General features: G+C 68.8%; 49 protein-coding genes, 4 tRNA genes and 1 pseudogene (2 of these 54 running past the window's edge). 30 read left to right on the top strand and 24 right to left on the bottom strand.

Features of this window, described 5'->3' with window-relative positions:
* From selD to LPH33_RS09025, 5 genes are all read left to right on the top strand, one after another.
* On the top strand, positions 1–34 hold the final stretch of the coding sequence (gene selD / locus LPH33_RS09045) for a selenide, water dikinase SelD (RefSeq protein ID WP_088897395.1). It extends 989 nt beyond the left edge of the window; only the last 34 of its 1023 coding nucleotides appear in the window; its start codon lies beyond the left edge, outside the window; the stop codon is at positions 32–34.
* A 121-nt stretch (positions 35–155) separates the two neighbouring features.
* Positions 156–3500 (top strand): formate dehydrogenase, encoded by a 3345-nt coding sequence (fdh, locus tag LPH33_RS09040; RefSeq protein WP_229567867.1) that lies wholly within the window; start codon positions 156–158, stop codon positions 3498–3500.
* On the top strand, positions 3497–4411 hold the full coding sequence (locus LPH33_RS09035; protein WP_229567866.1) for a 4Fe-4S dicluster domain-containing protein: 915 nt from the start codon (positions 3497–3499) through the stop codon (positions 4409–4411). Before fdh ends, LPH33_RS09035 begins: the two co-directional genes overlap by 4 nt.
* The gene (gene nrfD / locus LPH33_RS09030; protein WP_229567865.1) at positions 4408–5427 is read left to right on the top strand and encodes an NrfD/PsrC family molybdoenzyme membrane anchor subunit; all 1020 of its coding nucleotides are present in this window, start codon (positions 4408–4410) and stop codon (positions 5425–5427) included. The genes LPH33_RS09035 and nrfD overlap by 4 nt, the downstream gene beginning before the upstream one ends.
* Positions 5428–5460: 33 nt before the next feature.
* Positions 5461–6765 (top strand): OFA family MFS transporter, encoded by a 1305-nt coding sequence (locus tag LPH33_RS09025; RefSeq protein ID WP_229567864.1) that lies wholly within the window; start codon positions 5461–5463, stop codon positions 6763–6765.
* 27 nt (positions 6766–6792) lie between these two features.
* Here the strand turns inward: LPH33_RS09025 and LPH33_RS09020 are convergent, their stop codons facing one another.
* Complete coding sequence (locus LPH33_RS09020; protein ID WP_229567863.1) at positions 6793–9171, bottom strand: ATP-binding protein; 2379 nt, start codon at positions 9169–9171, stop codon at positions 6793–6795.
* A gap of 177 nt (positions 9172–9348) precedes the next feature.
* Here LPH33_RS09020 and LPH33_RS09015 point away from each other — a divergent pair, with 177 nt between their 5' ends.
* Positions 9349–10992 carry a flavin-containing monooxygenase gene (locus LPH33_RS09015; protein ID WP_106201548.1) on the top strand — a complete coding sequence of 548 codons (1644 nt, stop codon included), beginning with the start codon at positions 9349–9351 and terminating at the stop codon, positions 10990–10992.
* 38 nt (positions 10993–11030) lie between these two features.
* Positions 11031–11978, top strand: coding sequence for an alpha/beta hydrolase (locus LPH33_RS09010; RefSeq protein WP_088897401.1), 948 nt, complete (start codon positions 11031–11033; stop codon positions 11976–11978).
* 12 nt (positions 11979–11990) lie between these two features.
* Here LPH33_RS09010 and LPH33_RS09005 read toward each other — a convergent pair whose 3' ends face one another.
* Genes LPH33_RS09005 through LPH33_RS08995 form a run of 3 tightly spaced genes read right to left on the bottom strand, consistent with a single transcriptional unit; the run spans position 11991 to position 14676 of the window.
* Positions 11991–12281 (bottom strand): hypothetical protein, encoded by a 291-nt coding sequence (locus tag LPH33_RS09005; protein WP_145691859.1) that lies wholly within the window; start codon positions 12279–12281, stop codon positions 11991–11993.
* On the bottom strand, positions 12259–13515 hold the full coding sequence (locus LPH33_RS09000; RefSeq protein WP_229567862.1) for a fatty acid desaturase family protein: 1257 nt from the start codon (positions 13513–13515) through the stop codon (positions 12259–12261). The genes LPH33_RS09005 and LPH33_RS09000 overlap by 23 nt, the downstream gene beginning before the upstream one ends.
* Positions 13516–13557: 42 nt before the next feature.
* Complete coding sequence (locus LPH33_RS08995) at positions 13558–14676, bottom strand: ferredoxin reductase (protein WP_229567860.1); 1119 nt, start codon at positions 14674–14676, stop codon at positions 13558–13560.
* A gap of 154 nt (positions 14677–14830) precedes the next feature.
* Here LPH33_RS08995 and LPH33_RS08990 point away from each other — a divergent pair, with 154 nt between their 5' ends.
* The gene (locus tag LPH33_RS08990; RefSeq protein WP_106200131.1) at positions 14831–15484 is read left to right on the top strand and encodes a TetR family transcriptional regulator; all 654 of its coding nucleotides are present in this window, start codon (positions 14831–14833) and stop codon (positions 15482–15484) included.
* A gap of 78 nt (positions 15485–15562) precedes the next feature.
* A complete protein-coding gene (locus tag LPH33_RS08985; RefSeq protein ID WP_229567858.1) occupies positions 15563–16396 on the top strand; it encodes an alpha/beta fold hydrolase in 834 nt (277 codons plus the stop codon).
* A gap of 22 nt (positions 16397–16418) precedes the next feature.
* On the opposite strand, the gene LPH33_RS08980 is transcribed toward LPH33_RS08985, so the two are convergent.
* The gene (locus LPH33_RS08980) at positions 16419–16955 is read right to left on the bottom strand and encodes a TetR/AcrR family transcriptional regulator (protein ID WP_016694420.1); all 537 of its coding nucleotides are present in this window, start codon (positions 16953–16955) and stop codon (positions 16419–16421) included.
* 135 nt (positions 16956–17090) lie between these two features.
* Between LPH33_RS08980 and LPH33_RS08975 the strand changes: the two genes are divergently transcribed.
* Both LPH33_RS08975 and LPH33_RS08970 read left to right on the top strand, forming a co-directional pair.
* Positions 17091–17912 carry an acyl-CoA thioesterase gene (locus LPH33_RS08975; protein ID WP_088897406.1) on the top strand — a complete coding sequence of 274 codons (822 nt, stop codon included), beginning with the start codon at positions 17091–17093 and terminating at the stop codon, positions 17910–17912.
* 112 nt (positions 17913–18024) lie between these two features.
* Positions 18025–18915 carry an SGNH/GDSL hydrolase family protein gene (locus tag LPH33_RS08970; protein ID WP_016694418.1) on the top strand — a complete coding sequence of 297 codons (891 nt, stop codon included), beginning with the start codon at positions 18025–18027 and terminating at the stop codon, positions 18913–18915.
* Positions 18916–18921: 6 nt separating this feature from the next.
* Here the strand turns inward: LPH33_RS08970 and LPH33_RS08965 are convergent, their stop codons facing one another.
* Positions 18922–20253, bottom strand: a complete 1332-nt coding sequence (locus LPH33_RS08965; protein WP_160876382.1) for an MFS transporter — start codon at positions 20251–20253, stop codon at positions 18922–18924.
* Between the two features lie 107 nt (positions 20254–20360).
* On the opposite strand from LPH33_RS08965, the gene cmrA reads away from it, so the two are divergent.
* A complete protein-coding gene (gene cmrA, locus LPH33_RS08960; protein WP_016694416.1) occupies positions 20361–21167 on the top strand; it encodes a mycolate reductase in 807 nt (268 codons plus the stop codon).
* A 40-nt stretch (positions 21168–21207) separates the two neighbouring features.
* Here the strand turns inward: cmrA and LPH33_RS08955 are convergent, their stop codons facing one another.
* Complete coding sequence (locus LPH33_RS08955) at positions 21208–22749, bottom strand: helicase HerA-like domain-containing protein (RefSeq protein WP_160876380.1); 1542 nt, start codon at positions 22747–22749, stop codon at positions 21208–21210.
* Positions 22750–23022: 273 nt separating this feature from the next.
* Between LPH33_RS08955 and LPH33_RS08950 the strand changes: the two genes are divergently transcribed.
* The 3 genes from LPH33_RS08950 to LPH33_RS08940 all read left to right on the top strand — a co-directional run bounded on the left by LPH33_RS08950 (position 23023) and on the right by LPH33_RS08940 (position 25344).
* A complete protein-coding gene (locus tag LPH33_RS08950) occupies positions 23023–24513 on the top strand; it encodes a flavin-containing monooxygenase (protein ID WP_160876378.1) in 1491 nt (496 codons plus the stop codon).
* Between the two features lie 72 nt (positions 24514–24585).
* Positions 24586–25185 (top strand): oligoribonuclease, encoded by a 600-nt coding sequence (gene orn / locus LPH33_RS08945; RefSeq protein ID WP_016694413.1) that lies wholly within the window; start codon positions 24586–24588, stop codon positions 25183–25185.
* An 86-nt stretch (positions 25186–25271) separates the two neighbouring features.
* Positions 25272–25344: transfer RNA gene (locus tag LPH33_RS08940), tRNA-His, on the top strand.
* 194 nt (positions 25345–25538) lie between these two features.
* Here the strand turns inward: LPH33_RS08940 and LPH33_RS08935 are convergent.
* Positions 25539–26681 carry a lipase family protein gene (locus tag LPH33_RS08935; RefSeq protein ID WP_229567854.1) on the bottom strand — a complete coding sequence of 381 codons (1143 nt, stop codon included), beginning with the start codon at positions 26679–26681 and terminating at the stop codon, positions 25539–25541.
* Positions 26682–26698: 17 nt separating this feature from the next.
* Positions 26699–27919: a L,D-transpeptidase gene (locus LPH33_RS08930; protein WP_186455151.1), complete on the bottom strand. Its 1221-nt coding sequence runs from the start codon at positions 27917–27919 to the stop codon at positions 26699–26701.
* A gap of 258 nt (positions 27920–28177) precedes the next feature.
* Between LPH33_RS08930 and LPH33_RS08925 the strand changes: the two genes are divergently transcribed.
* Positions 28178–28250, top strand: a tRNA-Lys gene (locus tag LPH33_RS08925).
* A 96-nt stretch (positions 28251–28346) separates the two neighbouring features.
* A tRNA-Lys gene (locus LPH33_RS08920) sits at positions 28347–28419 on the top strand.
* 120 nt (positions 28420–28539) lie between these two features.
* Here the strand turns inward: LPH33_RS08920 and LPH33_RS08915 are convergent.
* Entirely contained in the window at positions 28540–28764 is a 225-nt protein-coding gene (locus tag LPH33_RS08915) for a DUF3618 domain-containing protein (protein WP_016694410.1), read from the bottom strand.
* An 89-nt stretch (positions 28765–28853) separates the two neighbouring features.
* On the opposite strand from LPH33_RS08915, the gene bcp reads away from it, so the two are divergent.
* Positions 28854–29327, top strand: a complete 474-nt coding sequence (gene bcp, locus LPH33_RS08910) for a thioredoxin-dependent thiol peroxidase (protein ID WP_016694409.1) — start codon at positions 28854–28856, stop codon at positions 29325–29327.
* Positions 29328–29351: 24 nt separating this feature from the next.
* On the opposite strand, the gene LPH33_RS08905 is transcribed toward bcp, so the two are convergent.
* Entirely contained in the window at positions 29352–30722 is a 1371-nt protein-coding gene (locus tag LPH33_RS08905; RefSeq protein WP_088897412.1) for a dipeptidase, read from the bottom strand.
* Positions 30723–30950: 228 nt separating this feature from the next.
* Here LPH33_RS08905 and LPH33_RS08900 point away from each other — a divergent pair, with 228 nt between their 5' ends.
* Positions 30951–31751: a TetR family transcriptional regulator gene (locus tag LPH33_RS08900; protein ID WP_016694406.1), complete on the top strand. Its 801-nt coding sequence runs from the start codon at positions 30951–30953 to the stop codon at positions 31749–31751.
* A 10-nt stretch (positions 31752–31761) separates the two neighbouring features.
* On the opposite strand, the gene LPH33_RS08895 is transcribed toward LPH33_RS08900, so the two are convergent.
* Both LPH33_RS08895 and LPH33_RS08890 read right to left on the bottom strand, forming a co-directional pair.
* Positions 31762–32166 (bottom strand): holo-ACP synthase, encoded by a 405-nt coding sequence (locus tag LPH33_RS08895; RefSeq protein ID WP_016694405.1) that lies wholly within the window; start codon positions 32164–32166, stop codon positions 31762–31764.
* 14 nt (positions 32167–32180) lie between these two features.
* Positions 32181–41462 carry a type I polyketide synthase gene (locus tag LPH33_RS08890; protein ID WP_229567852.1) on the bottom strand — a complete coding sequence of 3094 codons (9282 nt, stop codon included), beginning with the start codon at positions 41460–41462 and terminating at the stop codon, positions 32181–32183.
* A gap of 400 nt (positions 41463–41862) precedes the next feature.
* Between LPH33_RS08890 and LPH33_RS08885 the strand changes: the two genes are divergently transcribed.
* From LPH33_RS08885 to LPH33_RS08865, 5 genes are all read left to right on the top strand, one after another.
* A complete protein-coding gene (locus tag LPH33_RS08885; RefSeq protein WP_037190667.1) occupies positions 41863–42402 on the top strand; it encodes an HNH endonuclease signature motif containing protein in 540 nt (179 codons plus the stop codon).
* Positions 42402–42893, top strand: coding sequence for an HNH endonuclease (locus LPH33_RS08880; RefSeq protein WP_016693401.1), 492 nt, complete (start codon positions 42402–42404; stop codon positions 42891–42893). The genes LPH33_RS08885 and LPH33_RS08880 overlap by 1 nt, the downstream gene beginning before the upstream one ends.
* Positions 42894–42921: 28 nt before the next feature.
* Positions 42922–43006, top strand: a tRNA-Leu gene (locus LPH33_RS08875).
* Between the two features lie 69 nt (positions 43007–43075).
* Positions 43076–43492, top strand: a complete 417-nt coding sequence (locus LPH33_RS08870) for a transcriptional regulator (protein WP_229567850.1) — start codon at positions 43076–43078, stop codon at positions 43490–43492.
* Positions 43489–43866: a DUF3817 domain-containing protein gene (locus LPH33_RS08865; protein ID WP_016934294.1), complete on the top strand. Its 378-nt coding sequence runs from the start codon at positions 43489–43491 to the stop codon at positions 43864–43866. The genes LPH33_RS08870 and LPH33_RS08865 overlap by 4 nt, the downstream gene beginning before the upstream one ends.
* A gap of 78 nt (positions 43867–43944) precedes the next feature.
* Here LPH33_RS08865 and LPH33_RS08860 read toward each other — a convergent pair whose 3' ends face one another.
* The 3 genes from LPH33_RS08860 to LPH33_RS08850 all read right to left on the bottom strand — a co-directional run bounded on the left by LPH33_RS08860 (position 43945) and on the right by LPH33_RS08850 (position 47202).
* Entirely contained in the window at positions 43945–44385 is a 441-nt protein-coding gene (locus LPH33_RS08860) for a response regulator (RefSeq protein WP_016693400.1), read from the bottom strand.
* The gene (locus LPH33_RS08855) at positions 44382–45947 is read right to left on the bottom strand and encodes a sensor histidine kinase (RefSeq protein ID WP_229568302.1); all 1566 of its coding nucleotides are present in this window, start codon (positions 45945–45947) and stop codon (positions 44382–44384) included. Before LPH33_RS08855 ends, LPH33_RS08860 begins: the two co-directional genes overlap by 4 nt.
* A 70-nt stretch (positions 45948–46017) precedes the next feature.
* Entirely contained in the window at positions 46018–47202 is a 1185-nt protein-coding gene (locus tag LPH33_RS08850; RefSeq protein ID WP_229568301.1) for a PP2C family protein-serine/threonine phosphatase, read from the bottom strand.
* Positions 47203–47360: 158 nt separating this feature from the next.
* On the opposite strand from LPH33_RS08850, the gene LPH33_RS08845 reads away from it, so the two are divergent.
* Positions 47361–47735 (top strand): STAS domain-containing protein, encoded by a 375-nt coding sequence (locus tag LPH33_RS08845; RefSeq protein WP_172414886.1) that lies wholly within the window; start codon positions 47361–47363, stop codon positions 47733–47735.
* A 55-nt stretch (positions 47736–47790) separates the two neighbouring features.
* Complete coding sequence (locus tag LPH33_RS08840) at positions 47791–48258, top strand: ATP-binding protein (protein ID WP_088897419.1); 468 nt, start codon at positions 47791–47793, stop codon at positions 48256–48258.
* Between the two features lie 82 nt (positions 48259–48340).
* Here the strand turns inward: LPH33_RS08840 and LPH33_RS08835 are convergent, their stop codons facing one another.
* Positions 48341–49582, bottom strand: coding sequence for an oxygenase MpaB family protein (locus LPH33_RS08835; protein WP_229567848.1), 1242 nt, complete (start codon positions 49580–49582; stop codon positions 48341–48343).
* Between the two features lie 56 nt (positions 49583–49638).
* On the opposite strand from LPH33_RS08835, the gene LPH33_RS08830 reads away from it, so the two are divergent.
* Together LPH33_RS08830 and LPH33_RS26890 are read left to right on the top strand one after the other, a co-directional pair.
* Positions 49639–50262 carry a TetR/AcrR family transcriptional regulator gene (locus LPH33_RS08830; RefSeq protein ID WP_229567846.1) on the top strand — a complete coding sequence of 208 codons (624 nt, stop codon included), beginning with the start codon at positions 49639–49641 and terminating at the stop codon, positions 50260–50262.
* 142 nt (positions 50263–50404) lie between these two features.
* A pseudogene (locus tag LPH33_RS26890) lies at positions 50405–50698 on the top strand (DUF3349 domain-containing protein); the annotation flags it as partial.
* 239 nt (positions 50699–50937) lie between these two features.
* On the opposite strand, the gene rdgB reads toward LPH33_RS26890, so the two are convergent.
* The 7 genes from rdgB to clpS all read right to left on the bottom strand — a co-directional run bounded on the left by rdgB (position 50938) and on the right by clpS (position 55988).
* A complete protein-coding gene (gene rdgB / locus LPH33_RS08820; RefSeq protein WP_059383999.1) occupies positions 50938–51549 on the bottom strand; it encodes an RdgB/HAM1 family non-canonical purine NTP pyrophosphatase in 612 nt (203 codons plus the stop codon).
* 7 nt (positions 51550–51556) lie between these two features.
* Entirely contained in the window at positions 51557–52345 is a 789-nt protein-coding gene (gene rph, locus LPH33_RS08815; protein WP_088897423.1) for a ribonuclease PH, read from the bottom strand.
* 34 nt (positions 52346–52379) lie between these two features.
* The gene (locus LPH33_RS08810) at positions 52380–53141 is read right to left on the bottom strand and encodes a cyclic nucleotide-degrading phosphodiesterase (protein ID WP_088897424.1); all 762 of its coding nucleotides are present in this window, start codon (positions 53139–53141) and stop codon (positions 52380–52382) included.
* A gap of 143 nt (positions 53142–53284) precedes the next feature.
* On the bottom strand, positions 53285–53911 hold the full coding sequence (locus tag LPH33_RS08805) for a rhomboid family intramembrane serine protease (RefSeq protein ID WP_145692450.1): 627 nt from the start codon (positions 53909–53911) through the stop codon (positions 53285–53287).
* 26 nt (positions 53912–53937) lie between these two features.
* Complete coding sequence (locus LPH33_RS08800; protein ID WP_229567842.1) at positions 53938–55032, bottom strand: P1 family peptidase; 1095 nt, start codon at positions 55030–55032, stop codon at positions 53938–53940.
* The gene (locus tag LPH33_RS08795) at positions 55029–55607 is read right to left on the bottom strand and encodes a DUF2017 domain-containing protein (RefSeq protein ID WP_088897427.1); all 579 of its coding nucleotides are present in this window, start codon (positions 55605–55607) and stop codon (positions 55029–55031) included. The genes LPH33_RS08800 and LPH33_RS08795 overlap by 4 nt, the downstream gene beginning before the upstream one ends.
* A gap of 24 nt (positions 55608–55631) precedes the next feature.
* Complete coding sequence (clpS, locus tag LPH33_RS08790; protein ID WP_088897428.1) at positions 55632–55988, bottom strand: ATP-dependent Clp protease adapter ClpS; 357 nt, start codon at positions 55986–55988, stop codon at positions 55632–55634.
* A gap of 69 nt (positions 55989–56057) precedes the next feature.
* On the opposite strand from clpS, the gene LPH33_RS08785 reads away from it, so the two are divergent.
* Entirely contained in the window at positions 56058–57389 is a 1332-nt protein-coding gene (locus LPH33_RS08785; RefSeq protein WP_160876354.1) for a nicotinate phosphoribosyltransferase, read from the top strand.
* Between the two features lie 5 nt (positions 57390–57394).
* Positions 57395–57671, top strand: the beginning of a protein-coding gene (locus LPH33_RS08780; protein ID WP_229567840.1) for a nicotinamidase. Its footprint extends 317 nt past the window's final position; only the first 277 of its 594 coding nucleotides appear in the window; its start codon is at positions 57395–57397; its stop codon lies beyond the right edge, outside the window.

Raw genomic sequence — 57671 nt, 5'->3', positions numbered from 1 at the left:
CCCCGCGGGTGAGCACGCGATCCGGGTGCGCTGAGGCCCCGGACCGCCGGATCTCCGGGACTGTGTGACACGACGACACACCTGCACCGGGATTAACCGGCACGAAGCATGGGTAGACGGTAGCTTCGGAACGAGAGCGCAGGAAAGGAGTACCGATGGCGGAGAAGGACACGTCCCTCCCCTGGCCCGTCCTGCGCCAGTTCCTCGGCAAGGATCTGCTCGGACGCGGCAAGGCCGCACGGTCCCGTCGTACCGAGGAGATCGAACCGCGCACCTCCACCGCCGATCGTGTCGCCCGCAGCGTGTGCCCCTACTGCGCTGTCGGATGCGGACAGAAGATCTTCGTCAAGGACGAAAAGGTCGTCCAGGTCGAAGGCGATCCCGACAGCCCGGTGAACCGTGGGCGCCTGTGCCCGAAGGGTTCGGCGAGCAAGAACCTCGTCACCAGCGAGCTGCGCGAGACCCGGGTCCGCTACCGCCGGCCCTACGGCACCGAATGGGAAGACCTCGATCTCGACACGGCCATGGAGATGGTCGTCGATCGCGTGCTGAAGACCCGCCGCGAGACCTGGCAGGAGTTCGACGACAAAGGCCACCGGGTCCGGCGCACGATGGGTATCGCCAGTCTCGGCGGTGCCACGCTGGACAACGAGGAGAACTACCTCATCAAGAAGCTGTTCACAGCGATGGGGGCGGTCCAGATCGAGAATCAGGCCCGTATATGACACTCCGCCACCGTCCCCGGTCTGGGGACCAGCTTCGGACGCGGCGGCGCCACCGGCTACACGGCCGACCTTGCAAACGCTGACTGCATCATCATCCAGGGTTCCAACATGGCCGAGGCCCACCCGGTGGGCTTCCAGTGGGTCGTGGAGGCCCAGAAGCGTGGTGCCCGCGTCATCCACATCGATCCGCGCTTCACCCGTACCAGCGCGGTGGCGGACAAGCACGTCCCGATCCGGGTCGGCAGCGACATCGCCTTCCTCGGCGGTATCGTCAATTACGTCCTGAGCAACGAGCTGGACTTCCGCGAGTACGTCGTCAACTACACGAACGCCGCGGTGCTCGTCAGCGACAAGTTCGAGGACACCGACGATCTCGACGGGCTCTTCTCGGGCTTCGACCCCGAGAAGCGGACCTACGATCCGACGAGCTGGCAGTACGACGTGGAGGACGAATCCGGCGACCTGCACAAGTCGCAGGCCAACGGTTCCGAGGAGCACGCCGAGCACCGGGAGACGGCCGCGGGCCTGCAGAACGAGGCGCACGGCATGCAGACGGCGAGCCACCCGAGGCGCGACGAGACGCTGCAGCACCCGCGATGCGTCTACCAGGTGCTCAAGCGGCACTTCGCCCGCTACACCCCCGAGGTGGTCGAGCAGGTGTGCGGCGTCTCGCAGGAGGACTTCCTCGACGTCTGCCGCGCGTGGACGGAGAACTCCGGCCGGGAGCGGACGACGGCGCTCGTCTACAGCGTCGGCTGGACCCAGCACAGTGTCGGTGTGCAGTACATCCGCACCGGCGCGATCCTGCAGTTGCTGCTCGGCAACATGGGCCGCCCCGGCGGAGGCATCATGGCGTTGCGCGGTCACGCCAGCATCCAGGGCTCGACCGACATCCCGACGCTGTTCAACCTCCTGCCCGGCTACCTGCCGATGCCCGACGCGAACAAGCACCACTCGTTCACGGACTGGGTCGACAGCGTCCGCAACCCGGGCAGCAAGGGTTTCTGGTCGAAGGCCGACGCCTACGCCGTGAACCTGCTCAAGGCCTACTGGGGCGACGCGGCGACCGCGGAGAACGACTACTGCTTCGACTACATGCCGAGGATCACCGGCGACCACGGCACCTACCGTTCGGTGCTCGACATGATCGACGGAAAGGTCAAGGGCTACTTCCTCCTCGGGCAGAACCCGGCCGTGGGCTCTGCTCACGGACGTGCGCAGCGGCTCGGGATGGCGAACCTCGACTGGCTCGTGGTGCGCGACCTGTTCGAGATCGAGAGCGCCAACTTCTGGAAGGACTCCCCGGAGATCGAGACCGGCGAGATCGTGACCGAGGAGTGCGCCACCGAGGTGTTCCTCTTCCCGGCGGCCTCCTACGCCGAGAAGGAAGGCACCTTCACGCAGACCCAGCGGATGCTGCAGTGGCGGGAGAAGGCCGTCGAGCCGCCGGAGGACTGCCGCTCGGAACTGTGGTTCTTCTACCACCTCGGCCGCATGATGCGGGAGCGTCTGGCCGAGTCCACCGACGAGCGCGACCGGCCGCTGCTCGACCTGGCATGGGACTATCCCGTGCACGGCGAGCACGACGAGCCCAGCGCCGACGCGGTGCTCATGGAGATCAACGGCTACGACGTCGCGACCCGCCGGCCGTTGTCGTCGTTCACCGAGATGAAGAACGACGGCTCCACCCTGGGTGGCTGCTGGATCTACACCGGGGTCTATGCCGACGGCGTCAACCAGGCCAACCGGCGCAAGTCCCGGCACGAGCAGTCGTTCGTGGCTCCCGAATGGGGCTGGGCGTGGCCGATGAACCGCCGCATCCTCTACAACCGGGCCTCCGCCGACCCCGAGGGCCGGCCGTGGAGCGAACGCAAGGCCTACGTGTGGTGGGACGACGACGCGCAGCAGTGGACGGGTGCGGATGTTCCGGACTTCGAGAAGACGAAGCCGCCGAGCTACCGCTCCCCCGAAGGCGCCGACGGTATCGAGGCGCTCGAAGGGATCGACCCGTTCATCATGCAGGGCGACGGCAAGGGCGCCCTCTACGTGCCGCAGGGGCTCGTCGACGGTCCGATGCCGACGCACTACGAACCGGTGGAGTCACCCTTCCGCAACCCGCTCTACGCGCAGCAGGCCAACCCGACGCGCAAGGAGTACCGCCGCGACGACAACCCGATGAACCCGGCGCCGCCGGAGGACCACATCGACGTGTTCCCCTTCGTGTTCACGACGAGCCGTCTCACCGAGCACCACACCGCCGGCGGCATGAGCCGCTATCTCGAACATCTCGCCGAACTGCAACCGGAGATGTTCGTGGAGGTCTCTCCCGCCCTGGCGGCCGAACGCGGACTCGAGCACATGGGCTGGTGCCACGTGATCACCGCCCGCTCCGCGGTCGAGGGCCGGGTGCTGGTGACCGAGCGGTTGCGGCCTCTGAAGGTGGAGGGACGGACCGTCCACCAGGTGTGGATGCCCTATCACTGGGGCAGCGGCGGCATGGTGACCGGCGACTCGACCAACGATCTGTTCGGAATCACGTTGGACCCCAACGTGCTCATCCAGGAGACCAAGGTCGGTACGTGCGACGTCCGCGCCGGACGTCGACCGACCGGAGCGGGACTTCGGGAGTACGTCGAGGGATATGCGCGGCGGGCCGGGGTAACCGATCACGTGTACCCACCCATCGTGACCGTCCCGGACGGTGATACGGCCTCGGACGACCGACATGCCCCGGAGGCCTCGGACGACCGACATGCCCCGGAGGAGGACGAGTGAGCGGCCCCAACAGCTTCTTCGGACCGATCGACCCGGCACCCGATGCCGGGTACGAGGATCCGCCGGCTCGCAAGGGCTTCTTCACCGACACCAGTGTGTGCATCGGGTGCAAGGCCTGCGAGGTGGCCTGCAAGGAGTGGAACGACGTCCCCGAGAACCTTTTCGCGATGCTCGGCACCTCGTACGACAACAGTCATTCGCTCAACGCCAACCAGTGGCGGCACGTCGCCTTCATCGAGCGTCCTGCCGAGTCGAAACCGCCGGTGTCGCTGGGGATGCCGACGGTCGGGGCGACCCCGACGGAGCTCCCGGAGGAGGAGAAGCCGGACTTCCGCTGGTTGATGTCCTCGGACGTGTGCAAGCACTGCACCCACGCGGCGTGCCTCGACGTGTGCCCGACCGGGTCGCTGTTCCGCAGCGAGTTCGGCACGGTGGTCGTGCAGGACGACATCTGCAACGGCTGCGGATACTGCGTGGCCGCCTGCCCGTACGGCGTCATCGACCGTCGCAAGGGTCCGGAGGGCGACCCGAAGGTCGGTATCGCCCAGAAGTGCACGCTCTGCTACGACCGGCTCACCGACGGCCAGACACCGTCGTGCGCGCAGGCATGCCCCACGGAGTCGATCCAGTTCGGCGACGTCGAGGAGTTGCGCGCCCGCGCCGAGGAACGACTGGCCACCCTGCACGAGCGCGGTGTGGGCGAGGCACGGCTCTACGGCAACGATCCCGAGGACGGGGTCGGCGGAACCGGCGCCTTCTTCCTGCTCCTCGACGAACCGGAGGTCTACGGCCTGCCGCCGGATCCGGTGGTGACGACCAAGGATCTTCCGGAGATGTGGACGCGCGCCGCCGTCGCGGCCGTCGCGATGCTGGCGGGCGCCGCCGTGTCGTTCCTGAGGAGGCGCGGATGACCCAGGTGCAGCACGGCGGCAGCCCGGGCAACCCCCGCCGGTCCGGTGGCGGTCGCGGCGGCGACCGGGTGATGGTGCCGGAGGCCGACTTCGAGTCCTATTACGGACGTCAGATCGTGAAACCGGCTCCGTGGGAACACGACATCGCCATCTACCTGTTCACCGGCGGCGTGGCCGCGGGCAGTTCGCTGCTCGCCGCGGGTGCCGATCTCACGGGGCGGCCCGCCCTGCGCCGGGTGGCCCGATTCGGTTCGCTCACATCGTTGCTCGTCAGTGTCGGTGCACTGGTCCACGATCTCGGCAAACCGAGTCGCTTCCTCAACATGCTGCGGGTCGCCAAACCGACCTCACCGATGTCGGTCGGGACGTGGATCCTGTCGCTGCACGGTCCGTTCGCGGGCGTCGCGGCGGTCGCGGAGATCGCCGAGATGCTCCCCGCCCGGTGGAAGCGTGGGCCGGTGCGCCTGCTGCTCGCCCTCGGCCGGCCCGCCGGGATCGTGGGCGCACTGACCGCACCGCCGGTCGCCGCGTATACCGGAGTCCTGTTGTCCGATACCGCAACTCCGGCCTGGCATTCCGCCTTCAAGGAGATCCCCTTCGTGTTCTGCGGGTCGGCGGCCGCCGCATCGGGTGGTCTCGGACTGCTGGGCGCGCCGGTTGCCGAGGCCGGACCGGCGCGCGCCTTCGCTGTCGGCGGTGCGCTCGTCGAACTCGCGACCGAGCAGCAGATGGAGAAGTCGATGGGCCTGTCGGCCGATACGCTCCACCAGGGTCGCCCCGGACGACTGATGAAGGCCAGCAAGGCATTGACGGTGGCCGGTGCGCTCGGCGCGCTCGTCGGTCGCCGCAATCGGGTGGTGTCGGCCGTGTCCGGTGCCGCCCTCATGGTCGGTTCGCTGTGCACGCGACTCGGCGTCTACGAAGCCGGCATCGCGTCGGCGAAGGATCCCAAGTACACCGTCGTTCCCCAGCGTGAACGAGTCGATCGCGGGGAACCCGTTCGCTACCGCGGCTGAGATCCGGCTCGCGGGCAGAACGAAGGAGAACGCATGGACTCCGGCAAGCCCACGCGCGAACCACACGGCGACACCGCGACGACACAGCCTCCGGGCAGCTTCCGCTGGTTGCTCGTCGCCGGAGGTCTGCTGTTGCAGTTCTCGATCGGCGCGGTCTACGCGTGGTCGGTCTTCGGCGGAGCCCTCGAGAGCGCCGACTCCTGGGAACTGAGCACGGTCCGGGCCTCACTGCCGTTCACCGTCACCATCGGCATGATCTTCATCGGCACCTATCTCGGTGGCCGACTGCAGGATCTGAAAGGCCCCCGCGTCGTCGCGCTGATCGGCGGCATCATCTACGCGCTCGGTATCCTGCTCGCCTCGTTCACCGACGGAGCCGACGACTACTGGCTGCTCATCCTCGGATACGGCATCATCAGCGGCTTCGGGTTGGGCTTCGCATACATCGTCCCGATCGCCATGCTGCAGAAGTGGTTCCCCGACAAGACCGGTCTCATCACCGGACTCGCGGTGGGCGGCTTCGGATTCGGCGCGGTGCTCACCTCGCCGGTCGCGCAGTGGCTCATCGACCGGAACCCGGACGACCCGACGAGCGCCTTCCTGCCCTTGGGTATCGCCTACCTCGTGATGTCGCTGGCCGGTGCCGCACTCTTCCGCAACCCGCCCGAGGGATACACCGTGCCGGGCTTCGAACCCACCGGCAGCGACGGCAGCGGAACCGACCGCGGCAAGGAGTACACCCAGGGCGAGGCCCTGCGCACGCCCCAGTGGTACCTCCTGACCGCCATCCTCACCCTGTGCGTGACCGCCGGCATCTCCTTGATCTCGCAGGCGAAGCCGAGCACGTCCGACATCGCCGGTTTCAGTGCTTCCGGCGCGGCGGCACTCGTGGGCGCGCTCGCGATCTTCAACGGTGCCGGCCGGATCGTGTGGGCGGCGATCTCCGACCGCATCGGCCGGATGAAGACCTTCACCGCACTGCTCGTGCTGCAGGGCGTGTGCCTGATCGTGCTGCCGCACGCCAGTGGAGTGGTGCTGTTCTCGATCCTGGCCGCGATCGTCTACCTCTGCTACGGCGGTGCTTTCGGCACCATGCCGGCCACTGCAGGCGACTTCTTCGGGGTCCGCAACGCCGGCGCCATCTACGGCCTGATGCTCATCGGCTGGAGCATCGGCGGCATCATCGGTCCGATCATCGCGTCCACGCTCCTCGGTGACGACAAGGCGTACACCCTCGCCTACACCACCATCGGCATCATCGCGCTCGTATCGGTCGTGCTCACACTTATCACGAAGGTGCCGGAGGCGCGCCGGGAATCGGTCCCGTCCCGGTCCTGAGCCGGATCGCCGTCCTGCTCGTCACGCTCAGGGCGCTTCGTGGGTGTGCAACCACGAGACGACCTGCGTGCGGGAGTGCACGCCGAGTTTGTCGAGGATCCGTTCGACGTGACCGTCGACGGTCCGGCGTGAGATCACGAGCCGGTCGGCGATCGCGCGATTGCTCAGGCCTCCGGCGACGAGTCCCGCGATCTCCTGCTCCCTCTTCGTCAGCGGGGATGTCCGGGAGGCGGACTCGCCTCCCCCGCGCTGCCGTCGGGCGGAGCCCGGAGCACGCGAGGTCCGCCTCCCCGAGGACTCTCTCGGCTCCAGAGCGCTGTCCACGAGATCGACGATGCGCATGCCGGACTGCGGGTGGGGCGATTCGGCGGTGTCCGTCTCGCCCATCCGTTCCCGGAGGCGACGCTCCGCTGCCATCGAGTCCTGCTCGATGTGCGGCCCGAATGCTGCGATCGTCGTACCGAGGCGCTGCCACACCGTCCGTGCGGCCCCGAACAGCCGTGCGGCCTTCTCCGTGTCGCCTTCGGCGCCTGCCGACCAAGCCAGCAGTTCGAGCGACAGTGCCGTGCAGATCTTGTCCTCGAAGTCGCGCTGGACGGCCAGCGCGCCGTTCGCCGCTTCGACCGCAGGGCCGAGGCGCCCGAGATGGTAATGCGCAAGCCCCGAGACCCACAGCGCATAGGCCTTGTTCCACCGCTCGCCGTGCTGATCCGCCATCTCGACGACGCGAGCGCACGTCTCCAGGGCGTCGTCGAGTCGTCCATCGTAGGTCTGCGCCATCGCCAGCTGGAACAGGCGGGTCAGGTGGGCGGCGTGGTCGCCGTGCGCACGATGTACCCGGGCCGCACGGAGGTAGAGGTCGATCGCCTCGGCCGTCGCCCCGCAGAACAGTGCGTGCAGAGCACTCCAGTGATCGCAGTGGGCTCGCAACCGTACATCACCGGATCCGTCTGCGATCGAACGGCACTCGTCGAGGTGGACCGCCGCTCCGTCGCGGTCTCCCTGGATGAGGGCCGTCCACGCGGTCACCCACAGCACGTTGCCGCGCTCGCTGCTCGAGCGCGGAAGTCGTTGCAGGAGTCGTTCGAGCCGGGCCCGCCCGGTGGACAGGTAGCCACCCGCGATCCAGTGATAGCGCAGCGCGACGGCGAGCGCCGCCCCCGTGGCGAGTTCGTCGTCGTCCCGGATCGATCGGTCGAGCGCTGCCATGAAATCCGCGTGGTCGGCGCGCATCGACGACAGCAGGGCGGATTGCCTCGGCCCGTACCAACTCTCGGCGCAGCGACGGGCACGGTCGAGATAGTGCTCGCAATGCCGCCGGTACAGCTGTTCCCGTTCCCCGCGGGCGTCGAGCAGTTCGTGTCCGTACTCGCGCACGGTCACCAGTTGCGAGTACCTCAACACCGACGACGAACGATCGACACCCACAAGCGATTTCGCGATCAACCTGTCGAGCAGGTCGATGACCTGTTCGCTCGGCAGATCGTCGTCGGCGCAGACGGTCTCCGCGGCTTCGAGGTCGAAACTGCCGGTGAACACCGACAACCGTGCCCACAGCGTCCGCTCGGCATCGGAGCACAGTTCGTAGCTCCAGTCGATCAGGGCGCGCAAGGTCTGCTGCCGCGGCACCGCCACGCGACTGCCCCCGGTGAGCAGTGCGAAACGACGATCGAGCCGGTCGACGAGTTGTGCCGGAGACAACGAACGCAGCCGGGTGGCCGCGAGTTCGAGAGCGAGCGGCACACCGTCGAGCGCGATGCACAGGTGCGCAACGGCATCGGCATTGTCGTCGGTCACCTCGAAGCCCGGGACCACCTGCCGGGCCCGTTCGACGAGCAGACCCACCGCTTCGAACCGCTCGAGATCGGCCGCCCGGTTCCCCGTCGATCCGTCCGGTGTCGTCAGAGGTGGAAGCACGTACTCCGCCTCCCCCGCCACCGCGAGCGGCTCACGACTGGTCGCGAGGATCCGCACCTCCGGTGCATCACCGAGAACGGCAGCGACGAAGTCGGCCACGGTCGCGATCAGGTGTTCGCAGTTGTCGACCACGATCAGCATGTGCTCGTCGCGGAGACGGTCGATGATCTTGTCCATCACGGGTCTGGTGGACTGGTCGGTCACGCCCAGAGCGGCCGCTGCAGCCGAGGGAACGGACTCCGGATCCCGCACCACCGCCAGATCGATCCAGCGGAACGAATCGCGGAACGCGCGCGAGGTTCGCACCGCCAGCTCCTCCGCCACCCGGGTCTTCCCCACTCCACCCGGACCGAGGATCGTCAGCAGCCGGGTCCGCTGGAGGCACGACCGGGCCTCGTCGATCTCGCGACGGCGACCGATGAAGGTCGTCACCGAACGGGTGGGCCCCGGGGTGCGGGGTGGTGCAGCTTCCGGCAGGGCAGATTCCATCGTCACGCTTCTCAGAGATAGTGGGCCCAACATACCCGGGTGGTCGTGTGACGGCCAACACAGGTACTCGATGGGGTAATTCGCCCCGCGTTCTCGTGTGTGATCCACGTCATCGTCGATGCAGACCTTCGGTTCATCCGCCGGAGCGACATCACCGATACCGAGGAGCCAGGACAGATGACCACTTCCTCCACCACCCCCGACACCGACGTCGTCGTCGTAGGAGCCGGATTCGCCGGCCTGTACGCGCTGCACAAACTGCGCGACCGGATGAACATGTCCGTGCGGGTCTTCGAGGCCGGCGACGATGTGGGTGGCACCTGGTACTGGAACCGCTATCCCGGCGCCCGCTGCGACATCGAGTCGATCCACTACTCGTACTCGTTCGACGAGGACCTGCAGCAGGAGTGGCAGTGGAGCGAGAAGTTCGCCGGGCAACCGGAGATCCTCCGCTACCTGAACCACGTGGCCGACCGCTTCGACCTGCGGAAGACGATCACATTCGGCACGCGGGTGATCGGCGTGCACTGGGACGACGAGAACTCGTGGTGGACCGTCCGCACCGACACCGGTGAGACCGTGACGGCCCGGTGGTTCATCTCCGGCGCCGGCAACCTCTCGGTCCCCAAGAAGCCCGAGTTCGGAGGCATCGACAACTTCCGTGGGCAGGTGCTGCTGACCGGCAACTGGCCGCACGAGCCCGTCGACTTCACCGGCAGGCGGGTCGCGGTCATCGGCACCGGCGCCAGTGGGATCCAGGCGATCCCGCTGATCGCGCAACAGGCCGCGGAACTGGTGGTCTTCCAGCGCACGCCCCAGTTCGCCACCCCGCTCGGGAACGGTCCGCTCGACCCGCAGGTGCTGGACGAGGCCAAGAAGATCTACCCCGAACTGAGAGAGGCCGCACGCAACCACTTCCTGGGTGTTCCGTTCGACCAGGTGCAGCCGTCGGCGCTCGCCGTCGATGCCGAGGAGCGTCGGCGGGTGTTCGACGAACGCTGGAACGCGGGCGGGTTCCGCCTGTTCATCGACAGCTTCCAGGACATCCTCTTCGACAGGCAGGCCAACGACACCGCCGCCGAGTACATCCGCGAGCGGATCCGCGAGCGGGTCCAGGACCCCGCCAAGGCCGACACGCTCGCACCCCGGGGATACGCCTACGCCACGAAACGTCCCCCGCTCGAGACGAACTACTACGAGGCATACAACCGCGACAACGTGCACCTCGTCGACGTGAAGAGCACTCCGATCAGCGAGATCACCGAAACCGGTGTGCGCGTCGGCGACCGCACCTACGAGGTCGACACCATCGTGCTCGCGACCGGCTTCGACGCGATGACCGGACCGCTCATGGCCATGGACATCCGCGGCCGCAACGGTGTGCGCCTGGCCGACAGGTGGGCACACGGGCCGCGCACCTATCTCGGCATCATGATCGACGAGTTCCCCAACCTCTTCACGATCACCGGACCGCAGTCGCCCTCGGTGCTCTACAACATGCCGCTGGCGATCGAGGACCACGTCGACTTCGCGACCGACGCGATCGCGTATCTGCGCGCACACGATCTCCACGTCATCGAACCCACCCCGGAAGCCGAAGCCGACTGGGTGCGCACCACCACCGAGATCGCCGAGCAGACGCTGCTGCCGCAGACCGACTCGTGGTACATGGGCGCGAACATCCCCGGCAAACCGCGTGCCTGCATGGTCTACCTCGGGGGTGCCCCCACCTACCGGCAGGTCTGCGCCGAGGTCGTCGACGGCGGTTACGTCGGCTTCGACCTCGCCCCGGCACGAGCCACCGTCCCGGCCGCCTCGTAGCGCACCGATCTCCCCCACCTTTCGGAAGGAAACCACCCATGGCACTCGACGACCACGCCGCCGGCCTCATCGCAGGACTTCGGCAGCAGGGATTCACGTCGTTCTCGCAGATGACGGTCGATCAGGTCCGCGCGACGATCGCGACCTTCACCGATCTCCAACTTCCACCGCAGGACGTCGAGCGTGTGGACGAGACCCACTACGAGAGCGACGGCACCCGTCTCCCCCTACGGATCTACACCCCCGGGACGGACACCGGGCCGCGTCCGGTGGTGCTCTACTTCCACGGCGGCGGGTTCGTCGCGGGCGACCTCACCGTCGTGGACGAACCGGCGCGGGCGATCGCCCGCGCGACCGGGGCCACCGTCGTGACCGCGGGATACCGTCTGGCGCCGGAACATCCGTTCCCCGCAGCGGCCGACGACGCGTGGGCTGCGTTGCAGTGGGTCACCGCGCACATCGCCGAGTGCGGCGGCGACCCGCACAACCTCGTGGTGATGGGCGACAGTGCCGGTGGCAACCTCGCAGCCGGAGTCGCGCTGCGGGCCCGCGACGAAGGCGCACCGGTGCTGCGCGGACAGGTGCTGATCTACCCGGCGCTGGACCGCGCTGCCGACCTGCCCTCGCGCCGCGAGTTCGCCGAGGGGTACATCGTCACCGCCGCCGACATGGACTGGTTCCTCGACCGGTACTTCGCCTCACCCGAGGACGCAGAGACACCGTATGCGCTTCCCGCACGCGCGCCCCGTGTGGACGGTCTGCCACCGACCCTGGTGCTCACCACCGAGAACGAGGTGCTCCGCGACGAAGGTGAGCTCTACGGACGACGGCTACGAGAGGCCGGAGTGGACGTGACGATCCGCAGGTTCGACGGGCTCGTGCACGGCGCGTTCTGGATGTCGGGCGCGGTGCCGCGCAGCGGCGAGATGCGCGACGAGGTGGCCGGGTTCGTCACCCGCACCACCTCGGGCGTCCCCGCGCGGTAGGAACTCGATCCGCTACTCCGCGGGAGGGGCCGAGCGACGATCCGACGTCGCCGGCCCTTCTCCGCGTTCCTCGTCGTCGCGCGCCGCACGCTCGTCGTCGTCCCGCGCCGCGCGCTCGTCGTCTTCGCGCGCCGCGCGAGCGGCCTCGCGCATCTCGATCGCGTCGGTGATCAGTTCACCGATCTCGCGGGTGACGTCCCGGACCGCCCCGGTGATGATCCCCGCGATCGCGCCGACGTGGGTGGCCGCCGACTCGGTGACCTCCTGGATCGTGTCCTTGTTACGCTCGAATCTTCCCACCATGTTCGACCCCCTCGATCGTGTCGTCCGCGAGGGTACCCGCATCGCCGACGAGGTGGTCCGCGCCGCGACGACGGTCGATGATCACCTGCGACTCGGGTTCGGAACGCACCCATCCCGGCGGGAGGGCGAACTTGAAGATCTTCTTCCAGACCGACGTCACCTGAGCTGTGAGGCCACCGGTGTTGTACGGAAGTCCGTGCTTCTCGCACAGTTCCCTGACCTTCGGAGCGAGCTCCGGATAGCGGTGTGCCGGCAGGTCGGGGAACAGGTGGTGCTCGATCTGGTGCGACAGGTTGCCGGACATGATGTGGAACAACGGTGAGCCGGTGATATTCGCGCTGCCCAGCATCTGCCGGACGTACCACTCACCACGGGTCTCCTCGGCGGTCTCCTCCTCGGTGAAGGACTGCACGCCGGACGGGAAGTGACCACAGAAGATGATCGAATACGCCCACACGTTGCGCACCAGGTTGGCGGTGACGTTGCCGAGCAGGGTCGGAACGAACATCGGACCGCTCAACAGCGGGAACGCGATGTAGTCCTTGACCACCTGACGGCCGGCCTTGTGCCACCAGCCCTTCGAGATCGGGATCACGTCGCGCCACGACCGCTTGCCTGCGACGATCCGGTCGACCTCGGCGTCGTGCATCATCACGCCCCACTCGAACAGGAACATGAGTGCGGTCGCGTAGACCGGGTTGCCGAGATAGTAGGGATGCCACTTCTGGGCAGGGTCCATGCGCAGGATCCCGTATCCGATGTCACGATCCTGACCGAGGATGTTGGTATAGGTGTGGTGCACGTAGTTGTGCGAGTGCCGCCACTGGTCCGACGGGCACACCGTGTCCCATTCGAAGACACGGGAATTCAGCGACGGTTCGCGCATCCAGTCGTACTGACCGTGCATCACGTTGTGCCCGATCTCCATGTTGTCGAGGATCTTCGACACACTCAGCGCCGCCACACCGGCGACCCATGCGGGCGGGAGGAATCCGACGAAGAGCAGACCGCGGCCGGCGATCTCGAATCCGCGCTGTGCCTTGATGATCCGGTAGAGATACTCGCGGTCCTCGTCACCGAGGGATGCGAGTGTCTGCTCCCGCAGTGCGTCGAGTTCACGGCCGATCTCCTCGACACTGTCGCAGTCGAGGACGAGCGGTTCGTTCTCGGCCGAAGAACTGCGGCCGGACAGGAAGGGCAGAAAGGGAACGGTGGGTAGGGACAATCCGAACATGATGTCCTCCAATGGTTTCGGTGGTGTCGCCGGACGGCCGGTTCAGAGTTCGACGGCGACGTCGCCGACCGGGGCGTTGACACAGATCTGGATGCGGCGGCCCGGCTCCGAATCGACGTCGCCGGTACGCACGTCGCGCGTGCACCCCGACAGCCGGACGGCGGTGCAGCTGTGGCAGATGCCCATGCGGCATCCGTGTTCGGGCGTGAGACCGGCCGCTTCGGCCTGTTCGAGCAGCGTCGACCCGGTGTTCTCGGCAACGACGCCGGATTCGGCGAAGGAGATCTCGCCGCCGGCATCGTCCGTCGACACGACCGGTGGTGCGAGGACGAATTCCTCGGTGTTCACCATCGTCTCGGCGCCCCGTTCGGCGTAGACCTCGCGGATGCTCGCGACCATCTCGGCCGGACCGCACACGAAGGTGGGCGTGTCGGCGTACCAGGGCGCGACGGCCGCGAGGTGGTTACGGTCGAACCGCCCCTGCAGCAGCCCGTCGTCGGAGCGGGTGTGGGCGTGGACGATCTCGATGTTGGGGCGGTCGGCGAGCGCCTCGAGTTCGGCGCGACGCGGAACGTGCCCGGGCGTACGGGTGTAGTAGAGCAGCACTGCGGACCCGTCGTACCCCTCGGCGAGGAGACCGGACAGCATCGACAGCACGGGCGTCAGCCCGGAACCCGCGGCGACGAACAGCAGGCGTCGAGGGCGTGGGCTCGGCAGCACGAACTCGCCCGCGGGAGAACCGAGTTCGACGACATCTCCGACCTGCGCACGGTCGTGGAGGTGGCGCGAGACGGTGCCCTCGGAATGCCTGCCGATGGTGAACCGCAGGTCGGGCCTGCGCTTCGACTCCGCGTCGACGAGTGTCGGCGAGTAGCAGCGCGTGTGCCGCACGCCGTCGACGCGGACCGACACGGTCACGTACTGCCCGGGAAGGGGTCGGCACGGCTGCGCGGGCCGCACCGTGACCGTGAGCGAGTCGGTGGCACTTCGGTCCACATCTGTAATCCGGGCGTAGTTCGCCGACGTGACGAGAAGCGGGTCGGCGAGTTCCAGGTAGCGGTCCGGGTGATGCGGATAGGACAGCATCCCGAGTGCTCCTACCAGGAGTTTCCGCAACGAACCCGAGTGCGGGACGGGTGTCGGACGGTCGCGCACGATCATGTCTGTCCGCCTTTCGGTAGACCTCTGCGTGCTCAGTGAACGAATGTGCACTGAAATCAGTGTGACAGTCGGACACACCTGTCTGTCAACCCTGATGTGACCGCAGACACAGATGACCGGACACCGCCCGGAACGTCGTGCCTAGACTCGGGGGGTGTCCACCGCTTCCGTACCCCCGCCGACCACCCGCGCCGAACGCAAGGAACGCACACGTCAGGCGCTTCTCGACGCCGCCCTCGAACTGTCCGCCGACCGGGGACTCGGCGGGGTGAGCCTGCGGGAGGTGGCCCGCAGCGCGGGCATCGTGCCGACCGCGTTCTACCGGCACTTCTCGTCCATGGACGAGCTCGGAGTCACTCTCGCCGCCGACACGATGCGGGTGCTGCGGCGCCTGCTGCGCGACGCGCGGCGCACACCCGGCCCGGCAGGGGCGCGGCAATCGCTCGACGTGCTGGTCCAGCAGGTACGGGCTCACAAGGCGGCCTTCCGGTTCCTGGCACGCGAACGCCACGGCGGCGTTCCCGAGGTGGCCGCCGCGATCTCCGTCGAGCTGCGCCTGCTGACCAGCGAGCTCGCCGCCGACCTGGGTCGCTCCCCGGGCCTCGAGGACTGGGATTTCGACGATCTCGAGATGGCCGCCGACCTACTGGTGACCGCGATGCTCGATTTCGTCCTCGACCTGCTCGCCGTCGAACGTCCCGGCAGCGCGCAGGAGGCGGAGGTCGTCACCCGCGCGGAGAAACAGATGCGTCTGATCCTGCTGGGTGCGGCGGCATGGCGGCCGCGACGGACGTCCGGCAACCGGTGACGGGCCGGCGCGACGCCGGTTCGCCGAGGTGGACGGGAAATCCTGTCGCAGACACTCCCCTTCCGTAACGTGGTTCCCATGGCATCGACCGAACCCGCCACCTACGACGACCTGACCTTCGACGTGCGCGTGGCGGGTCCGAGGGACGGCACGCCCGTCGTGCTCCTGCACGGCTTCCCCGAGACATCACGCAGCTGGACGCCGGTGGCGCGACTGCTCGTCGAGCGCGGTTTCCGCGTGATCGCCCCCGACCAGCGCGGATACTCCCCCGGTGCCCGACCGACCGGCGTCGAGCACTACGGGGTGCCGGCGCTCGCCGGTGATGTCCTCGGCCTGCTCGACGAGTTCGGGCTCGATCGCGTCCACCTCGTCGGGCACGACTGGGGCGCCGCTGTGGCGTGGTACTTCGCCGCGCACAATCCCGACCGCGTCTCGGCGTTGACCGCGGTCTCGGTCCCCCACCTCGCTGCCTACGGCTGGGCGTTGCGGGAGGACGCCGACCAGCGCGAGCGCTCCTCCTACATCGGCCTGTTCCGGCAGGAGGGCAAGGCGGAGGAGCTCCTCCTCGCCGACGACGCGCGGCGCCTGCGGGCGATGTTCACCTCTGCCGTCGACCACGACTCGGTCGACCACTACGTCGCCGCGATGTCCGCGCCCGGCGCTCTCACCGCCGCCCTGAACTGGTACCGCGCCATGACACGGGATCTCGATTCGACTCCCCCGGTCCGCGTCCCGACGACCTACATCTGGAGCACCGCCGACATGGCGATCGGCCGAGCCGGCGCCGAACGGTGTGGCGAATTCGTCGACGCCGAGTACGACTTCGTGGTCCTGCCCGACGTCTCGCACTGGATTCCGGAGGAGGCCCCGGGCGAGATCGCGAACGCGATCTCGCGGCGGCGGAACGGCTGAGAGCCGCCCACCGCGGCTTCCGTCAGCCCACGACCGGGGCGAGCAACACTTCGAGCTCGGCGACGACCGCATCGAGCGGAGCCGGACTGCGCTGCGCCTGGGCCACGACCAGTGCGCCCTCCAGTGCGGCGATGACCAGGTTCGCCAACGACCGCGCACGCTCCGCGCCGACGCCGTCGGCCACCAGGGACCGCGCGACGACGTCGACGAAGGTGTCGAAGGCCTCCCCGGCCCGTGCGCGCGCCCGCGGTTCGGTCCCGAGACCGGCGGCCACCACCGGGCATCCCGCGACATAGTCGGTGGCCACGAGACCCTCACGCCACAGGTCGACGACGGCGCGCACCGTGTCCACCACACCGAGACCGTCGACCTTTGCCGTCAGCGACCGCTCGATCCGGGTGGCGGCCCGGTCCGTGGCCTCTTCGACGAGTTGCGCCTTGCCGCCGGGAAAGTGGTGGTAGATGGAACCGCGCGGCGCACCGCTGTGCTCGAGGACGTCCCGGAACGACGTGGCCGCGACCCCTCGCTCGCTCATCAGCGCGATCGCGCTGGCGATCATCGCCGCGCGCGGTCCGTCCCGTCGTTCTGCAGCGCTCACCCGTTCCTCCGGCAGTGGTGGTTGTCACCCATATTCTATGTATGTTGTCGTACAGATCCGACCCTGCGCGACACCATTTTCCGAGGAGACCCTGCCATGACCGACGTCTCGGTGACCACTCACGTCTTCGACGCTGCCGTCGACCTGTTCGAGGTCCGGGACGATCGCACCGAAGGGCACACGCACCCCGCCTACGCGAACATGGTCGGCCCGTTCGGCGGCATCACCGCCGCGACCCTCCTCCGCGCGGTCGAACGACACCCGGATGTCCTCGGCATGCCGCTGTCCCTGACGGTCAACTACGCCGGACCCATCGCCGACGGCCCGTTCGACCTCGCGGTGCGGCCGGTGCGCACCAACCGCACCACCCAGCACTGGTCGATCGAACTGTCGCAGGGCGGCGAGGTCGCCACCACCGCGACGGCCGTCTTCGGTCTCCGTCGCCCCACCTGGTCGTCGACCGAACTGCAGGCACCGGCCGCCCCGGCACCCGACTCGCTCGAGCCGACCCCGCTGCCGGACTACATCGCGTGGGCACGCAACTACGAGATGCGATACGCCGCGGGAGCCGTTCCCGAGGAGGGCAGCGCGGAGGTCGCCGACTCCACGTCGACGCTGTGGGTCCGCGACGTCCCGTCGCGTCCGCTCGACTTCGCCTCGCTCACCGCGATGTGCGACATCTTCTACCCCCGCGCCTTCCTCCGGCTGGGTCGGGTGCTGCCGGCCGGCACGGTCTCGATGACCGTCTACTTCCACGCGGACCCGGAGACCGTTGCCGCCCAGTCCGACAGCCCGGTGCTCGCGACCGCACGTGCGAATCGCTTCGAACAGGGCTTCTTCGACCAGAGCGCACAGCTGTGGGGACGCGACGGCGTCCTCCTCGCGACCTCGCACCAGATCGTCTACTTCAAGGCGTGACCGGAGGGGCCGGTGATCGATCGACCCGAGCCGTCGGCGTTCGGCGCCCGTCCCGGTCACCGGCACACCTGTAGCCTCGGAAACATCCACCCACCGGATTGCGAGGTCCACTGTGACGATGCCGAGGCTCCTCCGACGGACGGGTGTCATCGCCTGCGCCGCAATCGTGTTCACGACCGTGGGCACGGTCGCCTGCGCCGACACGGAGGACACGGCCCCGGCCGCGGACTATGCGTCGTACGTCGCCCTGGGAGACTCGTTCACCTCCGGACCCGGCATCCCGCCGCAGACCGAAGGCGATCCGTGCGGGCGGTCGGCGAGCAACTACCCCACCCTCGTCGCGACCGATCTCGGCATCGAGGACTTCGTCGACGCGTCGTGCGGTGCCGCCACCTCCCTCGACTTCGCGATGCCGCAGACCACCTTCCGGGGCGCGACGGTGCCACCGCAGTACGACGCGCTGCGCCCCGACACCGAACTCGTCACCGTGGGTATCGGCGGCAACGACATCGGTCTCGTCCAGCTGGCGCTGGGATGCGTCAATCTCGCCGCGCCGCCCCAGGGCACCTCGTGCGCGATCACGAACGCCCCGGACGGCACCGACCGCATCGATGCCGCCATCGACACCTTCGCTCCCGTCTACACCACGGTGATCGACGAGATCCGCCGCCGTTCCCCGGAGGCACGCATCGTGCTCGTCGGCTACCCCACCGGGATCCGCGACGGCGGGTGCTTCCCCGAACAGCGGATCTGGCCCGACGACGCGACCTACCTGCAGGAGAAGATCGACCGGTTGAACACCGTCATGCGCGAGCAGGCCGAGGCCGCGGACGTGGACTACGTCGACCTGCGCGATTCGACCCGCGACCACGACGCGTGCGCCGACCCCGAGACCCGGTGGATGGCCGGCCTGCAACCGACCGCCGGATCGATCCCGCTGCATCCGAACGCGGCCGGGCACCGCAACGCCGCCGACCAGGTGCTGGCCACGATCACCGACTGAGCCGGTTCACGCCGTCGCGGACGTCTCCGGAGCCCGCACGGCGAGCAGCGCCACCAGACCCGCGGCGAGCACGATCAGCAATCCCACGATGCCCGCGCGGTCGGTGCCGAACCACCACGCGAAGAACCCGAACAGCGTCGGCGCCAGGAACGACACCGCGCGTCCCGTCGTCGCGTAGAGACCGAACATCTGCCCCTCCCGGCCCGGCGGGGTCAGTCGCGCCAGGAAGGTGCGCGCCGACGACTGGGCGGGGCCGACGAACAGGCACAGCACCAGACCGAAGATCCAGAACATCGTGGGACCCGACACCACCAGCAGGACGATGCCGGTCGCGATCATGGCGACCAACGAGCCCACGATGACCGCCTTGGGCCCGACCCGGTCGTCGACGCGTCCGGCCACCAGTGCGCCCACCGCGGAGACGACGTTCGCGGCGACACCGAAGATCAGCACGTCGCCCGCTCCGATCCCGTAGACCGTGACGGCGAGGACCGCCCCGAAGGTGAAGACACCGGCGAGACCGTCCCGGAACAACGCCGACGCCCCGAGATACCAGATGGTGCGACGATCCGCCCGCCACAACTCCGTCAGGTCGCGCCACAGCACGCGGTACGACTCGACGAAACCGGCGCGGCGGGCGACGTCGCCACGCGCGACCGGCTTCTCCGGGACGGCGAGGAGCACGGGCACGGCGAACACCGCGAACCACACGGCCGCGAACAGCGCGACGAGCCGGATGTTGGTGCCGTCCTCGGTGGGCACCCCGAGGAAACCGAGGGTGTCGCCGTCACCGGCGATGAACCCGGTGTAGCACAGCAGCAGGAGCACGATGCCGCCGAAATAGCCCATCGCCCAACCGAAACCCGAGACCCGGCCGATGTCGTCCGGCGTCGACACCTGACGCAGCATCGAGTTGTACGGCACCTGCGCGAGCTCGGCCATCACGGACGCCACGCCGAGCAGGACCAGGCCGAGCCACAGATAGTGGTAGTCGTCGCGCACGAAGTACATCGCCGCCATCGCCGCGACGGTGACCGCGGTGAGAATGCCCAGCGACCACTTCCGTCGCCCGGCCGCGTCGTACCGCTGACCCGACACCGGGGCGGTCACGGCGATGACGAACCCGGCGATGCCGAGCGACCATCCGAGCCAGGTGCTCGCCGAGATCCCACCCGGCAGGTCGTCGCCGACCGCGTCGGTGAGATAGACGGAGAACACGAACGTCAGGATCACGGCGTTGAACGCCGCGGAACCCCAGTCCCACAGACCCCACGAGACGACCTGACGACGTGTCGTGGCCTCCCCGGCCCCGCTCGCCGTGTCCGTGAACGCATTCATGCCCCGGAGCCTAGGCTTCCGGAGTCCCCGCAGCACCGAACGACTCGGCCTCGAGCCGGGGGCGGGCCCGGTCACCACTCCTGCGCCTGCCGCTACGCTGACCCACTGTGACTCTGCCGAATCCCCATCCCGATGCCCGTGCCGTCGTCACCGGAGCGTCCTCCGGCATCGGCGAGGCCCTCGCAACCGAACTCGCCGCCCGCGGCCACTCGCTGATCCTGGTCGCCCGTCGCGGCGAGGTGATGGAGGCGCTCGCCGAGACCCTGCGCGCGCAGCACGGCGTGACCGTCGAGGTGCGCGCGTGCGATCTGTCCGACCGTGACGCACGGACACCGCTCGTCGACGAACTCGGACGTCGGCGCATCAGCATCCTGTGCAACAACGCCGGTATCGCCACCTTCGGCGCGGTCGCCGAGCTCGACGCGGCCTACGAGCGGGCACAGGTCGAGCTCAACGCCGTCGCCGTGCACGACCTCACCCTCGCGGTGCTGCCGCAGATGGTCGAGCGGAACTCCGGCGCGATCCTCATGGTGGGTTCGGCCGCCGGCAACATGCCGATCCCGAACAATGCCACCTACGCCGCGACGAAGGCGTTCGTCAACACCTTCTCCGAGTCGCTGCGCGGCGAACTCAAGGGCACCGGCGTGCACGTCACGCTGCTCGCCCCCGGCCCGGTGCGCACCGAGGAACCCGACCCCGCCGAGGCGTCGATCGTCGACAAGCTGGTCCCGGACTTCCTGTGGATCTCGAGCGAGCACACCGCGAAGGTCTCGCTCGACGCGCTCGCCGCGAACCGGATGCGCATCGTGCCCGGTGTGATCAGCAAGGCCATGTCGGCCGCCGGTCAGTTCTCGCCGCGGTCGATCTCGGCCCCCATCGCCGGCGCGTTCTACAAGAAGCTCGGCGGCAACTGACACGCAGCACCATTTCACCGCCTTCGGCGGCAGCAACACTTCACCGCCTTCGGCGGCGTCCCGTGCCGAAGAGGCTCCGGCCGATCTCCCGGCCGGCCGCGGACGCCGCCGAACGGATGAAGCTGCGCACAGCCGCACTGCCGAGCACCTGCTCCACGACCGACACCTCGGCGTCGTCCGGTGCCTGCGACGGCACGTCCGGGACCGGTTCGACGTCGGTCGCCCCGACCACCGAGGCGGTGAGCTTCTCGTAGGCCGATTCCCGGTCGATGGTGCGGCCGTATTTGCCGTAGAGCGGGTTCGCCTGCGCCGACGCACGCATCGCGCTCTCCCCCACCGTGCCCATCAGCGAATGCGGCGGTCGCAGCCGCGTCCAGGCGACGGGGGTGGGCGCACCCAGTTCGGACAGGACCGTCACGATCGCCTCACCGGTCCCCAGGCCGGTCAGTGCGTCGGCGAGGTCGTAGGCGTCGGTCTTCGGGAAGGTGCGCACGACCTTCGACAGTGCGGCTTCGTCCTCGGGTGTGAAGGCGCGCAGCGCGTGCTGGATCCGCGCTCCGAGCTGCGACAGCACGCTCCGGGGCATATCCGTGGGCGACTGCGTGCAGAAGACCACGCCGACGCCCTTGGACCGGATGAGCTTCACTGTCTGTTCGATCTGCTGCAGGAATGCCTTCGACGCATCGGTGAAGAGCAGATGCGCCTCGTCGAAGAAGAACACGAGCCGCGGCTTGTCGACGTCGCCGACCTCCGGTAACGACTGGAACAGGTCGGCGAGCAACCACATCAGGAACGTCGAGAACAGCGTCGGCCGGGTGGCCTCGGCGCCGAACTCGAACAGGTTGATCGTGCCCTGACCGTCGATCACCCGCAGCAGGTCCTCGACCTCCAGTTCGGGTTCGCCGAAGAATCCCTCCCCGCCCGCGTTCTCGAGGTTGACGACCGCACGGAGGATGACGCCCGCGGTCGCCGGCGACACGGCACCGAGATCGTCGAGTGCGTCGCGCCCTTCGTCGCTCGTCAGGTGCCGGATCACCTGCCGCAGGTCGGCGAGATCGAGCAGCGGCAGGCCGTTGCGATCGGCCCAGTGGAAGATCAGGCCTAGGGTGGACTCTTGAGTGGCGTTGAGCCCCAGCACCTTCGACAGCAGGATCGGCCCGAACGAGGTGACGGTGGCGCGGACGGGGATACCGACCCCCTCGGTGCCGAGCGAGTAGAAGGCCACGGGATGTCCCGTGGGCGTCCAGTCCTCGTCACCGGTGTCGGCCGCGCGGGTGAGCACCGCATCGTCCGGCTCGCCGGCGGCCGACAGACCCGACAGGTCGGACTTCACGTCGGCCATCACCACCGGCACCCCCGCCGCCGACAGTTGTTCGGCCATGACCTGCAGCGTCTTGGTCTTGCCCGTGCCGGTCGCACCGGCGACCAGCGCGTGACGATTGAGCGTGGCGAGCGGGATGCGCACCGGCGCGTCGGGATCGGCGACGCCGTCGAGCACCACCGTGCCCAGTTCCAGCGCCTCGCCGATCACCTCGTACCCGGCCGCGATGGTCGCGGCGGTGATCTCCGGCTTGTCGGTCATGCTCGCCCCCTCCGGCCTCGACCTCGCCCACCGCGACGGTACCGGGCCGCCGAACCCACGGAAGGACCATTCTTATCGGGTGCCAGAATTGTCGCATTACAGTGATTCCCCTCACAACAGCAGCGGGGAGGTTTCCCGCTCAGCGAACCGCGTTGACCTGCACTTTCTCCGCGAGAATCCGTGCCGTCGACGACGCAAGGATCGTTCGCAAAAACAACGACGTGTGCTAGCAACGAACTACGCGACATATTCCACGAACACAGGAGAAACACATTGACGCCCAAGATCGCCATTCTCGGAGCAGGTCCCAGTGGACTCGCACAGCTGCGCGCTTTCGAAGCAGCCCGAAAGGCCGGTCTGGAGCAGATCCCCGACATCGTCTGCTACGAGAAGCAGCCCGACTGGGGAGGAATGTGGAACTACACCTGGCGCACGGGACTCGACGAGCACGGTGAGCCCGTCCACGGGAGCATGTACCGCTACCTGTGGTCCAACGGCCCGAAGGAATGCCTCGAGTTCGCCGACTACTCTTTCGAGGAGCACTTCGGGCGCCCCATCCCGTCGTACCCGCCGCGCGCCGTCCTGCTCGACTACATCATGGGTCGCGTCGAGAAGAGCGACGTGCGCAAGTACATCCGGTTCAACACCGCGGTGCGGTGGGTCGAGTGGTCCGACGAGACGCAGAAGTTCACCGTGACGGTGATGGACCACGACCGGGGTGCGCTGGAGTCCGACGAGTTCGACTACGTCGTCGTCGCCACCGGACACTTCTCCACCCCGCACGTCCCCCACTTCGACGGCCTCGACCGGTTCCCGGGACGCGTGCTGCACGCCCATGACTTCCGCGACGCCCGCGAGTTCACCGGCAAGCGACTGCTGCTCGTCGGCAGCAGCTACTCGGCCGAGGACATCGGAACGCAGTGCATCAAGTACGGCGCCGAACAGGTCACCTTCAGCTACCGCAGCGCACCGATGGGTCACGACTGGCCCGAGCAGTTCTCCGAGGTGCCGTTGCTCACCCACGTCGACGGCAAGGTCGCCCACTTCCGCGACGGCAGCACCCGCGAGGTCGACGCCATCGTGCTGTGCACGGGATACAAGCACCACTACCCGTTCCTGCCCGACGAACTCGCACTGCGCACCAGCAACCGGCTCTACCCGCGCGACATCTACAAGGGGATCTTCCTCCAGCGCAACCCGAAGCTGATGTACCTCGGTGCGCAGGACCAGTACTTCACGTTCAACATGTTCGACGCGCAGGCCTGGTACGCACGCGACTTCATGCTCGGCCGCGTCGACCTGCCCGACGTCGACACCCGCGAGCAGGACATCGACCACTGGCGGGCACGCGAGGAGAAGCTGTCGTCGCCGGTGGAGGACATCGACTTCCAGGCCGCCTACATCCGCGATCTCGTCGACCGCACCGACTACCCCGAGTTCCACGTCGAACGCCAGGGCGAGGTGTTCAAGCAGTGGAAGCAGGACAAGAAGCGCGACATCATGGGCTACCGCAACAACAGCTACCCCTCGACGCTCACCGGCACCGTCGCTCCGCCGCTGCCGGCACCGTGGATGGAGATCCTCGACGACTCCCCCGAGTCCTTCCTTCGACACGATTTCACCGCGCCTGAAGTGACCGCAGAGGGGCGGTTCACCGCCCCGGAAGTGACCTCGGAGGGGCGGACCCTCGACCGTCAGCACACCCCGGCGGCACGTCGTCCTGCCCGTCCGGCAGCGTCGCGCACCGTCTCCGTGAAGGCGTGACGGTGCCCGTTTCGTCCCGGACCGTCGACGCCGCGCCTCGTGGGTGCAGCTCCGGTCGATAGTCTGTCTGTCGTGCAGGACAAACTCGTATGGATCGACTGTGAGATGACGGGGCTGCGTCTCGGCAGCGACAAACTGATCGAGATCGCGGCTCTGGTCACCGATAGTGATCTCAACGTGCTCGGCGAGGGCGTGGACATCGTGATCCACGCCGATGACGACGCCCTCGCCGACATGCCGGAGGTCGTGCAGCAGATGCACGAGCGATCCGGCCTGACCGAAGAGGTGCGCCGCTCGACGGTCAGCCTCGCCGAAGCGGAGAAGCAGGTCCTGGCGTACATCCGCGAGCACGTCCCCGAGGCGGGTACGGCGCCGCTGGCCGGCAACTCCATCGCGACCGACCGCGCGTTCATCACCCGCGACATGCCCGAGCTCGACAACTATCTGCACTACCGGATGGTGGACGTCAGCTCGATCAAGGAGCTGTGCCGGCGCTGGTATCCGCGCATCTACTTCGGTCAGCCGGAGAAGGGGCTGTCGCACCGGGCGCTCGCGGACATCAAGGAGTCGATCCGCGAACTGCGCTACTACCGGCGCACGGCGTTCGTGGCGCCTCCCGGCCCCACTCCGGCCGACCTCGCGGCCGTCGTGAAGGACCTGGGACCGGCCTGACCAGCCGATTCGTCTTTTTCGACTTCGTCAGGCTAGTATCTGTACCGCAGGCGCAAGCGACCGAGAGGTTGCCGGCGGATGCGATGGTGAGTGTAGTTCAGTTGGTAGAGCACCAGGTTGTGATCCTGGCTGTCGCGGGTTCGAGTCCCGTCACTCACCCCGAAGAGAGCCCCCGATCGGATTTCCGATCGGGGGTTTTCTCGTTCCTGGCGGATCCTCACGCACGGCGGTTCCTCACGCACGGCGGTTCCTCGCGCGCAGGGCTCCTCACGCGCAGGGCTCCTCGCGCGCCGAACCGGGGTTCGCCGCCGCTGCAGCGCGCGCACGGCCCGGTTCGGGGCGCGAAGGCCGGTCTATTCGAACGAGCGCGTCACGAAGGCGTCGACGTCGGCCCGGGAGCGCTCCACCGTCGTGTAGTGCCCGGCCATGTAGACGCGGTAGTCGACGTCCGCCCCTGCGGCCTTCATGTCGGCGGCGAGCGCCGCGGAGAGCGGCAACGGGACCATCACGTCGTGGATTCCGTGGGCGAGGAAGACCGGCCGGTCGTAGCCGTCCGTCGGGGCGGCGAGATAGTCGGCCAGCAGCGCCGGCATCTGGCCCTCGGCCAGCGGGCGCGCGAGCAGGTCCCCGACCGGGATGTCGCGCACCGACTCCTCGAGATCGTCGTAGCAGAGCTCTTCGGCCCGATCGACGACCTCGCGGCCGACCGGGGTCAGGTAGCCCTCGACGTCGGCCTCGGGGTAGGCGTCGCGCAACCCGGCGAAGATGTATCCGCTGAAGCTGACCAGGCCCCACAGGCCCGGATCGGGGAAGCCCGGGACACCGATCGTGAAGGCCCGCTCGAGGTTCGCCGGGGCGCCCGTGGCGACCGTTCCGCGGAAGTCGAGTTCGGGAGCGCGGGAGGTCGCGATCGCGGCGGTGTGCAGCGCCGCGTGCCCTCCCTGCGACTGCCCCATCACGATCCAGCGCTCCGACAGCGGTGCCCCACCGTCGCGGGCGGCCCGGACGATGTCGACGATGCTGTTCGCGGCGCTGGGGCCGTCGAGATAGCGGTGGAGCCCCTCGGAGCCCAGACCCGGGAAATCGGCGGAGACGACAGCGTACCCGGAATCGAGCCAGTGCTGCAGATAGGTCCGCTCGAGATCGGAACGCGGCGTGCGGGTCGTGAGTGCGCAGTCGTCGCCCACGCCGGTCGTGCCGTGTGCCCACGCGATGACGGGCCAGCCACCCTCGGGGGCGTCGCCCTCGGGCAGGAACAACGCGCCCGTGGCGAGGGTCGGCTCACCGGACCGCCACTCGGTGGAGTATTCGAGCTTGGTGGCCGTGGCAGCACCGGGCACCGACAGTTCGTCGGGCAGCGGCTGTTGCGAGACCACCGAACCCGGCGTCGGCGCGGACGGCCCCACCGGCGAAGCCGCAGCCCCGGTCGGTGTCAGGGCCGCGAGCAGCACGGCACCGCAGCAGGCAGCACGCAACCATCTCCCCCGAACGGCCATCGATCCCCCTTCACCCGTCACGCCGCAGCGTTGCCGGCCTTCCACGTCGACCACGGGATGTTCCAGTCACCGAGTCCGTCCGTTCCGGGGAGAGTACCGCCTACGGTGTTGCGGACCACGACGATGTCACCGCGCTTGGTGTTGTCGAAGATCCACTTGGCGTTGGCGGGGCTGAGGTTCAGGCAGCCGTGGCTGACGTTGCGCACACCCTGGTCGCCGAGCGACCACGGTGCGGAGTGGAAGAAGATGCCGCTGTAGGACATCCGCGTCGCCCATTCCACCGGGGTGCGGTAACCCTGCGCCGAGTCGGCGGGAACCCCGTAGGTGGACGAGTCCATGATCATGTTCTCGAACCGGTCGCCGATGATGTAGACGCCGTTGGGCGTGGGCGAGGAGTCCTTGCCGAAGGAGGTCGGCATCGTGATCACGTCGACCCCGTTGCGGTTGACGGTGACCTGCTTGGTCACGTCGTCCGCGGTGATGACCACCGCGTCGCCGATGGTGAAGGACGAGTGGACGTCGGACTGGCCGAAGAGGCCGTCGCCGAGATCCTTGCCGTAGACGTTCACGTCGACGGTGATGGCGGTGCCGGGCACCCAGTAGTTCTCCGGCCGCCACCGCACCTCGCGGTTGTTGACCCAGTAGAAGGCGCCCTCGACGGGCGGGTTCGTGGTGACGGTGATGGCCGCCTCGGCCGCGAGCCGATCCGGAATGTTCTCGTCGAACTGCACGGCGATCGGCTGACCGATGCCCACGATCGAACCCTCACCGGGCAGCACGTAGGGCTGGGTGAGGTTGGCCGGCGACGAGGTCGTGAACGACGCCGTCGACGTGGTCGCGCCGCCGAGTCCGTACGCGACGGTCTCGAGCGTGTAGGAGCGGTTGTACCCGAGCGGTTCGGTGTTCACCCAGGTGAGTCCGTCGGCGGCGAGTTCGCCCTGCACCGGTTCGCCCGCCGGGTTGAGCAGGGTCACCGAGTCGAGCTTGCCGTTGACGACCGAGACCGTCACCGGATCGATCGGCGAGAAGCCGACCGAGGCGTCGGCCACACTCGACGACACCGTCGGCTTGATCAGCGCGGCCACGGGATTGGAATCGATCGGCACCTCCTCGGCGCCCGTTCCCGAACCTCCGGCGCATCCCGTGACGAACGCAACAACGCCGACGACGACCACTCCGAGGATTCCCCGTACCCGACGACCCCGGGGGTTCCCCGCACTCGACTCCGTCACTTCCATACTCCGATCCCGCCTCCCCCAAGGCACCGAAAACGCACGTCACAACACCGAACACGATGATGCCAGCCCCTCTTGCGGCCGACCCGACGCGACTCCCCCGTACGTCGGTAACGTTCGAATGACAATCGCTCCGACCGTCCGATCCGTTACATCCACAACCTTACAGAAAACATTCTGACCAGGCGATTTGGCGCGTCGCGCGACGGTGTGTAATGTTCTCTTCGTTGCTGGGACGGCATCCCGGGAACAGATCGTCAAGCGCCATTAGCTCAATTGGCAGAGCAGCTGACTCTTAATCAGCGGGTTCGGGGTTCGAGTCCCTGATGGCGCACAACACGAAGGCCGGACACCCAGTGTCCGGCCTTCGTTCTGGCGGTGACCCCGTCCTCCGCATCGTCGGGACGACGACCGGGAGACACATCGCCACGCGCCATTAGCTCAATTGGCAGAGCAGCTGACTCTTAATCAGCGGGTTCGGGGTTCGAGTCCCTGATGGCGCACAACACGAAGGCCGGACACCGGAAACGGTGTCCGGCCTTCGTCGTTCGCGACGGTCCCGGAACGAGGAACACCCACGCCGGGTCGGCGTGGGTGTCCTGTGAAGCGGTGGAGCGGACGGGTCAGCGCAGGATCCTGCGCAGCACCAGCAACCCGACGACCGTGCCGGCCGCGATCGCTGCGTACTTCTTCACCTGCGGCTGGTTCACCTTCGCGATGAGGGTCTGCTTCGTGCTCTCCATGAGATTCTTCGGGTTGGCGCGGACGCTCAGTTCGTCGAGTGTGCTCGCGAGCTGATTGCGGGCCTTCTCGATCTCCCGCTCGATGTCCTCGGTGTCCCTAGCCACGTGTCCTCCAGAAGGTCGCTGCAGTGTGCTGCGACCACGGTAATGGACGCGCACCGGGAATGGCTGCACGGTCCACTACTGTCGCCTTCATGACCGAGAACAGCAGACTCGCCCCCGGCGATCCCGCACCCGATTTCACCCTTCCCGATGCCGACGGCAACGAGGTGTCGCTGTCGGACTATCGCGGACGCAAGGTCATCGTGTACTTCTACCCCGCGGCGAGCACACCGGGATGCACGAAGCAGGCGTGCGATTTCCGCGACAGTCTCGCCGAACTGAACGAGGCGGGTCTCGATGTGATCGGCATCTCGCCCGACAAGCCGGCCAAGCTCGCGAAGTTCCGCGACGCCGAGCAGCTCACCTTCCCGCTGCTGTCGGATCCCGAGAAGACCACCCTCCAGGCGTGGGGTGCCTTCGGCGAGAAGAAGATGTACGGCAAGACCGTCACCGGCGTCATCCGCTCGACCTTCCTCGTCGACGAGGACGGGAAGGTCGAGGTCGCGCAGTACAACGTCCGCGCGACCGGGCACGTGGCGAAGCTGCGCCGCGACCTGTCCGTCTGACGCCCGGCGGCTCGGCCGGCAGCGTTACCGCGGCGCCAGCGAGGTCAGCAGCAACGCCTCGGCCACGGCGAGATTCTCGATCTCGGTGGGATCGACACTCTCGTTCGGCGCGTGGATGACACAGCGCGGTTCCTCGACGCCGATCAGGGCGATCTCGGCCCGCGGCACGGCGCGTTGCAGCGCGGTGCACAGCGGGATCGAGCCGCCCTGACCGGCCGTCCCGACTTCCCGGCCGTAGGCGGTCTCGAGCGCGGCGCGCAGCGCGGCGTAACCGGGACCGTCCGTCGCCGCCCGGAAGGGCTCGCCGAGGACGTCGCGGTCGATGCGCAGGCGCGCGCCCCACGGCACGTGCGTCTCGAGGTGGGCGACGAGCGCGTCCTGGGCGGTGCGGGCGTCGATGCCGGGCGGCACGCGCAGGTTCAGGCGCGCGGACGCGCGCGGCACGACCGCCGCGGCCGATCCGACCACGGGCGGGGCGTCGATACCGAGGACGGTCAGTGCCGGTCGCGCCCACACCGCGTCGGCGACGGTGCCGGAGGTGGGCAGCGAGACACCGTCGAGCACACCCGCGTCGGTGCGGAAACGGTCCTCGGGATACGGGACACCGTCCCAGGTGGCGGTGCAGTCCAGTCCATCGACGACGGTGTTGCCGTGCTCGTCGCGCAGGGTGCCGAGCAGATGGATCAGCGCGGCCAGCGCGTCGGGTGCCGCTCCCCCGTACATCCCGGAGTGGATCTCGCCCTTCAGCGTCTCGATGTGGACGTCGACGTTCGCGATGCCCCGCAGCGTCGTGGTGAGGGTGGGCCGGCCGACCTCGGCATTGCCGCTGTCGCCGATGACGATGAGATCGGCGTCGAACAGCTCGGGTCGTTCGGCGACGAGGTGGTCGAGGCCGGCGCCACCCATCTCCTCCGAACCCTCGATGACGATGCGGACACCGACGGGCAGCGGGCCGTCCACACGCAGCGCGCGCAGCGCGAGCAGGTGCATGACGACGTTGCCCTTGCAGTCGGCGGCGCCGCGGCCGTACCAGCGACCGTCCCGTTCGGTGAGCATGAAGGGTTCGCTGTGCCAGAGCGATTCGTCGCCGGGCGGCTGAACGTCGTAGTGGCTGTAGAGCAGAACCGTCGGGGCGCCCTCGGGGGCGGGTGTGTGACCCAGCACCGCGAGGGAGCCGTCGGCGGTCTCGATCGTCTCGACGTTCTCGATTCCCGCCTCGGCGAAGGCATCCCGCACCCAGTTCGCCGCACCGACGCATTCCTCCACCGGGAACTGGCGCGGATCCGCGACGGAACGGAACGCGACGAGCCGCGCGAGGTCGTCGCGCGCGGCGGGCATCGCCTCCCGGATCCGCTCACGGATGCGCTGCGTCGCGTCGGTGTCTGTCGCTGTCATGATCCGTCCTCCGCACGTCGGATGAATACGTCGATTCGGTCCGGCAGTCGTTCGAGACCGAAACGGTGGTCCTGCTCGTGCCATACTGCCCCGGCCGCGATCGGCCCGGTCGCTGCCCCCGCACTGTTCTGCAGCGAACCGCACGGTGACCTGTGGCTGCCCGGTTTGTGACACTCGGACTCACAACAAGTATTCGGGAAAGGACGGACGTCCGGCTAGCCTGGGCGCGTGGAGTCAGCAACGAACGGCCGCCGCGCCCCGCGCCGGATCGATCCGGCGCTCGAGGTTCAGGCCGAGCCCCAGGAGCTCGTGCCGCGTCGGCGGCCCACCCAGGAGCGGAGCCGCCGCAAGTTCGACGCCCTGTTGGCCGCCTCGCGTGAACTGCTCACCGAGGTCGGCTTCGAGTCGTTCACCTGTGAGGAGGTCGCGTCCCGCGCCGACGTCCCCATCGGCACGCTCTACCAGTTCTTCGCCAACAAATACGTGATCGTGTGCGAGCTCAATCGTCAGGACCTCGTCGGCGTCCAGAGCGAACTCGCCCAGTTCAACGGCAAGATCCCGTCCGTCGACTGGTTGCGCTTCCTCAACAGCTTCGTCGACCACCTCGCCGGACTGTGGACCACCGATCCGTCACGCCGCGAGGTGTGGCTCGCGATGCAGTCCACCCCGTCCACCCGGGCCACCGGTGCCATCCACGAACGCGAGTTCGCCGAGCAGGTCGCGCGGATGCTCGCGCCGCTCACCCCGGACACCCCGCGGCCGCGCCGCAAGCTCATGGCCGAGGTGCTCGTCCACATCGTGTACTCGATGCTCAACTTCTCGGTGCAGGACGACCAGACCCACGCCGACGCCGTCGTCGAGCTCAAGCGCATCATGGTCGCCTATCTGCAGATCGCCGAACAGGACTCACGCGCCCAGGCCAAGCGACGCAAGCGCCGCGAGGAGCGCGAGGAATCCGCACGCGAACAAGCCGACCGGCAGGACACCGAAACGGATCAGGCCGAGGAAGCTCGCGCTCCCTCGGCCTGAGTCCCCACATCTACGTACGCCGGTCGTCCTCGTCGAGGACGACGAACGCGCCGGCCATGTCACCGTCGTGGGTCAACGACACATGGATCCGGACGCCGGTCAGCTTCTCGGCGACCTGCCGGTGCAGCCGGATGCTCGGGCGACCCCACGCGTCCGAGACCACTTCGATCTGCTGATGGATCGTCTCCGGTAACACCGGTGGACTGCCGAACAGCGACGCCGACCACGCCTTGATCACCGCCTCCTTCGCCGCCCACCGGGCGGCGAAGTGACGGGCGGGATCGGAGCTGCGGGTGTTCGCGTCGCGACGCTCACCCGGTGTGAAGTTCGCCAGCATCGTCGTTCCCGTCCGACTCAGCTGCTCCGCGAACTCCGGCACCGACACGAGGTCGAACCCGACACCCGCAACTCCCATCCCGAGACCCGCGCCTACTTGCAGCCGGGCAGACCGGAGCGGTACACGTCGTCCTCACCGAGGCGGGCCTCCGGCGAGAGCAGCACGTCCGCCTCGAGCTGACGCGAGGCCGGTGCCGGCACGCTGTCGCCGCCGAGGCGACGATCCGCGGGCCGCTGGTAGAGCGACGCTCCACCGGTCATCGCGTCCACCAGGCGACGCTTGCCGGCCACGGTGCGCTCGGCAGCCTTTGCCAGGTAGGCCTCCCGGCGCTCGGCCGGGATCGCCTCGACGAACGCCTGCGGGTGGACCACCGCGATCAGACCCGACACGTGCCCGAAGCCGAGGCTCGTGAGCAGACCCGCCTTGAGCGGAAGCTGCTCGCCGAACCGGATCGGGGTACGCGGCCACACGAGGTGCTCGAACTCCGCCATCTTCTCGTCGACACAGTCGAGGCTGCGGTTCGGCGGAACCACACCCTGCGCGAGGACCTGGCACAGGCCGATCAGCTGGAAGGCGGCGGCGCCGCCCTTGGCGTGACCGGTCAGCGACTTCTGCGAGACCACGAACATCGGGTTGCCCTCGCTGCGGCCCAGCGCAGCGGCCAGACGCTCGTGCAGCTCGGCCTCGTTCGGGTCGTTCGCAGCGGTCGAGGTGTCGTGCTTGGAGATCACCGCGATGTCGTCGGCCGTGAGACCGAGCTTGCGCAGTTCCTTCGCCAGACCCGACTCTCGTCCACCGCGACCCGCACCGAGCGCACCGATGCCGGGCGCCGGGATCGAGGTGTGCACACCGTCGGCGAACGATCCGGCCCAGGCGACCACACCGAGCACCGGCAGGCCCATCTCGAGCGCGACATCGCCGCGGGCGAGCAGGATCGTGCCGCCACCTGCCGACTCGACGAAGCCACCGCGACGACGGTCGTTGGCGCGGGAGAAGCGACGATCGCTGATGCCCTTGGCCTGCATGTCCTCCGACTTGGCGGTCGCGGACATGTCACCGAAGCCGACGATGCCCTCGATACCGAGATCGTCGAAGCCACCGGCAACGACCAGATCGGCCTTACCGAGCTTGATCTTGTCCACGCCCTCCTCGACGGAGACCGCAGCCGTGGCGCACGCCGCGACCGGGTGCACCATCGCGCCGTAGCCACCGACGTACGACTGGACGACATGCGCGGCGATGACGTTCGGCAGGGCCTCCTGCAGGATGTCGTTCGCCCGCGACTCGCCGAGCAGCGTGTCGATGTACAGCGACCGCATCGAGGACATGCCACCCATGCCGGTGCCCTGCGTGTTGGCGACCATCGACGGGTGCACCCAGCGGAGCAGCTCGGACGGGGTGAAGCCACCGGTGAGGAAGGCGTCGACCGTGCTGACGATGTTCCACAGGCCCACCCGGTCCACCGAGTCCGCCATGTCGGCGGGGATGCCCCACTTGGTGACGTCGAAGCCGGTCGGGATCTGGCCGCCGACCGTGCGGGTCAGCTTCGCCTTGCGCGGCACGCGGATCTCGGTGCCGGCCTTGCGGGTGACCGTCCAGTCGCCCGACTCGGCGTCGACCGACGCGACCGTGTTCTCCGGATCGGAGTCGACGAACGCGCGGGCCTCGGCCTCGGAACCGACGACGAAGGACAGGTCCTTGTCGAGGAAGACCGAGGTGAGCAACGGAGCCGTGTTGTCGATCATCGCGCCGTCGTCGCCGTAGCGGCGGATGCCGCAACGCTCGACCACCGCGTCGTGGTAGCGGTCGGCGATCTCCGCCTCGGGCACCAGTTCACCGGTCTCGGTGTCGTAGAAGCCCGGCTTGGGATCGTTCTCCCAGCCGATCAGGCCCGTGACCCAGGCGAGCTCGAGCACACCGGCGGCCGACAGTTCCTCGTCGACCTCCATCTCGAAGCGGGTGCGAGCGGAGCCGTAGGGGCCGAGCTCACCGGCACCGACGATGACGACCGTGTCGGCGAGGTCGGCGGTGACCGGGCCCCACTCGGGGGTCGGCAGCGTCTCGGCGCGCGGAGGCTCGGGCAGCGCCGCGATGGTCGCGGTGTCGTCCTCGTCCGCCTCGACGGCGTCGGCCGCGTCCTGTGCCTGCTTCGCGAGCGCCGGCAGGTCGACGTCCACCTCGGACAGTCCGCCGGTGAGGTCCGCGACGAGCGGAGCCTCGGCGGCGAGACGCGTGGCCTCCGGTCCGACCAGCTTCAGCAGCTCGCCGGCCATCTCGTCGGTCGACCAGGTGCGGACACCAGCAGCCTCGACGGCCTCGACCAGCGGGTCGTTGCCGCCCATCAGACCCGTGCCACGCACCCAGCCGATGAGAGCGTGGGCGAGGGTGACGCGCTCGGCCCAGGTGCGCTCGGCGCTCCAGCGGTTGATGATCGCGTCGAGTGCGGCCTTGGCCTCACCGTAGGCACCGTCGCCACCGAACTTGCCGCGGTTCGGCGAACCGGGCAGCACGACGTGCAGGTGGGTGTCGACGTCGCGGTCGTACCCGATCTGCGACAGTCCGGCGATCAGTCGCTCGACCGACCACAGCAGCACCCGCATCTCCATCTCGGCGCGCGCACCGGCGTCGGCGAGCGAGCCCGCCACGCGCGGCGCGGCGAACGGGAAGAGCAGCGTCGGGGTGAGCGCGTCCTTGATCAGCTTCTTCGCGCCACCGGCGACCTCGACGGTCTCGGTGCCGATCCACTCGATCAGGGCGTCGACGTCGCTGTAGGACGCCATGTTCGCGGGAACCACCCACAGGGCCGCACCGGCGCGAGCGTTGCGTGCGTACAGCTCCTTGTAGAAGCCCAGGCGGCTGTCGTTCAGCGAGGACGTGGTGACGACGACCGTCGCACCGCCGGCGAGCAGCTTCGCGGCGACGGCTGCGCCGATACCGCCCTTGCTGGCGCCGGTGACCACGGCGACCTCGTCCGCGTACTCGGCACCCTCGGTGACGACGGCGGTCTCGGCGATCGCGGCGTAGGTCTGCGCGAGCTCCGTACGACCGGCCTCGGTGGCCTTGCGGCCCCAGAACTCGGCGTGCGCAGCCACGGTCCGCCCTGCACCGGTGAAGCGCTCGACCTCGAGCTGCTCCCCGAGCCAGACGCGGGCCAGGTCCTCACGGGCGGTGGCCCAGCGGTCGTCGATCAGGACGGCCTTGCGCTCGTCGAATGCCGGAGCGACCAGACGCGGCCAGTCGGAGCCGAGCTCGGCGGAGACCAGGTCGACGAGTTCGTCGTCGGCCTTGTCGGCCAGGCCCGAGACCTGCTCGGTGTGGCCGAGCTGCTCGAGTACGAGACGGGCGGCACTGGCGAGAACCCCGTCGCGACCGGTGATCTGCTCGGCGAACTCGCCGAGGGCAGCGGCGTCGACCGTCGCTCCCCCGCCGCCACCGGCGGACGGCATCGATACGGCGATTCCGCGACGCGAGGCCACCGACTGCACGGCGGCGTCGATCAGCTTGTCGACCGAAGCGGCATCCGCGAGGGCACCGTCGCTCAGGCCACCCAGGTCGCCACCGCGGACGGACGAACCGTCGCGGCTACCGAGAGCAGCTTCGGCGGTGACGTGCGACGCCCAGCCCTCGCCCAGACCCCACACCTTGGTGACGCGGTCGGCGACGTAGGCGGGACGCTTGCCCGACGGACCGAACACCTTGCGCAGGTGATCGTTGATCGAGTCCGACAGCACCGGGCCGAAGGGGCGGTAGGTGCGGGCGAGACGGTCGACCGTGCCGGCGAGGGCACCCATGTCGGCGTCGGCGGCACCGTCGATCGCACCGAGCGAGAGCTCGGAACCGAGGTCGACGAGCAGCTGGTTGCGGCGCGAGGACACGCCGTCGCACAGCGCCTCGATCGTGTCGGCGGGACCGATCTGATCCGGGCGCAGCTTCGTCCACAGGGCGATGAGCACCTTGGTGGCGTCGGCGGCCTTGAACGCGATGTCGTCCGGGGTCGGGCCACCGGCCGGTGCAGCGGGAGCCGCGGCGGGTGCCGGGGCCGCAGCAGCGGCAGGCGCGGCGTCGGCGGCCGGTGCGGCCGGCTCGTCGTCCTCGACCGGAGCGGGATCGGTGTCGGTCGAGTACACGATCGACGCCTCGCGCTCGATGTTGAGCACCTCGACGGGCTGACCGAAACGACCGGGCAGCTTCAGCGTCTGCGACGCGAGGTTCGCGACGGTGGGTGCGCCACCGAGGCCGACCTCGACGAACCGCTCGACACCGAGACCACCGTCGGCCTCGTCGGCGAACAGCAGGTCCTGCGTCTCGATCCAGCGCACCGGCGACGCGAACTGCCAGGCCAGCAGCTCGGCGAGCACCACGCGGGTGAGCTCGACCGGCTTGGCCGACCAGCTGTCGAAGTCCGCGAGGACGTCGGCGAGCGGCTGCGACGGCACCAGGTCGGCGATCTCCTGGATGAACTCGCGGCCCAGGTTGAACGGCTTGGGCACGAGGTTCGGGATGTACCGGCCGATGAGGATGTTCGGGTCGATCTCCTGCGGCAGCAGGGCGAGCAGACGCTCGCGGAAGTCGTCGACACCGCCGCGCAGCACGGTCGAGTGGAACGGCACGTCGATGCCGGGGACCAGGATGAACGCGCGCTTGCCACCGAACTCGGCGACCTTGCGCTCGATCACGGACTCGAGGGCTTCGAGGCCGGCGACCGTACCGGCGATCGCGTACTGCGATCCGCGCAGGTTGAGGTTGACGATCTCCAGGAATTCCCCGGTCTCCTCGGCGACACCGGCGACGAAGGCCTGCAGGTCCGCATCGTCCACACCGAACTGCGACGGCCGGATCGCGGCCATGCGGTAGTTCGAGCGGCCGTGCTCGTCGCGCGGCACGAGGGCGTGCATCGCGGAGCCGCGCTGGAAGACCACCTCGAGGACGGCCTCGAGCGGCAGCACACCGGCGACCGCGGCGAGCGCGTTGTACTCACCCACCGAGTGACCGGCCAGGAAGGCGTCGTCGACGAACGCGCCCGCCTCCTTGAGCTCGGCGATCTGCGCGACACCGAGGGTCGCCATCGCGACCTGCGTGAACTGGGTCAGGTGCAGCACGCCGTCGGGGTGCTTGTGAGTGACACCGCGGGCCTTGAGAACCGTCGGGTTGTCGCGGACCACGGCCAGGATCGAGAAGCCGAGCGCCTCGCGGGTGTGCTTGTCGGCGCGCTCCCAGATCTCGCGGGCGGCCTTCGAGCGGGCACGGGCGTCGAGGCCCATGCCGGGACGCTGGATGCCCTGACCCGGGAAGGCGTAGACGGTCTTCGGCGCGGCGATACGGCCGGTCGCGACCATCACCAGATCACCGTCGACGCGGCAGCCGACCTCGACGACCTCGGCTCCACCGTCGGTTGCGATGCGGTCGACGCGCACGTCGATCCTCGCGCCCGGACGGACCATGCCCAGGAAGCGGGCGGTCCACGCCGTCAGGCGACGGACCGGCAGCTTCGCGTCCTGCTCGATCGCGGTGACGACCTGCTGGGCCGCGGCCGACAGCCACATGCCGTGGACGATCGGGCTTCCGAGACCGGCGAGCAGCGCGGCGTTGTCGGAGGTGTGGATCGGGTTGTGGTCGCCGGAGACCTTCGCGAAGGCGCTCATGTCGGTCGGCGCGACGATCACGGCGTCGCGGCGGCGGCGACGCGGGGTGTCGGCGACGGCCTCGGTGAGAGCGCCACCGGCGCGGACCGGATCGGCGAGATCGGCGGTGCCGGTGCGGCCGCGGATCGCGAACCGCTCGGCCAGGGTGGCGACCACGCGGTCGCCCGAGCCGTCACCGCTGTCGGCGGTGATGACCACGTCGACCTCGACGACACGACCCAGGTCGGTGTCGGAGACACCGGTGACCTCGGCCTTGACACCCAGGAAGGCGGGATCGGTGGGCAGACCGTTCTTCACGTCGATCGCGTGGTCCAGGTGGACCAGGTCGAGCATGCCCTCGATGACCGAGAGATCGGTCTCGGTGCGGGCGGCGCCGAGCGCGGCGAAGACGGCCGGCCAGCAGGCACCGACGAGCACGTCGGGCACACCGTTGCCGCTCGGCGTCAGGTTCGCGGGCAGACCCGAACCGGTGACACCGGCGTGGTCGGCGATCTTCTCCGGCAGCCAGCCGAGGGTGATGCGGGCAGCGCCCTTCTTGACCTCGGGTAGTTCCTGACCGGCGGCGACACCGAGCAGAGCGGACATCGACGCATCGGCGTCGGCCTCGGTGACGACGGGCGCGCCACCGGAGACGACCGAAGCGGGCACGGTCAGGCGGATCTCGACGGCCTTGTCGCGCACCAGCGGAACCCGCAGGCCGACGTGCTCGTCGTCGAGGATCGTCAGGGTCGCACCCGTCGGGGCGTGCGAGGCAGCGGTCTCCGACTCGACGGTCCACTCGTCCAGATCACCGAGACGGTGGATCGGATTGCGGGTCTGGCGACCCGCCCACGAGACATCCGGCGAGGACAGCACGGCGTCGAGCAGACCCGGCGCGATGTCGCGGTGGCGACGCGCGGCGAGCTCCACCGGCTCCGCACCCTCGGCGACGAGTTCGTCGGCCGTGGCCTTCTCGAAGCGGTCGAGGAGTTCACCGACCGGCTCGTCGACGCGGGTGATGCCGGCGACGGCGACGGTGCCGGGGATGACGCAGACCTGGTCGGCGGAGTAACGCGGATCGTGGGCCTGCCACAGCGAATCCGAACGCCACCAGCGACGCACGTCCTGGTCGACGACCGGCACGAAGTTCACGGGCTTACCGGGCGTGCGGCACAGCGACACGAAGAACGGTACGTCGGCGGGGTGCAGCACGACGTCGCCCGCGTCGGGGTACTGCGCGAGCAGCGACTTGATCGCGGCGTACGGGCGCTCGAGCACCGCGTCGTCGTCGAACAGCGTCGGGATCGGGCCCCGGCAGACGGGGTGCAGGCGGGCCTCGGCGCGCTGCAGCATGTCGCGGAAACGCTCACGCCACGACACGTCCAGCCACGGGCTGGTGTGCGCCTCGGCGAGGACGTCCGCGAGATCGGTGCCGCAGTCGAACTCGGCGCCGTTGTCCGCGCCGACGGCCAGCTCGAGGTAGCGCTCGAGCCACTGCAGGTAGGTCATGGTGTCGAGGTCACCGAAGTACGGCTTCGCCGTTCCGTTCAGGGCCTCGATGATCTCGTCGCGGCGTGCGGCCACGGCGTCGGCGTCACCGGCGACCTCGTCGAGCAGGCGACCCGTGCGCGATGCGGCGTTGTCGATCTCGTGGATGTCGGCACCGAGCTGGCTGCGGCCGGAGGCCATACCACCGGTTGCGGTGCCGGCGGCGACCCAGTCGGGGGTGCCGGGAGTGTCGGCGAGAAGCTGCTTGACCTCGGGAGCCGTCGTGGCCTCGAGGGTCGCCATCGCGGCGGTGCCGACGAGGATGCCGTCGAGCGGCATGGCCGGGAAGCCGTAGACGGTCGACCAGCGACCGGTCAGGTACTCGGCCGCCTTCTCCGGCGTACCGATGCCACCACCGACGCACAGCACCAGGTTCGGGCGCGTACGCAGCTCGGCGTAGGTGTCGAGGAGCAGGTCGTCGAGGTCCTCCCACGAGTGGTGACCACCGGCGCGGCCGCCCTCGATGTGGGCGATGACCGGGTAGTCCGGGACCTCGTTGGCGATGCGGATCACCGAACGGATCTGCGCGACCGTGCCCGGCTTGAAGGCGACGTGCTCGATGCCTGCCTCACGCAGGTCGGAGATGATCTGCACGGCCTCGTCGAGCTCCGGGATACCGGCGGTGACGACGACACCGTCGAAGGGCGCACCCGCCGCGCGGGCCTTGGGCACGAGGCGCTTGCCGCCGACGTGCAGCTTCCACAGGTAGGGGTCCAGGAACATCGAGTTGAACTGGACGGCGCGACCCGGCTCCAGCAGCTCGGTGAGCTCGGCGACGTGGTCGGCGAAGATCTGCTCGGTGACCTGGCCGCCACCGGCGAGCTCGGCCCAGTGTCCGGCGTTCGCGGCCGCGGCGACGATCTTCGGATCGACGGTCGTGGGGGTCATGCCCGCGAGCAGGATCGGCGAGCGGCCCGTCAGGCAGGTGAAGGCCGTCTCGACGGCGATGCGGCCGTCGGGCAGCGCGACCGGCTTCGGAGCGAACTCCGACCAGGCACGCGGAACCTCGGGCTCGGCGCCCGGGGTGAGGAGGTTGCGCTGACCGCCGCGGGTCGCGGCGGCGATGATGCCGACGCCCTGACCACGCAGGCCCGAGCTGGTCATGCGGGTGAGGAGCTCGCCCGGACCGAGGTCGAGGATCCACGAGGCGCCGGACGCGACGGCAGAGTCGACCTGCTCGACCCAGTCGATCGGGGAGACGAGGATGGCCTGCGCCAGGCTGCGCGCGAGCTCGGCGTCGAGCTCGCAACGGGCGGCCCAGTCGGCGACCTGGTCCACGGCGTCCGCGAAGGCGGGGTGATGGAAGCCGACCTCGGCCGCGACGGGCTCGAAGGTCGGGGAGAACACGGCGCCACCGCGCTTCTTGGCCTCGCGCTCGCGGGTCTCCGCGGCGGAGATCTGCTCGCAGCGCTGCTGCACGCGCTCGAGGGCGGCGGGCGGGCCCGACAGCACGACACGACGACGGGCGTTACGGATGGCGACGACGGCGCTGCGCTCGGGATCCTGGCCCTCGAAGACCTCCGCGACGATCGCGCGCAGGCGCTCGGGGTCGACGTTGGCGACGGCGAGCATCGGGTACTTGCCGGCGCCGGAGATCAGGCCGCGGCGGCGACCGACGAGGGTCGCGGCGGCACCGATGAGCTGGGCGATGGCGAGGATCTCGGCGTCCTTGCGGCCGGCGGCGGCGACGGACTCGACGGCGAGGACGCCCTGCGAGTGGCCGATGACCGCGCTCGGCGCGACGGAGTCGACGTCGAGGCCCTGGTTCGCGAGCGCGCGCAGCGCGGCGACCTGGGTGAGGAAGACGCCGGGAAGCGACACGGCGGCAGAGGTGAGAGCTGCTTCGGAGGGGCCGGCGGGCGCGTCGTCCTCGTCGGCGAGTTCGGCCTCGAGGATCCACGCGACGGGGTCGAAGCCCGTCGGGCGGACCACGACGAGGTCGCTCGCGACCGGGGCGAGGTGCGCGGTGGCGCGGTTGACCAGGTCGGTGAGGACCGGTTCGAGTCCGTTGTCGCGGCTGAGCTCCTCGAGCGAGGTGAGCCAGGGGGCACCCTGGCCGCCGAATGCGAGCGCGTAGGGCTCACCCGCGAGGAGCTTGTCGACCAGGGCACGGGCCGGAGCGGCTGCCGTGGACCGATCGGTGGTGCGTCGTGATGCCTTCGAGTTCCGTCCGTTGTCGCCTGGTGTGGTCTCGTCGATCGTCACGCGTGTGGTTCCTCTCCTGAACACCCCGGCGTCGAGGCTTCGTATGTCAGCGCTGCGCGCCGGTGTGCTGCTGGACTAGTGGTCCGCTGTTCGGGCACGCCCAGGTTCGCACAAAATCATGAGGGGTTCCTCATGTTTTGTTTCGCGCAGTTTGCCCAGCACCTCCCCCACCAGTGATTTCCCTCACATGCCCGCTCGAAAGTAACTGGTCGGTAACCCGAATCACTCCTGGCTGCGCCGATGCGTGGACGTCCACGAACCCGAGGAATCCCTCACGTTTTTCGTTATCAAATCGTTACCTATTGACGGGCGTCGCGGATCGTGCATCGCAAGATCGAAAACGTGTCGGCGCCCCCGGTTAGTGTTCGGCCCGATCGAACAGACATTCGACAGGGGCGAGATGGGGAAACGAATCGGGTACACGAAGGAACTGCTGGAGGAAGCGGTGGCGGCGTCCATCAGCACCGCCGGTGTGCTCCGCTATCTGGGACTGCGGGCGGGCGGAGGTAGTTACGTCGTCGTCAAACGACGGATCGAGGCCTACGGAATCGACACGTCCCACTTTCGGGGCATGGCCCACCAGAAAGGACGACCGGCCCGGAACCGGCTGCACTGGTCGGATGTGCTCACGGTCGCACCGGCCGGCTCGAACCGGAAGGAGACCAGAGTGCTCCGGCGCGCACTCCTCGAATACGGTCGCCCTCACAAGTGCGAGATGTGCGGCGTCGGACCGGAATGGCTCGACTGTCCGCTCGCGCTCCACATCGATCATGTCGACGGCAATCCGAACGACTCCCGCCCGCACAATCTTCGTTTCCTGTGCCCCAACTGCCATAGCCAGACACCGACGTGGGCGGGCAGAAACATACGGCGCGTTCTCGACGAAGCCCCCGAACGGACTCCCGACCGGTTGGGAGCGGAACTCGACGAGGCAGCGTGATGGCGCGACCGGTCAAGTACACCGAAGAGATGTTGCAGGAAGCGGTTCGGAACTGCGTCAACTTCGCCGAGGTCATGCGGTACTTCGGCCTCAAACCCAACGGCGGGCACCACACGCATCTGAGCCGCCGGATCCGCACCCTCGGCATCGACACGTCCCACTTCACCGGACGGCCCAGGACGACCGAGCGCAGACCGTACGTCCGTCACGAGTGGCAGGACCTCCTCATCGAGAAACCGCGCGGATCCAGGCGCACGAAACCGGATCAGCTCCGACGGGCGCTTGTCGAGTACGGACGCCCCTACCAGTGCAACCGATGCGGCACCGAGCCCGAGTGGAACGGGAGACCGCTCACCTTGCACGTCGACCACATCGACGGGAACCCGAACGACTCCCGCCCGGAGAACCTCCGCTTCCTGTGCCCCAACTGCCACAGTCAGACGCCCACCTGGGCCGGACGAAACGTACAACTCCGCATGGCGCCGGAGTGACTGCCATGCCGTATCCTGCTGAGGTCTGGCGCGAGTGGCGGAATTGGCAGACGCCCGGGTTTTAGGTACCCGTGTCTTCGGACGTGGGGGTTCGAGTCCCCCCTCGCGCACCACGTGACCTCACCCACGGTGCGCCGACCGGTCTTGGCAGGTCGGTGCACCGTTCGGGTACCGTCGAGGGCGTGTCCGAGCATCGCCCTCCCCGCCGGTTGGCCCTGATCATCCTGGTTCTGGTGGCCGCGGCCGGATGCCTCGGCCTCGGTTACTGGCAGTGGGTCCGGTTCGAAGCGGTCGGCGGCACCTACCAGAATCTCGGCTACGCCCTCCAGTGGCCCGCCTTCGCCTTCTTCTGCGTCTACGCATGCCGGCGCTTCGTCCGCCTCGAGGCCGAGGAGCAGGAAGCCGAGAGCACCGGCGGACGACGCCCGTCCGAGCCGGACGAGCCCACCGAGATCCCCGAGGATCTTCTTCCCACCCGTCCGCGCACGCTCGCCGAGGCACGCGAGCAGGAGGCCGCGGATCCCGACGCACAACAGATCAACGAGTACAACGAGTACCTCGCGCAGCTCGCGCGCAGGTCCGATAGGAGCGCTCAGTGAGCACGACCCCCGAGCAGGCGTCCGGCCAGGCCACCACGCCGCGCGTCGTCAGTGACGCCGACCGGAAGAAGATCCGGTCCGCTCTGCTGCGTTACCGCGTGCTCGCCTACGCGACCGGTATCTGGCTGCTGATCCTCACCGGTGAGATGGTCGCCAAGTACATCATCGGTGTCGAGAACGTGCCGGCCTGGATCGCGATCGTGCACGGCTGGGTGTACGCGGTGTACCTGGTCCTCACCTTCGACCTGTCGATCAAGGTGCGCTGGCCGATCGCCCGGACGGTGTGGACGCTCCTGGCGGGCACCATCCCGTTCCTGTCCTTCTTCGTCGAGCACAAGCGCACCCAGCAGGTGAAGGCCGACTTCGGCGTCTGAGCCGGCAACCTCCTCGAACACGAATCGGGCGGATCCTTCGACAGGATCCGCCCGATGTCGTCTGTAGACCACGCGCGCTCAGCGTCGCGGCAGGCGCACCACCTGGACGAAGAACTCGTCGATCTGGCGCACCGCGCGGATGAACTGGTCGAGGTCGACCGGCTTCGTCACGTACGCGTTGGCGTGCAGCTTGTAGCTGCGGAGGATGTCCTCTTCCGCTGCCGAGGTGGTGAGGACCACGACGGGGATGTCGGTGAGGTCGGTATCGGACTTTACCTGTTCGAGGACCTGCCGTCCGTCGTACTTGGGCAGGTTCAGGTCGAGGAGGATCAGGTCGGGCCGAGGGGCGTTCTCGTACTCCCCGCGCCGGTAGAGGAAGTCGAGTGCTTCCTCACCGTCGCGGACCACGTGAAGGGTGTTTCCGATCTTGTTGTCCTCGAACGCTTCGCGCGTCATCAATTCGTCGCCGGGGTCGTCCTCGACGAGGAGGACGTCGATCGGCCGCCCGGAAACGCTCATGCAGATGCCCCTTTCAGAGCGACTTCGGTTGCAGACATGTCGTCGCCTGCCTTGGGAATCGTAAAGCAGAACCGACTGCCCTCCCGATACTGCGGGTCGAGCCAGATCTCTCCACCGTGGTATTCGACGATCTTGCGGCAGATCGCGAGGCCGATGCCGGTGCCGGTGTACACGTCCCGGCCGTGCAGTCTCTGGAAGATCACGAAGACCTTGTCGGCGAACTCCTCGGCGATACCGATGCCGTTGTCCTGCACGGAGAATCGCCAGAACTCGTCGTCCCCGTAGACGATCTCCTCGCAGTCGACACGGATCTCCACGGGCCGGTCTTCTTGGCGGAACTTGATCGCGTTTCCGATCAGGTTCTGCCACAACATGATCATCAGTGTGGGATCGCCCACGATCGTCGGCAGCGACTCGGGCCGGGCGATCTTCGCCCCGGATTCCTCGACCGCCTGGGAGATGTTCGTCAGGGCCGCGTCGAGGGTCACGTCCAGTTCGGTGCGGACGTGCGCGTCGCTGACGCGTCCGACGCGGGAGAAGGTCAGCAGGTCGTTGATGAGCACCTGCATCCGCTTGGCACCGTCGACCGCGAAGGCGATGTACTGGGTGCCGCGTTCGTCGAGCTTGTCGCCGTAGCGCTTCTCGAGCAGCTGGCAGAACGACGCGACCTTGCGGAGCGGCTCCTGCAGGTCGTGCGAGGCGACGTAGGCGAACTGTTCGAGTTCGGAGTTCGAGCGCCGCAGTTCCGTCGCCTGGTTCTCGAGTTGCTCCTCGCGGTCGTGCGCGACCTGCAGTTCGCGCACGATGCGCTCACGCATGTCCTCGACGTCGCGGCCCAGCGCATAGATGTCGGCGGGGCCCTGCGGCTCGATCTCGCGCTCGAAGTTCTGCCCCGCGACGACGCTGCGCGAGGCCTGCCGCAGGCGTTGGATCGGACGGACCACGATCATCTGGAGCAGGACTGCCAGGCCCACACCGGTGAGGAGGAAGACCACGACCATGCCGGCGAGGATGCGATCGCGCGTGATCCGCGTGTCCTCGAGCGTGGCGATGCCGTCCTCTCGGACCTGCGTGAGGTCGGCGTTCTGGACGGCGAACGCGGCCCGGATCCGGTCGAAGGCGTCCCGTCCCGCTGCGACGACGGCGGGGTCGACGAACTGCGGCTGCCCCGGCACGACCGTGGAGATGAGCGGCTGGGCGTACACGCGCCGCCATTCCGCCGCGTGTGCCTCGATCGCGTCGAGGTCCGCCATGAGATCCTCCTCGTCGCCGACGAGGGCGCGCAACTCGGCGGCCGCGGCCTCCTCCTCGCGCCGCCCCTCCTCGTAGGGCATGAGGAAATCGGGATCGGCGGCGAGGATGTAGCCCCGCGCGCCCGTCTCCTGATTGATCAGTGCCGATTGCAACCGGTACGCCTCGACGCGGGCGGGCTGGATGCGGTCGCGCACGTAATTGGAGTACTCCGTCGTCTCCCGGAGGAAGTGACTGCCGACCACGGTGCCGACGACCACCAACACACCCATCACGCCGAGTACGAGCAGGAACCATGCCTGGACCGTCATCCTGCGAGACGGAGAGCGACGCACGTCCCCCGCCTCCGCCGTTGCGTCGCTGTTCGTCATGCGGTGATGATCACTTCCTGTTCCATTGCACGTGGACGACTGCCACGTCGTCGGACAGCCCTCCCCTACTGTCCGCGAGTTTCTCGGCACCGTCGATCAGCGAGTCGGTGAACTCGGCAGCCGGCAGATGGGCGCGTTCGCGCGCGAGCTCGAGGAGTCCTTCCTCACCGAGTCGTTCCGGGCCGTCGCCGCGATGACCCTCGAACAATCCGTCGGTGAACAGCACGATCGCGCCGTCCTCGGGCAGATCGAGCTTGTGGACGGGCCAGGTGGCCACTCCCGGCAGCAGGCCGAGAGCCGGACCACCGGGCGCTTCGACCCAGTCGATGGTTCCGCCGTGGCGGAGCAACAGCCCGGGATGACCGGCCCGCATGACCTCGACGGTGCTGCGGTCGGCACACATCGTGAGGTTCGTCATCGACGCGAAGAAGCGGCTCTCGGTGCGCTCCGCGACGAGGATCTCCTCGAGCTGGTGCAGGCGGCGGGGACCGTCTACCCCGCTGAGCACGAGCGTGCGCCACGCGATGCGCAGGCCCACGCCGAGGGCTGCCTCGTCGGGACCGTGACCGGAGACGTCGCCGATGAGGACGTGGACGGTGCCGTCGCCGGTCTGCACGACGTCGTAGAAGTCGCCGCCGAGAAGAGCCGACGACCGGCCGGGTCGGTAACGGGCGACGACGTCGAAGTCCTGCCCGTCGTGCAGGAGCGGCGACGGGAGCAGGCCGCGTTCGAGTCGGGCGTTCTCCTGCGCGTGAAGCTGACTCGCCTGGAGTTCCGCCGCCGCGATCTCGGTCTGCTTTCGCTGGATGGCGTAGCGGACGGCGCGGCCGAACAGATCGGGTTCGACGCGTCCCTTGACGAGATAGTCCTGGGCGCCCACGGACAGCGCGGCGAGGCCGGTCTGTTCCTCCGCGAGGCCGGTGAGGACGACGATGGGGACGGAATCGGTGATCTCCTGGATACGGGCGACGGCTTCGAGGCCGCTCGCATCGGGCAGGTGGAGGTCGAGAAGTACGCAATCGGGAGCCGATGTGGCGAGTTCGTCGCGGGCCTGCGCGAGTGTCTGCACCCACACGACGGTCATCTCGGGGGCACTGTCGACGACGAGTTCCTCCACGATGAGCGCGTCACCCGGATCGTCCTCGATGAGGAGCAACGACGGTGGTTCGACCGACTCGCTCTGCGCTCGGTGCATGTCCACTCGGCGCCCCTCCCTCCCTGCTCGAAAGGGAACATTACAGACTCGACGACAGCATGGTCACAGGGTGGTCACGGCGGGTCGCGGCCACGGCCGATGGACCGTTGTGTGCATCTATCGGCACGATCTTGCATGATGGCAAGGTGAACGATCCCATGACCGCGCATCCGCATATGACTCTTTCCACGACCCGCAACGGCTCCGTGGCCGTGCTGTCCGCCAACGGCGAAGTCGACATGACGAGTGCCCCGCTCCTCGAGCAGGAAGCCCTCGCGCTCCTCGACTCCGACATCTCCGGACTGATCGTCGACCTCAGCGGGGTTGATTTCCTCGCTTCGATGGGTATCGCTCTGTTGGTCGAGTTGTCCAAGCGAGCCGCCGACAGCACCGGTTTCGCCGTCGTGGCACACGGCAGTGCCACGGCACGCCCGCTCGAACTCCTCGGCCTCGGAGAGGTCCTGGCGATCCATCCGAAGCTCGACGACGCGCTCGTCGGCCTCGGTGCCTCGCCGGAAGGCGTCTCCGAGTAGACCGCCGTACCCGACGAACCGAGGAGCCATGTCGTCTGCGCCCGAGGAGTCAGCTTTGCTCTTTCCCGACGAGATCCGTTCGTCGGGTGTGCACGCCGACCCGACCGAGATTGCAGGCCTGCGGGTCGTCACGAGGCGGTGGCTGGCGAAGCTTCCCCTCAGCGAGGACCAACGACAGGACATACTGCTCGCGAGCTACGAAGCGCTCGCGAATGCCGTCGAGCACGCCTATGCGCCGGACGATGCGCACGGGACGCTCGACTACGAGGCGACGTATCTGCCCGACGAGGGTGAGGTGGTCGTGCGGGTCGTCGACCACGGCTCCTGGCACGACGCCGTCGACAGCGATGCCCGACGTTCACGCGGTCACGGGCTGACGCTGATCCGCAATCTGGCCAGCGACGTCCAGGTCTCGGCCGGCCCGAAGGGCACGGTGGTCGAGATGCGCTGGATCCTCGACGAGACGGACGGGGCAGAGGACGACAGGGCGGAGGACGAACTCTCGTCCCACGACGCGAGCTGATCTGCGCGGTAGGCACGCGTCGCGAGTTCCCGATCGAAGCGGCCGCGGGAGGAGCACGATGCTCCTCCCGCGGCCGCTTTCGTCATACCTGCAGGGCGCCCACGTCCGGCTTCGCGGCACCGAACTTCAGTGCCAGTTCGCGGCGTGCCGCACGGTCGCCGAGGTGTTCGAGCAACCGGCGCCCGGGAGCCGATCTCTTCAGGACCTGCGATTTGACGATGTTCGTCGCGACGACGGGGACGACCGCCCAGGGCGGGGTGACCGGTAGCCCCAGATCGTGGAGTCCCTGCTCCCCGAGGAAGAAGCGCAGCATGCTGAGCAGCCGCAGTCGTTCGTAGGCACCCCGGACCCGGGAGAAGCGTCCGTAGTCGAGCGTGCGCTGACCGTCGACGAGCGCGCGGGACAGATCGGCGCCCGCGGGTGTGACGTCGTCCTGCACGAGCACCACATGGTAGTTGAAGCGGTGCTGCTCGCGTTCGGAGTCGAACAACCATTCCTCGTCCACGCCCATGAGCCAGCCGACGTACTTCCACAGGTGCATCACGGCGCGGGATTCGTCGCGGCTCACGGTGTAGCCGAGTGCGCGAACACCCAGGAGCAGGGTGCCGTTGAACAGTCCGAGGGTCGCGGCCTGGTCGGTCTGGTTGATCGGCAGTCCCCAGTGCTCGATGTCCCATCGGCCGTTGTTCTCGAACCGGTCGTTGACGAGTGCGTGCATGGCGCGTACGTGCACGGTGAGCTTGAAGCCGTCCCCGTTCCGGCGCATGCCGCCGGGCTCACCGACGGCGGTGCCCCACTTCTGGGTCTCGCCGAGACGGCGCATGGCGGTGGATCCGGTGAGTCCGCCGGTCTCGACGAGGAGGTCCGGCGGCCCGCCGAAGCGGTAGCCACCGATGAGCGACAGTTGGAGCAGCACGTCGTTGCGGGTGCGGCCCATGCGACGGAATGCCCGTGCACCCTTCTCGAGCAGGTCCCGGTCCACCCAGTCGGGGACGGTGTCGACGACGGCGAAGAACTCGCGCAGCGCAGCGGGTGCATCGGGTACCGCGTCGATCCCGTGTTCCAGTGCCCGGTGGAACTGCTTCATGGTGACGCGTTCCGGGTCGTCCCGGTCGCGGCGCATACCGCGGACGAGCGAGGCCCCCACCTCGTCGCGGGCGAACATCCTCCGGCCGATGCGGTCGAGCAGGTGCTGATCCACCTCGTGGATCCGGGCGAACTTCTTCAGCGGTCTCCCGATGCGCTCGTTGCGGGGCCGATTGCCCTCGTACCGCGTGGGGTACGGGCGCGTGCTCTCGTCCCGTAGCAACTCCTGTGTCACCATGAGGCGATGTTCACACGAGCTGTTACTCGCGTTCAATTCGCGTTTCCGGTGCGGCGATGAGCCCGAGCGACCGGCGCCGGCGGCGCGCGCCGCAACAGGAACGTTCCCGCGCGATGGTCGAACGGATCATCACCGCAGGTCGCACGGTTCTGCTGGAAAACGGCTATGAAGGTGCCTCGACGAACCGGATCGCGCGCGTGGCGGGGATCAGTCCGGGCTCGCTGTACCAGTACTTCCCCGACAAGGACGCCATCGTCGCGGAGGTGGTGGACCGCTGGACGGACGGGATGCATGCTCGCATTTCGCGCGTGTTCGCGGACGCTCTCGAAGGCCCGCCCACCCCCGTATCGGTGCGCGACACGATGGGCGAACTGCTCGACGCGCTCGCCGAGAATCCGCGCCTGCTCCAGGTGCTCATCGAGGAACTACCGCGCTCGTCCGACAGCCGGCTCGCCGCCTTCGAACGACGGATCGACGACCTGCTCAACATGTGGCTGCGTTTCCATCTCCGCGGGCGCGGCGACCGTCCGGTGGAGGCGATCGCGTGGATTCTCGTGCGTACGGTCGAGAACGTGGCCGTCTCGTACGTTCTCGACCGTCCCCCGGTGCATCGGGACGTCGTGGCCGACGAGCTCACCGCCATGGTCACGGCGTATCTGCGGGACATGTCACTGCCCTGACGGGGGACATGTCACTGCCCTGACGGGGCGAATCCGGTGTTCCTCGCTATCGTGGCGGGAACCCTGTGACCCTGACAGGGGGTCCCGGCCGGACATTTCGGGTTCGAACGGTCCGTGCGGGACGGTGAGTGAGGAGGCGACGATGGCGCGTTGGAATCCACGGGTGGTACTGGACTGGTTGCGTGCGGGATATCCCGAGGGGATCCCGGCGAAGGATCACTTCGCGTTGCTCGCCGTGCTCAAGCGTCGTCTCACCGACGAGGAACTCCTCGAGGCGATCGAGACGGCAGCGGCGACCGCGTCCGAGCACCCGGAGCGGCAGGTCGACCACGACACCCTGCGGAAGATCGTGGCAGGGGTGATCCACGAGGAACCGGACCCGCAGGACGTCGAGCGCGTCCGTGAACAGCTGGTCGCTGCGGGCTGGCCCGTCGTGGGCGGTGAACTCTCCCGCGGCGACGAGCCGACCGGACCCGCCGAACCGGCTACGCAATCGACGGCCGAGACGGCTGCGTCGCCGGCACCCGACGCTGATGCTGCATCGGATACCGGCGCCGAGGAGCCCGTGCGCGAGGAGCGTGGGACGCAGGCCGGCGCGCGTTAGCGGCTCGCGGCGAGCCGCGAATCAGGCGCTCGCGGCGAGCCGCGAATCAGGCGCTCGCGGCGAGCCGCGAATCAGGCGCTTGCGGCGAGCGCAGCGAGGGCGGGCACGAGCTGGGCGAGTGCCCGTCCTCGATGCGACTGTGCGTCCTTCTCCTCCGCGGACAGTTCCGCGGCGGTGCGTTCCTCGCCTTCGGGGCGGAAGACCGGGTCGTAGCCGAAACCGTTCTCGCCGCGCGGCTCGCGCACGATGCTGCCGCGCCATTCGCCGCGCACGACGGTCGTGACGAATCCGTCGTCCGACGGCACCACGAGCGCGCACGCCGACACGAAGGCCGCGCCGCGACGCTCGTCCGGCACATCCTGCATCTGGCCGAGCAGCAGTGCGGTGTTCGCCTCGTCGTCGCCGTGGCGTCCACTCCAGCGGGCCGAGAGCACGCCGGGCATGCCGCGCAGGGCGTCGACCTCGAGACCGGAGTCGTCGGCGACGCAGGGCATCCCTGTGGCGGCTGCGCCGTCGCGGGCCTTGGCTCCGGCGTTCGCCTCGAAGGTCTCCCCCGTCTCGGGTGCCTCCGGGTAGGGCGGGACGGTGTCGAGACCTACGAGTTCGATGCCCTCGATCCCGGCGCGGTCGAGCACGCGCTGCAGTTCGCGCAGCTTCTTCGCGTTGCGACTTGCGACCAGCACCCGCACGTCAGACTCCGAACTTCTTCTTGACGATCTCCGCCTCGACCGGCTCGGGCAGGGTGCCCGGGTACGGCTCGGCGAGCACCTCGCGCTGGATGCGGCACAGTTCCTCGATGCCGGCGAGCGAGGAGTCGAGCATCGCGTCGAGCGTGGAACGCGGGAAGGTCGCGCCTTCGCCGGTGCCCTGGACCTCGACGAGGGTGCCTGTCTCGGTGGCGACGACGTTCATGTCGACCTCGGCGCGCACGTCCTCCTCGTAGGGCAGGTCGAGACGGACACGTCCGTCGACCACGCCGACGCTGACGGCGGCGATCTGGCACGAGACGGGCTGCGGGTCGGCGAGGCTGCCGGCGGCACGCAGGTAGGTCACCGCGTCGCACAGTGCGACGTAGGCGCCGGTGATCGCCGCGGTGCGGGTGCCTCCGTCGGCCTGCAGCACGTCGCAGTCGATCGCGATGGTGTTCTCGCCGAGCGCGGCGAGGTCGATGCATGCGCGCAGCGACCGGCCGACGAGCCGGCTGATCTCCTGGGTGCGGCCGCCGAGCTTGCCCTTGACCGATTCGCGTCCGCTGCGGGTGTGGGTGGCGGCGGGAAGCATCGCGTACTCGGCGGTCAGCCAGCCGAGACCGGAGCCCCTACGCCACCGCGGGACGCCTTCCTCGACGCTGGCGGTGCACATCACGCGGGTCTGTCCGAATTCGACGAGCACGGAGCCCGCCGGGTGGTTGGTGAAACCCCGGGTGATGCGAATGTTCCGGAGTTCGTCGTCCGCTCTGCCGTCTTCTCGTGTCGTCACTCGTCCGAGCCTAGGCGATCCGGGGACGGGCCTTTCAGATGCGGTACACGTCTCCGGCGGTGACCGCGTGGACCGGTCCGGAGTACTCGGCCTTGGCCTCGGCGATGACGTCCTCGCGGGAGGTCCACGGCGGGATGTGGGTCAGGAGGAGTTCGCCGACACCCGCGAGGGCTGCGACGCGACCGGCCTCGGTACCCGACAGGTGCACGCCCTCGGGGCGTTCCCCCGGCGCGTGGGTCCACGACGCCTCGGCGAGCAGCACGTCGGCGCCGCGGGCGAGTTCGACGACCGAATCGCACATCCCGGTGTCGCCGGTGTAGACGAGGGTGCGGCCGGAGTCGCTGGTGATGCGGAAGCCGTAGGCCTCCGGCGGGTGGTGGACGCGGCCGGGGCAGATGGTCAGGCTCCCGAACCGGATCTGCTCGCCGTCGCCGAGCATCCGGACGTCGAGGGTGTCGCTGACGTCGTCGACCTCGCCGGGGATCTCCGCGGACGCCACGCCGATGCGGTGGGCGGTGCCGGCGGGACCGTAGGTGAGGACGCGACCTTGCGGCGGCGACGGGGAATAGCGGCGCCAGACCAGCAGACCGGGCAGGTCGAGGCAGTGATCGGCGTGCAGATGCGACAGCAGGATCGACACTTCGCCGGGGTCGGCGTGGCGCTGGAGCGCACCGAGGACGCCGGGACCGAAGTCGATGACCAGGGGTGGGGTGTCCGGTGCCGTCAGCAGATAGCCGGAGGCTGCGGAATCAGGCCCGGCCACACTGCCCGAGCACCCCAGAACGGTCATGCGCATATCAGCCATGCTGCCATGCCGAAGGTCCCTCGATGAAGCCAACGCGCGTATTGCGGCGCAGACTCACAGTGGCCGGGAAGGTGTGACGCGCGGATCGTTCTGCCTCTTCGCGCGGCCGATCGGTGGGTTGTCGACGTGGGTGGTCAGCGTGGCATGACGGAGGTGGTGGTGCGGCGGGCGCGACGCGCGTCCGCGGACAGCGCCCATGCCGCGAGGACGCCGCCGACCGCACCGAAGAAGTGCCCTTCCCAGGAGATCCACGGTTCGCTCGGCAGCACGCCCCACAGCATGCCGCCGTAGAGGAACAGCACCACGACTCCCAGCAGGATCTGCCCGGCCTTGCGGGTGAACACCCCGCGCACGATCAGGTAGGTGAGCCACCCGAAGATCAGGCTCGACGCTCCGATGTGGGTCTCACCCGAGCCGGCGATCAACCACGTCCCCACCCCGGCGACGACCCAGATGATCGCTGTCGCGGCCAGGCCGCGCCCGATGCCGGAGAGCAGCACCAGGAAGCCGAGGACGAGTGCGGGCACGGTGTTGGCGGTGAGGTGGGCCCAGTCGGCGTGCAGGATCGGCGCGAACAACACGCCCCACAGCCCGTCGGCGGTGCGTGGTTCGACACCGGCCGCGTCGAGATCGGCGGGGAGCACCGCATCGACGGCCTCGATGCCGTAGAGCATCGCGACGAACCCGCCGATCCACAGACCGGCACGTTGCCAGATCGGCCGGATGCGGGTGTCGGCGCCGGTACCGCTGGGAATGGTCATGGCACCATTCTGCCGTCACGTACCGGTCAGCGGCCGAAGACCGAGGGCAGCACGTCGCGGTAGGCGGGGATGTCGGCCACCGAGGTCGCGGACAGGATGGCGTCGACGATCGCGCGTTCGACCACCACCGCCGCGGCCTCGCACACCGCGGCGAGGATCGGCAGTTCGGCGGCGAAGGCCGGGATCGACGGGGCATCGCCCAGTGCGTCGGAGACGTCGGCAGTGCCGGTCGAGAGCGCGAAGATCGTGTCGCCGTCGAGCGGGGAGTGCGCGGGACGTATCGCGCGGCCGAGACCGTCGTGCCCGGTGACCGCGACGCGACGGCACGCGGCCTTCGACAGCAGTGCGTCGGTGGCGACCACACCGATCGTGGTGTTGAGGACGGTGCCCTTGTCGCCGAGCGCGCGGGCCGCGGCCAGATCCGACGCGGAGGGCGACGACAGTCCGAGTTCCTCGGCGCGCGCGGCGTCGACACCCCAGGGCAGGCCGGTCACGGGGTCGAACACCGAGCCGACGGGGTTCGCCACCATCAGCGCCGCCACGGTCACCCCGGCCGCGGGGCCGTCCGTGATCCGCACGCTCGCCGATCCGATGCCGCCCTTGAGCGCCCCGGCGCGGGCACCGGTGCCCGCACCGACACTGCCGCGCGCGAAGTGTGTGGAACTGGCGGTGGCCGCGGCGGTGCAACCGGAATCGGCGGTCGGGCGCGCGGACCACTGCCCCACCGGCAGGTCGAAGATGACGGCGCCGGGGACGATCGGGACGACCGCGCCGGGCGCGCCCATCGGGATCCCCTTGCCGTTCTTCTCGAGATAGCGCATCACGCCGTCGGCGGCAGCCAGCCCGTATGCACTGCCTCCGGTGAGGAGCACCGCGTCGACGCGCTGCACGGAGTGGCTCGGATCGAGCAGGTCGGTCTCCCGGGTGCCCGGTCCCCCGCCGCGCACGTCCACCGAGGCGACGGCGGACGGGTCGGCGAGCACGACGGTGCATCCCGTGGCGGCGCCCGTACCGGGAACCTCGGGGGTTCCGACGGTGACCTTGGGATCGAGGTGCTGCCAGTGACCGACACTCAGACCCGCCACGTCGAGCAGCGAATCGGTCGGTCCCGGCACGATCACGGCTGCAGCGCCTGGACGAGGGAGTCCTGCATCCACGTCAGCCAGTGGTAGACGTCGAGATGCGGGGCACGCGGATCGTCGTCGTCGAGGACGTCGGGGGTGTCGGCGTCGATGCCGAGGGTGGTACCGAGCGCGAGCCGCACGTCGTTGAGTCCGTACAGCCAGGCCTCGGCCTGTTCGGGATTGAGCACCACCTTGCCGCCGCCCTCCGGCACGGTGCGCAGGATGACCGCGCCGGCGGCGAGCTTGGCGTCGATGATGCTCGGTTCGTGCAGGCTCCGCATCGCACCGTTGAGGTCGGCTGCGTCGTCGCCGACATCGGCGACGGCATCGGCGTCGGGGCGGTGGAACTCGGGTAGGAGGCGTCGCAGCGCCGGGATCTCGGGCGGGGTGGCGTTACCGGTGCGCAGGCCGGTCAGCGCCGCGAGGTCGTCCTGCGGGGCCTGTCCGGCGCGTTCCTCGAGCATGCCCAGCACGGAGGACACGAGCGACCGCAGCACCGACGCTTCGTGGGCGTCCATCTCCGACCGGAGCTTGGGGCCGCTGAGCGAGTTCTTCCTGGTCCACTGCCGCACGTCGGTCGGGCCCTCCTGTGGGGATCATTCGTCGCGTTGCATCGTCGCCCACAGTCCGGCGGCGTGCAGACGCTGCACGTCGTGTTCCATCTTGTCACGCGAACCACTCGACACGACGGCCTTGCCCTCGTTGTGGACCTTGAGCATGAGCTCGGTGGCCTTGGCCTTGCTGTACCCGAACAGCTTCTGGAAGATGAACGTCACGTAGTGCATGAGATTGACGGGGTCGTCCCAGACCACGGTCACCCATGGCCTGTCGACCGCTTCGATCTCCTCGACGATTTCGGCCTCGGCCGGAACGGCCTGTCCCGCCATGGCCCGAACGGCCTGGGCCGCCGTCGATCGGACGTCGAGCGGAGTGGTCGTACTACACGGCGCCATGTTCCCAGGGTACGACTTCGGAGCATCGCGAAAAACCCGCCTCGGAGGGCGTGGCTCTACAGTGATCGGGTGCCCGAAGCCATTCACCGTGCCGGTCGTCCCGGTACCGCATTGTTCACGGACAAGTACGAGTTGACCATGCTCGAGGCTGCCCTGGCGGACGGCACGGGCGACCGCCCGTGCGTCTTCGAGGTCTTCGCCCGGCGCCTTCCCCCGGGCAGGCGGTACGGCGTCGTCGCGGGCACCGCACGGTTGGTGGAGGCACTCGAATCGTTCCGGTTCGACGAGGCCGAACTCGAACTCGCCGCCGGTTTCCTGGCTCCGCGGACCGTCGAGTGGTTGCGCGACTTCCGGTTCTCCGGCGACATCGACGGCTACCGCGAGGGTGACTTCTACTTCCCGGGTTCACCGATCCTGTCGGTGAGCGGCACCTTCGCCGAGTGTGTGCTGCTCGAGACGCTGACACTGTCGATCTTCAACCACGACAGTGCGATCGCCTCCGCGGCGGCGCGCATGGTGAGTGTGGCCGACGGCCGCGCGCTCATCGAGATGGGGTCGCGGCGCACCCATGAGGAAGCGGCGGTCGCCGCGGCGCGCGCGGCCTATCTCGCGGGCTTCGACTCGACGTCCAATCTGCAGGCCGCGCAGCGGTACGGCATCCCCGCGGCGGGTACCGCCGCGCACGCGTTCACCCTGCTGCACACCACGACGGCCGGCCGCGACGAGGCGTCCGCCTTCCGCAGCCAGGTCGAGAGCCTCGGTGTGGGGACGACCCTGCTGGTGGACACCTACGACATCACCGAGGGCGTGAACACGGCGATCGCGGTGGCCGGCCCCGAACTCGGTGGCGTGCGGATCGATTCGGGCGATCTCGGTGTGCTCGCCCGCCAGGTGCGCGAACAGCTCGACGGACTCGGCGCGACCCGCACGAAGATCGTGATGTCCGGTGATCTCGACGAATACGGGATCGCGGGTCTGCGCGCCGAACCGGTCGACGGCTACGGCGTCGGCACGTCGCTGGTGACCGGCTCGGGGGCTCCGACGGCGGGCATGGTCTTCAAGCTCGTGGAAGTCGACGGCCTCGCGGTCGAGAAGCGCAGTGCGTCGAAGGAGTCCCGCGGGGGCGCGAAGCGGGCCGTCCGGTACGCGCGGAGGACGGGCACGCTCGTCGAGGAGGTCGTGTACCCGGCCCGCGCCGAGCAGGTCCCGCCGGGCGAGGGTTCGCAGGTCCACGAACTGATGATCCCGCTGGTCCGCGGCGGCGAGGCGGTCGGCGATCTGCCTACCCTGGAGGAGAGCCGGGAGTACCTCCGGCAGGGCATGGTGCGTCTGCCGTGGGAGGGCCTGACGCTCTCGGCCGGGGATCCCGCCATCCCCACCCGCTTCGTCCGTGAGGGGTGAGTGCCATGCGCGCTTTGCTGGTGGTCGACGTCCAGAACGACTTCTGCGAGGGCGGTTCGCTCGCCGTGGAGGGCGGCTCGCGGGTGGCGTCCGACATCACCCGGTTCCTGCAGGCGCGCGGTGACGACTACGCGCACATCGTCGCAACCCGCGACCACCACGTCGATCCCGGAGACCATTTCTCTCCCGAGCCCGATTTCGTCGACTCGTGGCCGCCGCACTGCCGGGCAGGGACGCCGGGCGCGGACTTCCACCCGGAGCTGACCACGGACCGGTTCGAGG

This window comes from Rhodococcus sp. RDE2 (assembly GCF_020885655.1).
GTDB classification, from domain to species: Bacteria; Actinomycetota; Actinomycetes; order Mycobacteriales; family Mycobacteriaceae; genus Rhodococcus; species Rhodococcus pyridinivorans.
The sequence above is the reverse complement of the archived record's forward strand: the minus strand, read 5'-3'. Positions and strand labels throughout refer to the sequence as shown.

What these genes read in the sequence shown, in the direction of transcription:
- LPH33_RS08955 (WP_160876380.1), bottom strand. Translation starts at nt 22,749, where the DNA reads ATGACCGACAAGCCGGAGATCACCGCCGCGACCATCGCGGCCGGGTAC.
- LPH33_RS09010 (WP_088897401.1), top strand. Translation starts at nt 11,031, where the DNA reads ATGGCACTCGACGACCACGCCGCCGGCCTCATCGCAGGACTTCGGCAG.
- bcp (WP_016694409.1), top strand. Translation starts at nt 28,854, where the DNA reads ATGACCGAGAACAGCAGACTCGCCCCCGGCGATCCCGCACCCGATTTC.
- LPH33_RS08880 (WP_016693401.1), top strand. Translation starts at nt 42,402, where the DNA reads ATGGCGCGACCGGTCAAGTACACCGAAGAGATGTTGCAGGAAGCGGTT.
- nrfD (WP_229567865.1), top strand. Translation starts at nt 4,408, where the DNA reads ATGACCCAGGTGCAGCACGGCGGCAGCCCGGGCAACCCCCGCCGGTCC.
- LPH33_RS09020 (WP_229567863.1), bottom strand. Translation starts at nt 9,171, where the DNA reads ATGGAATCTGCCCTGCCGGAAGCTGCACCACCCCGCACCCCGGGGCCC.
- LPH33_RS08850 (WP_229568301.1), bottom strand. Translation starts at nt 47,202, where the DNA reads ATGCACCGAGCGCAGAGCGAGTCGGTCGAACCACCGTCGTTGCTCCTC.
- LPH33_RS08835 (WP_229567848.1), bottom strand. Translation starts at nt 49,582, where the DNA reads ATGGTGACACAGGAGTTGCTACGGGACGAGAGCACGCGCCCGTACCCC.
- LPH33_RS08930 (WP_186455151.1), bottom strand. Translation starts at nt 27,919, where the DNA reads ATGGAAGTGACGGAGTCGAGTGCGGGGAACCCCCGGGGTCGTCGGGTA.
- LPH33_RS08980 (WP_016694420.1), bottom strand. Translation starts at nt 16,955, where the DNA reads ATGATCGCCAGCGCGATCGCGCTGATGAGCGAGCGAGGGGTCGCGGCC.
- LPH33_RS09015 (WP_106201548.1), top strand. Translation starts at nt 9,349, where the DNA reads ATGACCACTTCCTCCACCACCCCCGACACCGACGTCGTCGTCGTAGGA.
- LPH33_RS09000 (WP_229567862.1), bottom strand. Translation starts at nt 13,515, where the DNA reads ATGTTCGGATTGTCCCTACCCACCGTTCCCTTTCTGCCCTTCCTGTCC.
- LPH33_RS08830 (WP_229567846.1), top strand. Translation starts at nt 49,639, where the DNA reads ATGAGCCCGAGCGACCGGCGCCGGCGGCGCGCGCCGCAACAGGAACGT.
- LPH33_RS08935 (WP_229567854.1), bottom strand. Translation starts at nt 26,681, where the DNA reads ATGGCCGTTCGGGGGAGATGGTTGCGTGCTGCCTGCTGCGGTGCCGTG.
- LPH33_RS09005 (WP_145691859.1), bottom strand. Translation starts at nt 12,281, where the DNA reads ATGGTGGGAAGATTCGAGCGTAACAAGGACACGATCCAGGAGGTCACC.
- LPH33_RS08845 (WP_172414886.1), top strand. Translation starts at nt 47,361, where the DNA reads ATGACCGCGCATCCGCATATGACTCTTTCCACGACCCGCAACGGCTCC.
- LPH33_RS08895 (WP_016694405.1), bottom strand. Translation starts at nt 32,166, where the DNA reads ATGGGAGTTGCGGGTGTCGGGTTCGACCTCGTGTCGGTGCCGGAGTTC.
- LPH33_RS09025 (WP_229567864.1), top strand. Translation starts at nt 5,461, where the DNA reads ATGGACTCCGGCAAGCCCACGCGCGAACCACACGGCGACACCGCGACG.
- clpS (WP_088897428.1), bottom strand. Translation starts at nt 55,988, where the DNA reads ATGGCGCCGTGTAGTACGACCACTCCGCTCGACGTCCGATCGACGGCG.
- LPH33_RS08810 (WP_088897424.1), bottom strand. Translation starts at nt 53,141, where the DNA reads ATGCGCATGACCGTTCTGGGGTGCTCGGGCAGTGTGGCCGGGCCTGAT.
- LPH33_RS08975 (WP_088897406.1), top strand. Translation starts at nt 17,091, where the DNA reads ATGACCGACGTCTCGGTGACCACTCACGTCTTCGACGCTGCCGTCGAC.
- LPH33_RS08885 (WP_037190667.1), top strand. Translation starts at nt 41,863, where the DNA reads ATGGGGAAACGAATCGGGTACACGAAGGAACTGCTGGAGGAAGCGGTG.
- LPH33_RS08995 (WP_229567860.1), bottom strand. Translation starts at nt 14,676, where the DNA reads ATGATCGTGCGCGACCGTCCGACACCCGTCCCGCACTCGGGTTCGTTG.
- LPH33_RS08905 (WP_088897412.1), bottom strand. Translation starts at nt 30,722, where the DNA reads ATGACAGCGACAGACACCGACGCGACGCAGCGCATCCGTGAGCGGATC.
- LPH33_RS08985 (WP_229567858.1), top strand. Translation starts at nt 15,563, where the DNA reads ATGGCATCGACCGAACCCGCCACCTACGACGACCTGACCTTCGACGTG.
- LPH33_RS08805 (WP_145692450.1), bottom strand. Translation starts at nt 53,911, where the DNA reads ATGACCATTCCCAGCGGTACCGGCGCCGACACCCGCATCCGGCCGATC.
- LPH33_RS08855 (WP_229568302.1), bottom strand. Translation starts at nt 45,947, where the DNA reads ATGACGGTCCAGGCATGGTTCCTGCTCGTACTCGGCGTGATGGGTGTG.
- LPH33_RS08860 (WP_016693400.1), bottom strand. Translation starts at nt 44,385, where the DNA reads ATGAGCGTTTCCGGGCGGCCGATCGACGTCCTCCTCGTCGAGGACGAC.
- LPH33_RS08965 (WP_160876382.1), bottom strand. Translation starts at nt 20,253, where the DNA reads ATGAATGCGTTCACGGACACGGCGAGCGGGGCCGGGGAGGCCACGACA.